This is a genomic window from Dolomitihabitans soli, from assembly GCF_022213955.1.
In the GTDB taxonomy this organism is placed as follows: domain Bacteria; phylum Actinomycetota; class Actinomycetes; order Streptosporangiales; family Streptosporangiaceae; genus Streptosporangium_A; species Streptosporangium_A soli.
The window spans coordinates 283,347-340,323 of record NZ_JAKNTW010000009.1 but is presented as its reverse complement, the minus strand read 5'-3'; the positions used below and the strand labels follow the sequence as shown (position 1 = coordinate 340,323).

General features: G+C 69.5%; 53 protein-coding genes (1 of these 53 running past the window's edge). 30 read left to right on the top strand and 23 right to left on the bottom strand.

What is annotated here, in order from left to right:
• Both MBA17_RS21530 and MBA17_RS21525 read right to left on the bottom strand, forming a co-directional pair.
• A protein-coding gene (locus MBA17_RS21530; protein WP_238498317.1) for a GNAT family N-acetyltransferase crosses the window boundary here: on the bottom strand, positions 1-452 show its 5' portion. 133 nt of this gene lie to the left of the window's left edge; the window shows 452 of its 585 coding nt (coding positions 1-452); it begins with the start codon at positions 450-452; the stop codon falls past the left edge of the window.
• Between the two features lie 251 nt (positions 453-703).
• Positions 704-2,161, bottom strand: a complete 1,458-nt coding sequence (locus MBA17_RS21525) for an MDR family MFS transporter (RefSeq protein WP_238498316.1) — start codon at positions 2,159-2,161, stop codon at positions 704-706.
• A 445-nt stretch (positions 2,162-2,606) separates the two neighbouring features.
• On the opposite strand from MBA17_RS21525, the gene MBA17_RS21520 reads away from it, so the two are divergent.
• Complete coding sequence (locus tag MBA17_RS21520) at positions 2,607-3,245, top strand: maleylpyruvate isomerase family mycothiol-dependent enzyme (RefSeq protein ID WP_238498315.1); 639 nt, start codon at positions 2,607-2,609, stop codon at positions 3,243-3,245.
• Between the two features lie 939 nt (positions 3,246-4,184).
• On the opposite strand, the gene MBA17_RS21515 is transcribed toward MBA17_RS21520, so the two are convergent.
• Positions 4,185-4,520 (bottom strand): histone-like nucleoid-structuring protein Lsr2, encoded by a 336-nt coding sequence (locus tag MBA17_RS21515; protein WP_238498314.1) that lies wholly within the window; start codon positions 4,518-4,520, stop codon positions 4,185-4,187.
• 415 nt (positions 4,521-4,935) lie between these two features.
• On the opposite strand from MBA17_RS21515, the gene MBA17_RS21510 reads away from it, so the two are divergent.
• From MBA17_RS21510 to MBA17_RS21495, 4 genes are all read left to right on the top strand, one after another.
• Positions 4,936-5,742: an endonuclease/exonuclease/phosphatase family protein gene (locus MBA17_RS21510; protein ID WP_238498313.1), complete on the top strand. Its 807-nt coding sequence runs from the start codon at positions 4,936-4,938 to the stop codon at positions 5,740-5,742.
• A gap of 216 nt (positions 5,743-5,958) precedes the next feature.
• On the top strand, positions 5,959-6,918 hold the full coding sequence (locus tag MBA17_RS21505) for an SDR family oxidoreductase (protein WP_238498312.1): 960 nt from the start codon (positions 5,959-5,961) through the stop codon (positions 6,916-6,918).
• Positions 6,919-7,085: 167 nt separating this feature from the next.
• Positions 7,086-7,559, top strand: a complete 474-nt coding sequence (locus MBA17_RS21500; protein ID WP_238498311.1) for a carboxymuconolactone decarboxylase family protein — start codon at positions 7,086-7,088, stop codon at positions 7,557-7,559.
• 148 nt (positions 7,560-7,707) lie between these two features.
• A complete protein-coding gene (locus MBA17_RS21495) occupies positions 7,708-8,007 on the top strand; it encodes an ArsR/SmtB family transcription factor (RefSeq protein ID WP_238498310.1) in 300 nt (99 codons plus the stop codon).
• A gap of 39 nt (positions 8,008-8,046) precedes the next feature.
• On the opposite strand, the gene MBA17_RS21490 is transcribed toward MBA17_RS21495, so the two are convergent.
• Entirely contained in the window at positions 8,047-9,321 is a 1,275-nt protein-coding gene (locus MBA17_RS21490) for an aspartyl protease family protein (RefSeq protein WP_238498309.1), read from the bottom strand.
• 512 nt (positions 9,322-9,833) lie between these two features.
• Between MBA17_RS21490 and MBA17_RS21485 the strand changes: the two genes are divergently transcribed.
• The 4 genes from MBA17_RS21485 to MBA17_RS21470 all read left to right on the top strand — a co-directional run bounded on the left by MBA17_RS21485 (position 9,834) and on the right by MBA17_RS21470 (position 14,416).
• Complete coding sequence (locus tag MBA17_RS21485; protein WP_238498308.1) at positions 9,834-11,414, top strand: pectate lyase family protein; 1,581 nt, start codon at positions 9,834-9,836, stop codon at positions 11,412-11,414.
• Between the two features lie 247 nt (positions 11,415-11,661).
• Complete coding sequence (locus tag MBA17_RS21480; RefSeq protein WP_238498307.1) at positions 11,662-12,972, top strand: extracellular catalytic domain type 1 short-chain-length polyhydroxyalkanoate depolymerase; 1,311 nt, start codon at positions 11,662-11,664, stop codon at positions 12,970-12,972.
• 212 nt (positions 12,973-13,184) lie between these two features.
• On the top strand, positions 13,185-13,736 hold the full coding sequence (locus MBA17_RS21475; RefSeq protein ID WP_238498306.1) for a YceI family protein: 552 nt from the start codon (positions 13,185-13,187) through the stop codon (positions 13,734-13,736).
• Positions 13,737-13,816: 80 nt separating this feature from the next.
• Complete coding sequence (locus tag MBA17_RS21470; RefSeq protein WP_238498305.1) at positions 13,817-14,416, top strand: TetR/AcrR family transcriptional regulator; 600 nt, start codon at positions 13,817-13,819, stop codon at positions 14,414-14,416.
• A 36-nt stretch (positions 14,417-14,452) separates the two neighbouring features.
• Here the strand turns inward: MBA17_RS21470 and MBA17_RS21465 are convergent, their stop codons facing one another.
• The gene (locus tag MBA17_RS21465; RefSeq protein ID WP_238498304.1) at positions 14,453-15,427 is read right to left on the bottom strand and encodes a helix-turn-helix transcriptional regulator; all 975 of its coding nucleotides are present in this window, start codon (positions 15,425-15,427) and stop codon (positions 14,453-14,455) included.
• Positions 15,428-15,524: 97 nt separating this feature from the next.
• Here MBA17_RS21465 and MBA17_RS21460 point away from each other — a divergent pair, with 97 nt between their 5' ends.
• Together MBA17_RS21460 and MBA17_RS21455 are read left to right on the top strand one after the other, a co-directional pair.
• On the top strand, positions 15,525-15,926 hold the full coding sequence (locus MBA17_RS21460) for a RidA family protein (RefSeq protein ID WP_238498303.1): 402 nt from the start codon (positions 15,525-15,527) through the stop codon (positions 15,924-15,926).
• A 288-nt stretch (positions 15,927-16,214) separates the two neighbouring features.
• Positions 16,215-16,832 carry a class I SAM-dependent methyltransferase gene (locus tag MBA17_RS21455; protein ID WP_238498302.1) on the top strand — a complete coding sequence of 206 codons (618 nt, stop codon included), beginning with the start codon at positions 16,215-16,217 and terminating at the stop codon, positions 16,830-16,832.
• 40 nt (positions 16,833-16,872) lie between these two features.
• On the opposite strand, the gene MBA17_RS21450 is transcribed toward MBA17_RS21455, so the two are convergent.
• The 6 genes from MBA17_RS21450 to MBA17_RS21425 all read right to left on the bottom strand — a co-directional run bounded on the left by MBA17_RS21450 (position 16,873) and on the right by MBA17_RS21425 (position 21,559).
• Positions 16,873-17,361 carry a DUF5946 family protein gene (locus MBA17_RS21450; protein ID WP_238498301.1) on the bottom strand — a complete coding sequence of 163 codons (489 nt, stop codon included), beginning with the start codon at positions 17,359-17,361 and terminating at the stop codon, positions 16,873-16,875.
• 87 nt (positions 17,362-17,448) lie between these two features.
• Positions 17,449-19,116 (bottom strand): alpha/beta fold hydrolase, encoded by a 1,668-nt coding sequence (locus MBA17_RS21445; protein ID WP_238498300.1) that lies wholly within the window; start codon positions 19,114-19,116, stop codon positions 17,449-17,451.
• 72 nt (positions 19,117-19,188) lie between these two features.
• Entirely contained in the window at positions 19,189-19,746 is a 558-nt protein-coding gene (locus MBA17_RS21440; protein WP_238498299.1) for a TetR/AcrR family transcriptional regulator, read from the bottom strand.
• 112 nt (positions 19,747-19,858) lie between these two features.
• Complete coding sequence (locus tag MBA17_RS21435; protein ID WP_238498298.1) at positions 19,859-20,554, bottom strand: DUF4097 family beta strand repeat-containing protein; 696 nt, start codon at positions 20,552-20,554, stop codon at positions 19,859-19,861.
• Between the two features lie 83 nt (positions 20,555-20,637).
• On the bottom strand, positions 20,638-20,775 hold the full coding sequence (locus MBA17_RS21430) for a hypothetical protein (RefSeq protein ID WP_238498297.1): 138 nt from the start codon (positions 20,773-20,775) through the stop codon (positions 20,638-20,640).
• Positions 20,776-20,977: 202 nt separating this feature from the next.
• A complete protein-coding gene (locus tag MBA17_RS21425) occupies positions 20,978-21,559 on the bottom strand; it encodes a TetR/AcrR family transcriptional regulator (RefSeq protein ID WP_238498296.1) in 582 nt (193 codons plus the stop codon).
• A 96-nt stretch (positions 21,560-21,655) separates the two neighbouring features.
• Here MBA17_RS21425 and MBA17_RS21420 point away from each other — a divergent pair, with 96 nt between their 5' ends.
• A complete protein-coding gene (locus tag MBA17_RS21420) occupies positions 21,656-22,519 on the top strand; it encodes an NAD(P)-dependent oxidoreductase (RefSeq protein ID WP_238498295.1) in 864 nt (287 codons plus the stop codon).
• 159 nt (positions 22,520-22,678) lie between these two features.
• Here MBA17_RS21420 and MBA17_RS21415 read toward each other — a convergent pair whose 3' ends face one another.
• The 7 genes from MBA17_RS21415 to MBA17_RS21385 form a co-directional block, all read right to left on the bottom strand.
• Positions 22,679-23,005 carry a cupin domain-containing protein gene (locus MBA17_RS21415; RefSeq protein ID WP_238498294.1) on the bottom strand — a complete coding sequence of 109 codons (327 nt, stop codon included), beginning with the start codon at positions 23,003-23,005 and terminating at the stop codon, positions 22,679-22,681.
• A 91-nt stretch (positions 23,006-23,096) separates the two neighbouring features.
• Positions 23,097-25,346: a hypothetical protein gene (locus MBA17_RS21410; RefSeq protein WP_238498293.1), complete on the bottom strand. Its 2,250-nt coding sequence runs from the start codon at positions 25,344-25,346 to the stop codon at positions 23,097-23,099.
• Positions 25,347-25,569: 223 nt separating this feature from the next.
• The gene (locus tag MBA17_RS21405; RefSeq protein ID WP_238498292.1) at positions 25,570-27,009 is read right to left on the bottom strand and encodes a serine hydrolase domain-containing protein; all 1,440 of its coding nucleotides are present in this window, start codon (positions 27,007-27,009) and stop codon (positions 25,570-25,572) included.
• Between the two features lie 39 nt (positions 27,010-27,048).
• Positions 27,049-28,200 carry a serine hydrolase domain-containing protein gene (locus tag MBA17_RS21400; protein WP_238498291.1) on the bottom strand — a complete coding sequence of 384 codons (1,152 nt, stop codon included), beginning with the start codon at positions 28,198-28,200 and terminating at the stop codon, positions 27,049-27,051.
• A 230-nt stretch (positions 28,201-28,430) separates the two neighbouring features.
• Complete coding sequence (locus MBA17_RS21395; RefSeq protein ID WP_238498290.1) at positions 28,431-31,514, bottom strand: ATP-binding protein; 3,084 nt, start codon at positions 31,512-31,514, stop codon at positions 28,431-28,433.
• Positions 31,515-31,568: 54 nt separating this feature from the next.
• On the bottom strand, positions 31,569-32,183 hold the full coding sequence (locus MBA17_RS21390) for a GAP family protein (RefSeq protein ID WP_238498289.1): 615 nt from the start codon (positions 32,181-32,183) through the stop codon (positions 31,569-31,571).
• A 73-nt stretch (positions 32,184-32,256) separates the two neighbouring features.
• Positions 32,257-32,637, bottom strand: a complete 381-nt coding sequence (locus MBA17_RS21385; RefSeq protein ID WP_238498288.1) for a DUF7144 family membrane protein — start codon at positions 32,635-32,637, stop codon at positions 32,257-32,259.
• A 469-nt stretch (positions 32,638-33,106) separates the two neighbouring features.
• Between MBA17_RS21385 and MBA17_RS21380 the strand changes: the two genes are divergently transcribed.
• From MBA17_RS21380 to MBA17_RS21350, 7 genes are all read left to right on the top strand, one after another.
• The gene (locus tag MBA17_RS21380; RefSeq protein WP_238498287.1) at positions 33,107-33,511 is read left to right on the top strand and encodes a GntR family transcriptional regulator; all 405 of its coding nucleotides are present in this window, start codon (positions 33,107-33,109) and stop codon (positions 33,509-33,511) included.
• The gene (locus tag MBA17_RS50495; RefSeq protein WP_238498286.1) at positions 33,508-33,747 is read left to right on the top strand and encodes an ATP-binding cassette domain-containing protein; all 240 of its coding nucleotides are present in this window, start codon (positions 33,508-33,510) and stop codon (positions 33,745-33,747) included. Before MBA17_RS21380 ends, MBA17_RS50495 begins: the two co-directional genes overlap by 4 nt.
• On the top strand, positions 33,744-34,793 hold the full coding sequence (locus MBA17_RS21370; RefSeq protein WP_238498285.1) for an ABC transporter permease: 1,050 nt from the start codon (positions 33,744-33,746) through the stop codon (positions 34,791-34,793). The genes MBA17_RS50495 and MBA17_RS21370 overlap by 4 nt, the downstream gene beginning before the upstream one ends.
• A 154-nt stretch (positions 34,794-34,947) precedes the next feature.
• Positions 34,948-35,238, top strand: coding sequence for a hypothetical protein (locus MBA17_RS21365; protein WP_238498284.1), 291 nt, complete (start codon positions 34,948-34,950; stop codon positions 35,236-35,238).
• Positions 35,239-35,550: 312 nt separating this feature from the next.
• Positions 35,551-36,030, top strand: a complete 480-nt coding sequence (locus MBA17_RS21360; protein ID WP_238498283.1) for a hypothetical protein — start codon at positions 35,551-35,553, stop codon at positions 36,028-36,030.
• Between the two features lie 55 nt (positions 36,031-36,085).
• Entirely contained in the window at positions 36,086-37,093 is a 1,008-nt protein-coding gene (locus tag MBA17_RS21355; RefSeq protein WP_238498282.1) for a hypothetical protein, read from the top strand.
• A gap of 80 nt (positions 37,094-37,173) precedes the next feature.
• On the top strand, positions 37,174-37,584 hold the full coding sequence (locus MBA17_RS21350; RefSeq protein WP_238498281.1) for a TIGR03668 family PPOX class F420-dependent oxidoreductase: 411 nt from the start codon (positions 37,174-37,176) through the stop codon (positions 37,582-37,584).
• A 181-nt stretch (positions 37,585-37,765) separates the two neighbouring features.
• Here MBA17_RS21350 and MBA17_RS21345 read toward each other — a convergent pair whose 3' ends face one another.
• A complete protein-coding gene (locus tag MBA17_RS21345) occupies positions 37,766-38,236 on the bottom strand; it encodes a MarR family winged helix-turn-helix transcriptional regulator (protein ID WP_238498280.1) in 471 nt (156 codons plus the stop codon).
• A gap of 61 nt (positions 38,237-38,297) precedes the next feature.
• Here MBA17_RS21345 and MBA17_RS21340 point away from each other — a divergent pair, with 61 nt between their 5' ends.
• Positions 38,298-38,714: a cupin domain-containing protein gene (locus MBA17_RS21340; protein ID WP_238498279.1), complete on the top strand. Its 417-nt coding sequence runs from the start codon at positions 38,298-38,300 to the stop codon at positions 38,712-38,714.
• Positions 38,715-38,824: 110 nt separating this feature from the next.
• A complete protein-coding gene (locus MBA17_RS21335; protein ID WP_238498278.1) occupies positions 38,825-40,072 on the top strand; it encodes an MFS transporter in 1,248 nt (415 codons plus the stop codon).
• Positions 40,073-40,251: 179 nt separating this feature from the next.
• Here the strand turns inward: MBA17_RS21335 and MBA17_RS21330 are convergent, their stop codons facing one another.
• On the bottom strand, positions 40,252-40,809 hold the full coding sequence (locus tag MBA17_RS21330) for a TetR/AcrR family transcriptional regulator (RefSeq protein ID WP_238498277.1): 558 nt from the start codon (positions 40,807-40,809) through the stop codon (positions 40,252-40,254).
• A 90-nt stretch (positions 40,810-40,899) separates the two neighbouring features.
• Here MBA17_RS21330 and MBA17_RS21325 point away from each other — a divergent pair, with 90 nt between their 5' ends.
• The gene (locus tag MBA17_RS21325) at positions 40,900-41,691 is read left to right on the top strand and encodes an acetoacetate decarboxylase family protein (protein WP_238498276.1); all 792 of its coding nucleotides are present in this window, start codon (positions 40,900-40,902) and stop codon (positions 41,689-41,691) included.
• 110 nt (positions 41,692-41,801) lie between these two features.
• Here MBA17_RS21325 and MBA17_RS21320 read toward each other — a convergent pair whose 3' ends face one another.
• Entirely contained in the window at positions 41,802-43,679 is a 1,878-nt protein-coding gene (locus MBA17_RS21320) for an ABC transporter ATP-binding protein (protein ID WP_238498275.1), read from the bottom strand.
• Positions 43,680-44,602: 923 nt separating this feature from the next.
• Here MBA17_RS21320 and MBA17_RS21315 point away from each other — a divergent pair.
• The 6 genes from MBA17_RS21315 to MBA17_RS21290 all read left to right on the top strand — a co-directional run bounded on the left by MBA17_RS21315 (position 44,603) and on the right by MBA17_RS21290 (position 50,979).
• On the top strand, positions 44,603-45,823 hold the full coding sequence (locus MBA17_RS21315; protein WP_238498274.1) for a hypothetical protein: 1,221 nt from the start codon (positions 44,603-44,605) through the stop codon (positions 45,821-45,823).
• Positions 45,820-47,187, top strand: coding sequence for a hypothetical protein (locus MBA17_RS21310; protein WP_238498273.1), 1,368 nt, complete (start codon positions 45,820-45,822; stop codon positions 47,185-47,187). The genes MBA17_RS21315 and MBA17_RS21310 overlap by 4 nt, the downstream gene beginning before the upstream one ends.
• 22 nt (positions 47,188-47,209) lie before the next feature.
• Entirely contained in the window at positions 47,210-48,190 is a 981-nt protein-coding gene (locus MBA17_RS21305; RefSeq protein WP_455432811.1) for a MinD/ParA family ATP-binding protein, read from the top strand.
• Positions 48,191-48,273: 83 nt separating this feature from the next.
• Positions 48,274-48,954, top strand: a complete 681-nt coding sequence (locus MBA17_RS21300) for a hypothetical protein (protein WP_238498272.1) — start codon at positions 48,274-48,276, stop codon at positions 48,952-48,954.
• Positions 48,955-48,973: 19 nt separating this feature from the next.
• On the top strand, positions 48,974-50,236 hold the full coding sequence (locus tag MBA17_RS21295; protein WP_238498271.1) for a hypothetical protein: 1,263 nt from the start codon (positions 48,974-48,976) through the stop codon (positions 50,234-50,236).
• On the top strand, positions 50,233-50,979 hold the full coding sequence (locus tag MBA17_RS21290) for a glycoside hydrolase family 16 protein (RefSeq protein ID WP_238498270.1): 747 nt from the start codon (positions 50,233-50,235) through the stop codon (positions 50,977-50,979). Before MBA17_RS21295 ends, MBA17_RS21290 begins: the two co-directional genes overlap by 4 nt.
• Here the strand turns inward: MBA17_RS21290 and MBA17_RS21285 are convergent.
• Entirely contained in the window at positions 50,961-52,367 is a 1,407-nt protein-coding gene (locus MBA17_RS21285) for an FAD-binding oxidoreductase (RefSeq protein WP_238498269.1), read from the bottom strand. The two genes, MBA17_RS21290 and MBA17_RS21285, sit on opposite strands and share 19 nt — an antisense overlap.
• A 673-nt stretch (positions 52,368-53,040) precedes the next feature.
• Here MBA17_RS21285 and MBA17_RS21280 point away from each other — a divergent pair.
• Both MBA17_RS21280 and MBA17_RS21275 read left to right on the top strand, forming a co-directional pair.
• Positions 53,041-53,964, top strand: a complete 924-nt coding sequence (locus MBA17_RS21280) for a cyclase family protein (RefSeq protein ID WP_238498268.1) — start codon at positions 53,041-53,043, stop codon at positions 53,962-53,964.
• The gene (locus MBA17_RS21275) at positions 53,961-55,856 is read left to right on the top strand and encodes a thiamine pyrophosphate-binding protein (protein WP_238498267.1); all 1,896 of its coding nucleotides are present in this window, start codon (positions 53,961-53,963) and stop codon (positions 55,854-55,856) included. The genes MBA17_RS21280 and MBA17_RS21275 overlap by 4 nt, the downstream gene beginning before the upstream one ends.
• 271 nt (positions 55,857-56,127) lie before the next feature.
• On the opposite strand, the gene MBA17_RS21270 is transcribed toward MBA17_RS21275, so the two are convergent.
• Positions 56,128-56,967: an alpha/beta fold hydrolase gene (locus tag MBA17_RS21270; RefSeq protein WP_238498266.1), complete on the bottom strand. Its 840-nt coding sequence runs from the start codon at positions 56,965-56,967 to the stop codon at positions 56,128-56,130.
• Positions 56,968-56,977 lie beyond the last annotated feature (10 nt).

The following is a 56,977-nucleotide window of genomic DNA, read 5'->3' as shown; positions in this document are numbered from 1 at the left end:
TACCCGGCGGCCTCGTACAGCGCCAGACCCGACAAAGTCGACATGAGCTCAAGCGAGGCGAACCCCTCGGCAGCGGCGGCGGCCTCACACAAGGAAAGGATCAGCCGGCCGACTCCCTGACGGGTGAAGCCGGGATGGGTGTACATCGCCCGGACCTTGGCCGGGTCCCGGGCGGGATCCAGCAGCGCCGGGTCCCGGCCCTGGGAGTGATCGCCGCCGTAGAGCGTCGCCCGGCGACTCCAGCCGCCGCAGCCGGCCACCTGCCCGTCCAGCTCGACCACGAAATAGGTGCCATCGTCGATGAGCTGCGTATCGATGCCCATGATCGACCGACTCGCTTCGATCTGCGCGTCGTCGAGGAACCCCTTCTGCAACTCGCCTATGGCGGCCGCGATCAAGGGCAGGAGCGTTGGGATGTCCTCGCGGCTAGCGAGACGGTTGGTCAAAGCCATGGTTCCCCAGTGTGCGACCCCGTCAAGCCGTGATCAACCATCGCTGCCTTCAGGTCCGGGCGACCGGTGCATTGCACCGTTCGCCGCGCCAAAGACAAGCGAGCGCCGACGACGGCTTGCCACCCGTCACATTCGAGCGTCACATAAGCGAGAAGAAGACAGCCGCACCGGCCCTGCGGAGAGCCGGTGCGGCAGATTTCAGAAGATCGCCAAGGGACTGCAGCGTCTCACCCACCGCCGTCGCACCGGCCTCAATGAGCGTGTCCCTCGTGCTCGCCGACGTTGTCCGCCCGGGCCGGTAGGAGCAGGGCGGTGACGACCACGGCCACGGACAGCACCGCGCCGATGACGAAGGCCAGCCGCATGCCGTCGAGGCTGGCAACTGCGTCGGCGACTCCCGCGGACTTCAGGGCATCGGCTCGCGTGCTCATCACGGTGATCACGAGCGCGGTGCCGATGGCCGCGGCGACCTGCTGCAGCGTGCTGAGGATCGAGCTGCCGTGGGAGTAGAGGTGCGGGGGAACCGCTCCGAGCCCGAGGGTGAACACCGGGGTGAAGGTCGCGGCCAGACTCACCATCAGCAGCGCGTGCAGACCGAGGAGCTGCCAGTACGGCATGGTCATCGTGATCTGGGTGAAGCCGGCGAGGGAGAGCATGATCCCGATCGCGCCGGGGATGACCAGAACCCGGCCGCCGAACCGGTCGAACAGGCGGCCGACGGTCGGACCGAGCAGTCCCATCGCCAGGCCGCCCGGCATCACGAGGAGTCCGGTCTGCAGGGCGCTGAGTTCGCGGATGTTCTGCAGGTACAGGGGCAGCAACATCATCGAGCCGAGCATCGCCATGAAGGAAACCGACATGAGGATCAGTGCGACCGTGTAGGTGCGGTGGCGCAGGGTACGCAGGTCCATCAGGGGCACGCCGCGCTTCTGCAACGACAGCTGACGGACGACGAAGACGGCGATAGCGATCAGGCCGGCCGCCACGATGCCGAGGGCGACGCGGACGTCACCGCTCTCGAACCGGCTGAGCCCGTAGACCAGGCCGCCGAAGCCGGCCGCGGCGGTCACCACGCTGAACCAGTCGACGGTGCCGGACCTGGGCTCGCCGATGTTCTTCAGCTGCTTCAGGCCGCGCCAAGCGATCACGGCGGCGATGGGGAACACCACGGCGAACAGCAGGCGCCAGGACCCGAATTGCAGGATCACGCCGGAGACCGCCGGGCCCATCGCGGGCGCGACCGAGATGGCCAGCGTGACGTTGCCCATCACCCGGCCCCGGTCTGACCCGGGCACCACCTGCATCAGTGTGGTCATCAGCAGCGGCATCATCACGGCCGTGCCGGACGCCTGGATGATTCGGGCACCCAGCAGCACCTCGAACGACGGCGCGATGGTGGCCAACGCCGTACCGAGCAGGAACATGCTCATCGCGGTGGCGTACGCGTGGCGGGTGGACACCCGTTGCAGGAACCACCCGGTGACCGGGATGACCGCGGCCATGGTCAGCATGAAGGCGGTCGAGAGCCACTGCGCGGTCGACTCGGTGATTTGCAGCGCGGCCATCAACTGCGGCATCGCGTTGATCATGATCGTCTCATTGAGGATGACCACGAAGGTGGCGAGCACCAGCAGCCGGATCACGGCCGGGGTGCGACCTGAGACGGTGGCTGCTGATTTGGCAGGTGAGTCGAGCAGTGGGCTGGACACGGTACCTCGATCGGGGTTATCGGACATGGATCATGGCTGGCGTTCCAGCCTTGGGGTCGCACAAACGGTGTGGTCATGCAAAGACTGACCTACGCCACCGACAAAACTCATCGACCGCGCCCAATATTCGGGCAAATGGTGTTAAATGTCACCTGGTTTTCACCTGCGGACGACGATCTTCAGATCGCGCGCACGAAGGACGCCTGCCTCGGCCCCTGCCTGAAGTGACCCCCGGCTGAGATCCTCCATGGTCGATACCAGAGGGACCGGTGCCCTCACCGTAGAGCGGGCGTCTCTCAGCCGGGCTCGGACACCCGTCGGCTACCGACGATGACGAGAGCGACGATGGCGGCCACCACACTGTCCATAACTGAACTATTGAGTACAGTAATATCTGTCCTGTACAGTTCAGTTCAGTTCGCGAACTTCAGCGAAGGGGGCAGACGTGAACGAGATTTGGGCCGTGGTCCACGCCGAACGCGAGGCACTGATCCGAGACCTGGAGACCCTCCCGACCGAGCGGTGGGCCACACCCTCGCTGTGTCCTGGCTGGGACGTTCACGACGTCGTGGCCCATCTCGCCGATGACGCCAAGACCACCCGCCTGGGCTTCCTACTGCGTCTTGCCGCTGCCCGCTTTGACTTCGACCGCATCAACAACGCGGGAGTCGCCCGGGAGCGTGCCGGCGAACCACAACTCACGCTCGCCTCGTTCCGTACGGCGAGCGGCAGGACCACCAGTGCCCCGGCGCCGAAGGCCACCCGGCTGGTCGAAGCGTTCGTGCACGGAGAAGACATCCGGCGCCCGCTCGGCCTCAGCCGGGACTATCCGGTCGCGCACGTCGCCGCCGCGCTACGTTACCAACTCGGCACCGGCGTGGCGCTCGGCGGAGGCAGAGAACGAGCACATGGACTGCGCTTGATGGCGACCGACGCAAGTATCGACGTCGGCGAAGGTCCGGAGGTGCGCGGCACCGCCCTGGCGCTTCTGCTGGCCGTGTCCGGGAGGGCCGTCGGTTCAGCTGAGCTGACGGGCCCAGGCCTCCCCGTGCTCACCCGAGACGGAGGACTTCACCATGGTTGACACCGGGAGAACGACGCGCGAAACAGCCGCGAGACTGGCTTCTGGCGAGGCCTCAGATTTATTCTGCAGGAGATATCGGTTCCATCCCATGAGACGCTCCTGTTCGTCTTCAGGTCTGCATGGATGCCGGCCTTCATTCATAAGCGCAGGCAGGATTTCCGTGAGCGCAGCGTGACCATCGACTGGTGAGACGATACGCCTCCCAGGCTGAGGGCGTTATCCACGCGCTGTCTGCGTGCAGGCCTGTATCAGGCTCCCCGCAGATGGCTCGCACTACACGGACACGTTTGCCATGGCGGCTCCCCCCTGCCTCGCCAGGGCGGGGGCGCGGGCGATGGCACTCGGATCCATAAACGGCGCCGCCCCTTCACGGGTCGCCTGCGACCGATGCCCATGGAGAAGGTTGACCGACTGGCGAGCGGGATCGTCGACAACTCCACGAGTCGCGTTCTGAACGCAAGAGCCGTGACGCCCACCAGCGACGATCGCAATGTGCTCAGCGCCAGGCTAACGCCGGCCAAGCAAAGAGCGAAGTGCCATGTATAAATACCGATAAACCACCTTTTCGGAGGGGAAAGTATATACCTATTCATATATGGGTATCAATAAAAACTTGTTCCGACTGCTTGGTGGTGGTCGGCCGGCAGGCGGAGCCGTAGGCGGTGACCGCGTCCGCATAGGCCTGGCCGCCGATGTACCGGGTGGCCGAGATCGGCCGCCCCGTGGCGAGGTGTCGTAGATCCACTCGGTTCCGACCATTGGACGGTGCGGCGCCCCAGGTCATCGTAGATGTGGGAGATTTTGGCGTTGTCGTCGTCCATGGACCACAGCAGTCGGCCGGCGGCATCGCAGCCGGGGGAGGATGACCTGCGCGCCTCGATCGCGAGAATGCAAGAGACCCGCACCCTTCGCAGGTGCGGGTCCCCGGCAGAAGTATTCCTAGTGGGCCGCGTCGTACTTCTCCGCGATGTCGGAGGCGATCCGGCCACGCTCACTGACGGGAAGACCGTGTTCCTTCGCCCACTTCCTCATCGCCTTGGACTTTTCGCGGTCGAGTGAGCGACCTGCGCCGCCCCTGCGCCCACGTCCCAGGCGTTCACGTCGAACGGGACGGGCAACGTTGATGTACGGCGCGAGAGCCTTGCGCAGCTTCGCTTCGTTCTTGTCGGACAGATCGATCTCATACTCGCGACCGTCCAACCCGAACCGCGTGGTTCCAGTCGCCTCCTTGCCATCGAGGTCATCTGTATAAGTTTCAACAATCTTCTTGGCCATACGCGTTCTCCAAAGCTCTTACGGGTTCCGGTGACTGTAGCGCTTCGTCGAACCGCGACCCGCCCTTCTTCTCCCGCATGTCTTCTTCTAAACCATACTTATCCCGTACGTGATCATCGCCGCTGGGTACGGCCACACTACGGAGAACAAAAATTCCCCGCAGGCGAAGTGGAATGAGCTGATGACCGTTGTGTCGCTGGGGGTAGATGGGTGGACCGCCGGCTGTCCAGGCCGGGCTCCTCGCTCGCGCGCGTAGCCGCCTTGCGAAAGTCCCGTGTTCCTGATCACTCTTGACTTTCTCGTTACGTCACCTTCTACAGTCGTGAATGAGCCCGCCGGGCGGGGCTGTACGCCGGGAGGCGGCTTCCGGAGAATGGGATCTCCGCCGCAGTCCGAAAAGCGCAGGAAGAGCAGGATGACCTACGACATCGCCGAACCCTACGGGCCGCTCATCACGACGACGTTCCGGCTCATCACCTGGAACGTCTGGGGCAGGTTCGGCCCGTGGGAACGACGCGAGACCGCGATCCGCACCACCCTGGAACGGCACGACCCCGACGTGGTGGGGCTGGTGGAGGCGTGGGACGGGCAGGGCGTACGGCTCGGCCTGCCGTACCACGTGTTCGAGGGCGACTCCGAGGTCGACGGCGTGCGCTCCGGCCTGGCCGTCCTGTCGCGCTGGCCGATCGGCGCGCACGAGTCGCGCAAGCTGTCGGGCGAGGGAGACTCCGGCGGCCGGGTGCTGTACGCCCGCATCGACGGCCCGCGCGGCGCCATCCAGGTCTACGTGGCGGCGCTGACCTGGCGGCTGGAGCACAGCGGCGAGCGCCAGCGGCAGGTGCGCGAGGTGGCCGCCTTCATCGCCGAGACGCAGCGGCGCCGGCACCCGACAGTGCTGTGCGGCGACTTCAACGCCGACCCCGACAGCGACGAGCTGCGCATGCTGACCGGCAAGTCCGTCCCGGCCGTGCCCGGCCTGGTGTTCTATGACGCCTGGACCACCGCCGGAAACGGGCGAGACGAGGGGCACACCTGGGCCGGGGCCAACCCGTGGGCGGCGCCGGCGCTGTGGCCGGACCGCAGGATCGACCACGTCCTGTCCGCCTGGCCGCGCCGGGGCGGCGCGGGCCATCCGGTGCGCTGCGAGGTGATCGGCGATGACCCCGTCGGCGACGTGCTGCCGTCCGACCACTACGGCGTTCTGGCGGACCTGCGCTACTGAGGCGGACGCCGTGCCGTGTCGTCGTGCACCCTGTCCACAGGCTGTGCCCGGTCCGGCGAGATGGAGCGCCGTCTCCGGTTGGGTCTGTGCTGCTGCTAGCGTTGGCGACCTCAGATCCGCACCCTTCTCTCGGTGACCTTGAGAGCCAGGCTGAAGCTCATGCTCCGGTCGCGGGGGAAGGCGCAAGATCTCCGTTGACAGTTGGAGAGTCTTGCCATGGGTGAAATCAAGCGGATCAAGAGCGCGCCGGAATCCGGAGCACTGCGGCTGCTGACCGCGGTCAGTGCGAGCAAGGACGCCGGCAGCAGCCCGACCGGGATCGTCGGACGGAGCCTGGCACGGCAGTTGCTCGCCGCCGGCGATCGCGTGCGCGTGATCGCCGAGTCCGACCAGTTGGCCGGCTGGCCTGACGCGGTCGAACTCGTCGAGGGGTCCATCACCCGGCCGGCGGAGTGCGCCGAGGCCTTCAATGGCGTTGACGGCATCTTCCTCGCCGGTGCCCAGCCGTCGACGGTGCAGGATGCCCTGGCCCTCGCGCTGGCCGCCGGTGTCCGGCGCATCGTGGTGCTGTCCTCGCACGGGCCGGAGTACGAGGAGTCGTATCCGCCGGAGACGTGGTTCTGGCTGGCCATCGAAAAGGCCGTCGAGCGTTCCGGGATCGAATGGACGCACATCCGCCCATCGGCTGTGATGGGATCCATCGTCGAAGGCACCTATCCCGCCACGGGATCCGACTGGCCGGACACCATCAGGGCCGGTCTAGGCGTCCAGGAGGCCTTTCTGGACGAAGGCCACTATCCGTTCATCCACGAAGACGACCTCGCTGCCGTCGCCGTGTCGGCACTGCGCGACGACGAGTACGTCGGAGTCATCCTTGAGGCAGTCGGCATGCCGCTCAGCACACGTTCTCGCGTGCGGAGCATCGCCGAGGCCATCGGCCGCGACATCGCCGCCGCCGAGCTGACGCCCTCCGCCAGCCGTACGAACTGGCGTCGTCGTGGCTGGCCCGACAGCGGCATCGACGTGACCCTGTACGCCCTTGAGGAGTACGGCGCGCAACTGGCCGAACTCACCCGATGGACGCTCGATCAACGGCCTTCCGTGCAGGAGATCATCGGCCGTCCACTCCGCACCTACGACGACTGGGCGATCGAGAACGCAGACCGGTTCCGCTGACTCCTGGCCTACGCCGGCCGTACTGCGAGCAGCGGTCCTGGAGGTCGTTGTGGGTGGTCCCTGCCGCGGTGCGGTAGGGGAGACGCACGTCACATTCGTTCATGTCACATCTTGCCGGGCTGTCCCGTCTGAAAGGTGTAGTCATCGACAACGGCAAGGAGCGCATCATGGATGCTCGCTTGAACCTCTTCGGCAACCCGGTCGCCGCCAAGTTCATGAAGCACATCGTGGCGGCGAGCAAGGTGGTCTCGGACTCGACGCTGCCGGCCGCGACGCAGGAGCTGGTGAAGATCCGCGCCAGTCAGATCAACGGCTGCGGCTTCTGCCTCGACATGCACACCAAGGAAGCCGCGCACGCCGGGGAGACCTCGGTGCGTCTCCACCTGGTCGCGGCCTGGCGGGAGGCCAAGGTGTTCAGCGATGCCGAGCGCGCCGCCCTGGAGCTGACGGAGCAGGGCACCCGCCTCGCCGACGCGGCCGGTGGTGTCACGGACGAGGCCTGGGCGAACGCCGCCAAGCACTACGACGAGGAGCAGCTCGCCGCCTTGGTGGGGCTCATCGCCCTCATCAACGCCTTCAACCGCGCGAACGTCATCGTCCAGCAGCCCGCCGGCGACTACCAGCCCGGCCAGTTCGGGTAATGAGGAACACCTGGCCGTGGCCTCCGGTGCCGTCTCGCGTTTCCACCACGAGTGGGACGGCACCGGCCGACGATCAGATGTAATCCATATCGCCTCGGTACTATATAGATGAAAAACTATATAGTACCGAGGCGATATAGTGTCCAGCGTGGAGATCGAGGTCCTGAGGGCGCTGGCCCATCCCGTACGGCTCGGCATCGTGCGCAGGCTCGCGCGAGAGCCCGACATCTGCGCGTGCGACTTCACCGACGAGTTCGAGGTCAGCCAGCCGACGATCTCCGCACATCTGAAGGTGCTGCGCGAGGCCGGCCTGGTGACCACCCGCCGCGAGGGCACCACGATCTGCTACTCACTCGTTCCGCAAACCCTCGCCGAACTCGCCGCCGGCCTCGACGATCTCACCGGACACACGCTCGTCACCCAGGGCAAGTCGTTCTTGCCGCAGTAGCGTGCGGCCGGCCACCACCACCTCGGGGTTGACGCCGCCTTAGACCGTGACGTAGAGGTTCATTCCGGCGTAGTCGAAGGTGATCGCGCGAGACCTGAGAAACTCGTGGGTGAAGTTGCCGACCGTGTCGAACCCGAACAGGTCGAGCCATGGCCAGGGGCCCACAACGCCCGGGACGTTCCGGCCGACCGCCCGTCCCAGGTTGATCCGGGCCGGCGTGATCGGGTAGGCGGGCATCCCCCCGGGGTTCTGTGGATTGTCGTAGTCGATCTCGACGCCGGCCCGTTCGGCGTTCTCCTCGGTCATCATGATGCCCAGGCCCATGCCGCCGGTGTCGACCGAGGCCACGCGCGGCCCGTAGTCGTTGACGCTGCCCAGGGTGCAGGGCACGTGGTCGGCCGCCACCCACAGCGGCAGGCGGTCCGCGCCCCTGCGCGCGGCCTCGGCCCGGACCCGGCGCGCCTGCGCGGCGGTCTTGCGCCGCAGGACGAGCTCCTGGCGGGCGTAGTCCATGGTGGCGATGAAGTGGTAGAGCAGCGTGGTGCCGATGACGCCGGCCGGTTGGGTGCCGTCCGGCAGGGTGGGCATGCGCAGGTTGTACCAGACCACAGGGACGGTACCCAGCGTGATGTCGTCCAGCCCGAACGACCGCATGACGCCGTGGTAGGTGGTGAGGGTCTGTCCGGCGGGATGGGTGACGCTGGTGGACACCGCGCGCAGACCGGCCTGCTCGGCCGTCGCGGTGGACAGGGCCAGGGTGGCACCGGTGTCGATCAGGAACGTCTGGGGTTCAGCGCCGTTCACCGAGGCCCGGACGCAGGGCAGGGGATCGACGCTGACGAAGGGGAGCCGAGCCTCTTGCGCGCCCTGAAGCCGGTACGGGGCGCCGGTCACGCTCGCGTACTGGTCGGCGAACGCGGCGTCGGTCTGCTTTCCGGTGGCCCGCAGCAGCGGGACCGCGGGTGGCAGGTCGTCTTGGCGGATGTGGCAATCGGCGAGTTGCTGCTTTGCGAAGGCGTCCCCGGGGGCCAGCCGGACGGCCTCGGTCAGGAAGCGTTCAGCCTGCTCGAACCGGTTGGACAGCAACGCGATGCGCCCGCGCTGCGCCAGCGAGTGCGCGTCGGCCGGGTTCTGGCGCAACAGCCGCGCGTATGCCTGGTCGGCCTTGGCGAATCGGCCTGCCTTGAAGAGCTGGTCGGGGTCGCCACCGGGGGACGAGACGGCCATCGCGGATTCGTTCGGCAACAGCGCGAGCATCGTGGCACCGGCCGTCAGGCCCGCCCACGCCAGGAAATTCCGTCGATCTATGGTCACAGCAGCCCATTGAAACTCGGACCCTGTTTCCGCTGCGTTTCCGCTCCGGGTTACGTCCCCCTTGAACGGCGAGTCGCCTGCGACGGCAGAGCGCCATCGCGTGAGGTACGGCGGGCCGCAGAGCAAGAGCCGCCGCGATATGAACCTTCGTAGCCGTCAGACCGACCGAAGTCTTCATCATGCTGAGCCAATTGTGCAATCGCTTGCAGGTTCGCTGTTTTCACCAGAACCGATATTTCCGCCGAAGCAGTCCGAATTTCTTTCTTGCAAAGAAACTGCACATCGAGCGCATTGACTCATCTAACAATCGGTTGCATAAAGGTGTGAAGCTCGCGAGTTCCTTCACTACGCCACCTCCGGTGAGGGACCCGTTCACGCGGGTTCGCGACTCTCCACGATCACAGCGGACAGGTCCGTGCACCGTCCGACGGACAGGTGCGGAGACGGCCGGTCGCCACCAGAAACCGGGAGGCTCCACAGTGCCAAGAAGGAAAGCACTCAGGACCAGCTCGATGCTCGCCGCGCTCGCGGCGGCCATCGCCACCGCGATGTTCGGGGCACTGGTGCTGCTGGGGGTGCCCAGCGCGTCCGCCGCGACGCTGTTCAGCGACGACTTCGAGGACGGCAACGCCACGGGCTGGTCGAGGTCCGGGGGGAGCTGGTCGGTGGTGACCGACGGCTCACGGGCCTACCGGCAGTCCGGCACGAGCGCGGACGCCAGGGCGGTGGCCGGCACCGCGTGGTCGGGACAGTCGGTGCAGGCACGGGTGAAACCGATCGCGTTCAACGGCGGCGGCCGGCATGTCGCGGTCCTGGCCAGAGCCCAGAGCACCAGCAGCTACTACTTCCTCGGGCTGAGCAACGCGGGGTCGGTCGTGCTGGGCAAACAGGCCGGAGGCACGGCGACGACGCTGGCCTCGGCCGCAGCCACGATAACCACGGGCACGTGGTACAGGCTCCGGCTGGAGGCGTTCGGGACGTCGTTACGGGGTTTCGTCAACGACGTGGAGGTCGTCTCGGCCACGGATGCCACCTTCGCCACCGGACGGGCGGGGCTGGCCGGTTACTACGCGAGTGCGTCGTTCGACGACGTGCTGGTGACGGACGTGACCGGGCCGACCCAGCCGCCGACCGACCCCCCGACGACTCCGCCGCCCCCCGGCACCTGCCCCACCTCGGGGTCGCCCACCGGGTTCGCCTCGGTGAACGCCTGGGGGCAGAACGGGACCACGGGAGGCGCGGGCGGGCCCACCGTCGAGGTGGACACGGCCGGTGAGCTGATCGCGGCGATCGGGCAGAACGGGCCGCTGAACATCTGCGTGCGCGGGGTGATCACGGTTCCGGCGGGGATGCACAACGTGACCTCGGACAAGACGGTGGTGGGCATCGGGTCCGGCGCCGGCATCAGCGGCGGCGGTCTCAACATCGGCCTGCCCGCCGACGACGCGATCACCTCTCCCCCGGCCGGCGCCGTGCACAACGTCATCATCCGCAACCTGGCCTTCCGGGGCGCCACCGACGACTCGATCAACGTGCAGATGTTCTCCCACCACGTCTGGCTCGACCACAACGACCTGTGCTGCGGGTACGACGGGCTGATCGACATCAAGCGTGGATCGTCGTACGTCACCGTCTCCTGGAACCACGTGCACAAGCACACCAAGACCATGTTGCTCGGCCACGACGACGGGAACGGCGCGCAGGACACCGGCCGGCTGAAGGTCACCTACCACCACAACTGGTTCGACCAGACGCCGCAGCGCAACCCGCGCGTGCGGTTCGGGGAGCCGGTGCACGTGTTCAACAACTACTACGTCTACAACACCGACACCGGGGTGGCCTGCCAGGCGGGCGGCGGATGCCTGGTCGAGGGCAACTACTTCGAACGGGTCGAGGAGCCGGTGACCAACACGTACGCCGGTCCGGCGGGCAGGTGCGTCGCGCGGGGCAACGTGTTCGTGGACTCCGGCACGCCCGAGTGCAGCGGCAGCGTGCAGGAGGCCGGCACCTACTACAGCTACACGCTGGACGATCCGAACAACGTGAAGGCCATCGTCACCGCGGGCGCCGGGGTCGGGAAGATCGGCACCTGACCTGAGGGGCCCATGGTCACGGACGAACCTGGACACCCGAGGCGGCACATTCGGTAGGCGGGGGACAATCTCCGCCTACCCCCTCAAACCGACGCCTGTGCCATGAAACTTTCCCGCTGGCGCCCGACTGTCAGATGGAAACGACCAGGTCACAGACATGGCTTCAGCCAGTACGGCTGAGCGAGTTGCTCGTCAGAAATTTTCGCCATCAGTATCGAAATGTTTCGAGCGAGCGGAGGAATCTCTGATGGTGCGAGTTCGTCTGGCGGGAGCCCTGATCACCGCGGTGGCGCTTGTCGTCCTGGGGCTGGTTCTGGCCGCGCCGGCCTCGTCGGCGCAACTGACCGAGGTCACCGGTTTCGGTACCAATCCGACCAACCTGCGCATGCACCTGTACGTCCCGGACGGCGTGGGGGCGCGCCCGCCGGTGGTGGTGGCCGTGCACTACTGCACCGGCTCCGGTCCGGCCTTCTACTCCGGCACCGAGTTCGCCTCCCTGGCCGACCGGTACAAGTTCATCGTCATCTATCCCTCCGCCACCAGGAGCGGCTCCTGCTATGACGTGTCCTCGCCGCAGGCGCTGCGGCGCGACGGCGGCAGCGACCCGGTGGGCATCATGTCCATGGTCAGATACGTCCAGCAGCGTCACGGCGGTGATCCCGATCGCACCTACGTCACCGGGGCGTCCTCCGGCGGGATGATGACGAACGTGCTGCTCGGCGACTACCCCGACGTGTTCAAGGCCGGGGCGGCGTTCATGGGGGTGCCGTTCGCCTGCTTCGCCACGACCGACGGGTCGAGCTGGAACAGCGCGTGCGCGAACGGGCAGATCAGCAGGACGCCGCAGCAGTGGGGCGACCTGGTACGCGCGGCGTACCCCGGTTACAGCGGCACGCGGCCCAGGATGCAGATCTGGCACGGCACCGAGGACGCCACCCTGCGGTACCCGAACTTCCAGGAGCAGATCAAGCAGTGGACGAACGTCCACGGCCTCAGCCAGACGCCCAGCCTCACCGACCAGCCCCAGGCCGGCTACACCCGCACTCGTTACGGAGCCACGGGCGGCATGGCGCCGGTCGAGGCGATCAGCCTCCAGGGCGTGGGCCACGATCTGCCCAGGGGCGGGATGGCCGCCGAGGTGATCCGGTTCTTCGGCCTGAACCAGGGCCCCACCGTCAGCCCCACCGTCACTCCCACCGTCACCCCCACCGTGACGCCCACCGTGACCCCGACGGCATCGGGCCCGTGCCGCGTCACCTACACGATGAACACCTGGAACACCGGTTTCACCTCCGCCGTCACGATCAGCAACACGGGCTCGACCTCGATCGCGAGTTGGGCGCTGGGCTTCGCGCTGCCCTCCGGCCAAACGATCACCTCTGCCTGGAACGCCACGGTCTCGCCGGGAAGCGGCCAGGTCACCGCCAGGAACGTCGCCTACAACGCCACCATCGCACCCGGCGCCTCGGTCTCCTTCGGATTCCAGGCCACCCACACGGGCAACACCGCCAAGCCCGCCGCCTTCTCCCTCAACGGCACCGCCTGCTCGGCCGGCTGAACCGCTCGCCCGGCTCCCGTCGCCGAGCGAAGAGCGACCGGGGTGGCGTGCGTACGCCACCCCGGCACGGCTTCGGAACCGAGCATCAAGTGGCTCTTGTGCTGCTGACGACCTCGCCCAGCAGGGCGTGGTCCGGCGGGTGCACGGCGGCGCGATGGCGGCGCGCGTGCCACCTCCGAGGTTCCCAGGGGAGGCGGGGCTAGGCTGAAAGTGTGAGTGTCACCGCTGGTAGCTACAGGTTGGGTCCCGAGTACGGCAGGCTCCTGATCGATACCACCCGGACCGGACTCGGTGCGAAGGCCGGCCACGATCTCACCATCGAGGTCACCCGCTGGCACGGCGACGCCACGATCGACCCCGCGAACCCGGCCGGCTCCTCGGTGACCGTCGAGGTCGACGCCGAATCGCTGGAAGTCCGGGAAGGAACCGGCGGCGTCAAACCGCTCACGAGCTCCGATCGCGCGGAGATCGAGAAGACCCTGCGAGAGAAGATCCTGCACACCGGGCGGCACCCTACGATCACCTTCCGGTCGACCCGGGTCAGCGGCGGCGCGGAGTCGTTCAGCGTCGAGGGCGACCTCACCATCGTCGGCGTCACACAGCCCGCCACGGTCCAGGGCCGGCTGACCGAGGGCCGCGCACAAGGCTCGGCGACCATCGCGCAGACTCGCTGGGGGATCCGCCCGTACTCGGCGTTGTTCGGCACCCTCAAACTCGGCGACGAAGTCGGAGTGCGGTTCGACGTCGGCCTCCCGCCGACGTGATACCTGCTCGGTCCGGCTCCTGGATCTGGTCGTATGTCAAAACGAATCGTTTCGTCTCGCCAAGGCGCTAAGCTGGCCGTATGCCCAGCGCCAGGAAACCGGACAGCTCCCGGCGCAGTGAACGCTCGCGGCAGGCGATCCTCGCGACCACCCGCGCGCTGATCTCCGAGGTGGGGTACGGGAAGGTCTCGATCGAGGCCATCGCCGCGCGAGCGGGCGTCGGCAAGCAAACGATCTACCGGTGGTGGCCGTCCAAGGGCGGCCTGATCTTCGACTCCATCCTGGCACTCAGCGAGGACGCCGAAGGGCAGAGTGTGACGCTGCCCGACAGCGGCGACATCGAGGCCGACCTGAAGCTCGTGATGCGCGCAACGGTCGCCGAGTTCGCCGATCCCGACTTCGAGAAGCCGATCCGGGCACTCACCACCGAGATCATCAACGATCCCGGCCTCGCCGGCGAGTACCACGAGAAGCTGGCCCGTCCCATGGACGACGCCAAGAAGGCGCGCCTGCGCACAGCACAGCAGGCGGGCCAGCTCGCCGCGGACGCCGACCTCGACCTGGTCCTCGAAGTGCTCTACGCCCCCCTCTTCCAACGATGGCTGCACCGTTCGGGCCCGCTCACCACCGAGTACGCCGACTCCCTCGTCGACATCACGCTCAGAGCCTTCCGCCCCTGACCTCTTGCCGGCCGTCACGGCCCCGGACCCTAGCTCTCAGGATGGCACTCCGTAGTAGGTGGCGATCGCGGCGGCGCGGTTGCGCAGGGAGTTGCGCAACCACTGCGGGGCCAGGGCCTCCGCGCTCGTGGCGAGCTGCCACAGCGCCCATTCGGCGTGTCTCGAATCTTGGAAGGTCACCTCCAGCCGCAGCCAGCCGTCTGCGTCGGCTTCTTCGGCGCGGACGGCCACCGCGGTGCCCACCAGGCCCTCCCGCCGCGCCGGGTGCACCCGTACCAGCACGGTGACCTGGTCGCCGCCGGCCCGAAACTGCGTGCTGCGTTCCTGCCAGGCCCGGTCCAGATCGACCCGGTCTGGTCGCTGTGCCGGTTCGGCGAGTTCCTCGGCGGCCAAGACCCGGGACAGCCGGTAGGTGCGGTCCGCGCCAGACCTCGTGGCCAGCAAATAGCCCTGGTCGCGTACGGTGACCAGGCCGATCGGGTCCACCGTGCGCCACTTCGGGGCCTGGTCCACCGCCGCGTAGCGGATGCGCAGCTTGTGTCCGGAGAACACCGCGCGCCGGACCTCGGTCACTATGGTGTCGGGCAGCTCCTCAGCGACCAGCCGGCGCGAGAGGAGGTCGGTCTCCGGGTCGATGAGCAATCGCTGAGCCGCGCCGGCCGCGGTGGCCCGATAGCTTTCGGGTAGCGCGTCGACCACCTTGAGCATGGCCGAAGCGAGCGCCGAGCCGAGGCCGAATACCTGCGCGCCGCGCCGCGATCCGGCGACCAGCAGGGCAAGTGCCTCGTCGTGGTTCAGTCCGGTGAGCTCGGTCTGGAAACCGGGCAGCAATGCGAAACCGCCGTGCCGGCCGCGTTCGGCGTAGACCGGGACGCCGGCTGCGGACAGCGCCTCGATGTCGCGCAGCACGGTGCGGGTGGACACCTCCAGCTCGCGGGCCAGCGTGGCCGCGGACAGCCGACCGCGCTGGCGCAGCAGCAGCACCAGCGATACCAACCGGTCGGCGCGCATACGAAAACTCTACAGAAATACGCGACACAGGATGTCGTGTATTCACTGGGAGGCTTACCCGCATCACAAAGACCCATCGCACCGAGAGGTGATCCACATGGCACACGCCATTGTCAATCCGGACGGTTTGCACGACCCGGTCCCGTTCGGCTACAGCCATACCGCCACCGTCCCCGCAGGTACGGAACTAGTGCTTATCGCGGGTCAGTACGGATCCGGCCCAGACGGCGCGGTTGTCTCGACCGACTTCACCGAGCAAGTGAAGCAGACGTTCCGCAACATCGGCGTCGCTCTTGCCGCCCATGGGCTCGACCTCAGCCACGTCGTCCAGCTCAGGACGTATGTGGTGAACCATGACGTCAGCAAGCTTGGGCCAATCGCCGGGGCCATGCAGGAGGGCTGGGGTACGAAACCGCCCACGCAATCCCTCATCGGGGTCGCGAGCCTGGCTACGCCTGACGTGCTGTTCGAGGTCGAGGCCCTCGCCGCCCGGCCCTGACTCGCCGCCGCCCGCATCCGGCTGTTCATCACGGAGTGGCGTAGCAATGTGGAGGGGCGCCATCGGACATGAAGGTCCGGGCAACACGTCGCTCCGGTGAGGGTCCGCCTCGTAGGCGAGCGCACGCGGCTCACCTACGAGGCGTTGTCGGGCAGGCGGCCGAGCGGGCGCCCCCAGACCCGGCGGGTGCAGGCCCGGAACACGGCTCCCCGGTGGCGTATCCTCGGGCCCAGTCCGTGCCCTCCAGGGAAAGCTGCGTGATCCGTGTCAAATTCCTCACCACGGGACATGCGGTTGCGCCGGTACTGGGACCGACAGGCCGACTCCTACGACCGGCAGATGGCGTTCGCCGAGCGCCGCTTCTTCGCCGACACCCGTCCGTGGCTGTGCGGGCAGGCGGTCGGCGACGCGTTGGAGGTGGCCATCGGCACCGGCCTGAACCTTGCCCACTACCCCGACGGCGTCCGGCTCACCGGCGTGGAGTGGAGCGCCCCGATGCTGGCGGTGGCGCGACGCCGGGCCGACGACCTCGGTCGGCAAGTCGATCTGCAGCAGGGTGACGCGCGGGCGCTGCGCTTCGCCGACGGGCGCTTCGACACGGTCGTGTGCACGTTCGCGCTGTGCGGGATCTCCGACGAGCGGATCGCTCTCGCCGAGCTGGCACGGGTCCTGCGGCCTGGCGGTCTGCTGCTCCTGGCCGATCACGTGGCCTCGTCGTCCTGGCCGGTCCGGGTGCTGCAAGGGCTGGTGGACGCGGTCACCGTACCGCTGTCCGGGGAACATTACCGCCGTCGGCCACTGCGCCGGGTACGGGCGATGGGGTTCACCGTGGAGCGTCACGAGCGCTTCAGACTCGGCATCATCGAACGGCTCGCAGCCCGGAAACCCGACCTCACCGGCCCCTGACCACGAGGTCGCCGTCCACCAGCCCCTGATGACGCGTTCGTCAGGTCTGGGCGGATCTCCAGGACTCCACGGTCGCTTCAGCGATGATCTCGATGTGGCGTCCGTATGCCGGATGCCCGTCGGACACGAAGCTGCCGTCCCTGAACGGCAACCCGCAGAACGTGGCGCGGAAGTGCCCGGGAGCTCCGCCCGGCGGAAGCGGCGCGTACGGCGCGAGCGGCGCCATGTCGTAGCCCGACTGTGCCCTGTGACTGTTCCGCGCCACCTGATGGGCTGCCACGCGAAGCAGTGCGTCAAGGCCCTTGTCCAGGTAGAGCTGCAGCAGGCGAAACTGGTCGTCGAGGTACTTCTGGGGGGCTCCGGAAGGATGCTGCAGGAGATACGCGCAGACCACAGGCGCGTGCCAGCTGTACATCTGGGGATCGGCCTGTTCTTCAGCCAGGATCTGGTGGTAGTAGTCCACGCACACGCCCAGCGGGCCGGCGGTCGCGCCGCAGTCGCACTGACCCACGCTGGGGTTGTCTGTCATGGTCCGCAAACATAGGCGGCCGGCAACGGCCTTGTCATCCTGGTGCGCAGACGGAGACAACCGCCGGAAACCGTCCTGGACCTGGGGTCATCCGCCGATCTGGGTGGAAGCCACGCCGAGGTGGGGAACGAGCTGGGCCGGATGGGTGAGCTGCGGATAGTGCCCGGCCCCGGCGATCTCGGTCACCGGGTGGTCGACGCCCACGAACAGCGGGTCGGCCGAGCCCACGATGATCTCGATCGGGACGCTCACCCGGTCCAGCAACGCCCGCGTACGCGCACGCTCGGCGTAAGACGTACGCAGGGCGGTGACCACTCGGCGGGCCACCCCGGAACGGCGCAGGTCGGCGGCGGCGCTGGCCACCTCAGGGCTCTCCGGGAGGTCCAGCACCCCGGCCAGGCGGGCGGCGGACATGCGGCGCAGCATGGGTGCGGCCAGGACGGAGCGGGTGAGTCGCGGGCCCGGAGCCTGCAGGAACGCAGGGGCGATGAGGACGAGTCCGCTGATGCGTTCCGGATGCTCGACGGCGAAGCGGAGCGCGGGCCCGCAGGCCAGCGAGTGCGCGACCAGCACGGGGCGGGTCTGTACCGGGGCCATCAGGTCGGCGAGCCACGCGTCGATCGGCTGGGCGGTGGGGGCCGAGCGCCCCAGGCCGGGCAGGTCGGGGGCCAGGATCGGGCCGGGCAGGTGGGCGGCGAGGGGCGCCCAGAGGTCGGCGTTCATCGGCAGCCCGTGCAGCAGGACGTGGGCGGGCCGGTGCGCGTCGCCCATCGTCCAGGTGCGGCCGCGGAAGCCGTACGGGCGCAGCCACGGTGACGCGGCGCCGAAGCGGGTGGCCACCAGGTCATCGGCCCATGCCCGCAAAGCGTCGGCGGCCGGGGGCATCTCCAGGCCGGCCGCACCGGCGAAGGCGCGGGCGGAGGCCGTCGGGTAGCGGTCGGCCGACAGGAACGACAGCGTCTCGGGGTCGGCACCGGTGATCTTGCGCGGCAGGCGGCGGACGAGGCCGACGGGGATGGTACGGCGCGGCGCCCGCACGCCCATGTGGTCGGCGACCGTGCTGACCAGTTCGGGCAGAACAGGAGTGGTGTCGTCGAGCACCCAGTAGTCCTCACCCGCGGGCGAGGCGGGGATCTCCGCCAGGAAGCGCGCGAAGTAGTCGATCGTGACGATCGGCAGGAAGACGTCGGGGCCGCCGGGGAGCGCGGGGAGCCGCCCGTTCCACAGGTCCTCGACGAGTGCGGCCAGGCCGATGACCTGGCCGGGACCGATCACCGTGCTGGGGTTGGCGATGGTCAGCGGGACCTCCAGTTCGCGGGCCCGGGCGCGCACCGCGAGGTCGGCCTCGGCCTTCGACGCCTCATAGGCGCCCAGCCTGGCGTAGTCGGGTCGGGCGTCGCTCACCCGGTACCCGCTGATGTGCACGAGCCGCCGCAGTCCTGGCAGCGTGGCGGCCCATTCGAGAACGTTGAGCGCCCCGGTCACGTTGGCCGCCCGCGCTTCCGCCACGCCGAGGCCGAACGCGAAACGCGCGGCGGTGTTGTAGACGTCGCGCACCTGGGGCAGCCCCGTGAGCGGTCGGGTGATGTCGGCGGTGACGACGGTCAGCCCGCTGGTGTCGACGTCGTGGGAGTTCAGCCAGGGAGTGAGGGTGTCGTTCCGTACGGCTGCCGCCACCCGCTGTCCTCTGCCGAGCAGTTCGGCGACCAGGGAGCGGCCGATGAAACCGGTCGCGCCGAAGACGATCGCGTCCATGAGACTCCTTAATAGATCGGTCTACATATTTTGAAGGCCGCAAAAGAGCCCGCCGGTCGCGGCGGGCCCGTGTCAGCGCAGCAGGGTGGTGATCTGGCGGGCGACCCGATGCAGCGGGTCCTTGCTGCGGTGCGCCCTGGCCAGCAGGAGTGCCCCCTCGACCAGGGCCAGGATCGTGACCGAGAGGTCGTCGGCGTCCGGCCGGCCGTCCAGCCGCGTACGCAGGGCCGCGGCCCATGAGGTGTAGACCTCCGAGCAGGCCTCCTGCAGCGGGTCGCTGGTGGCGGCCATTTCGAGCGCCACGGTGGCCACCGGACACCCCTTGCGCCAGCCTGACTCCTCCAGCCGGTCGCCCAGGTGCCGCAGCACCGCTTCGACGAACTCGGCCGTGGACGGGGTGGAATCGGCCAAATCCTCCATGGCGTCGCCGAGCGCCTGGCCGGCTCGCCGTATGGACTCGCCGACCAGCTGGTCCTTGCCGTCGGGGAAGTGGAAGTAGAGCGAGCCGCGGGGCGCGCCACTGGCCGCGATCACCTGGTTGAGCCCGGCGCCGGAGTATCCCCCGGTCTCGATCAGCTCCTGCGTCGCCTGCAGCAGCCGGTCCCGTGTCTCGGCGCCCTTCCGTCCCATGGCAACAAAATAGACCGGCCTACATATTATTTCAAGTCGCCTGGTCATCCCCGCGAAGCCATTGCCGCTGCCGCCTGACCACAACCGATCCACAGGCACTGAGCCGCGCCCGTCAGGGTGACACGACCTCCATGCTTCCGGAGTCGCTGGACAGCTCGATCGCATGCTGCGCCGAGGGGGCGCTCGCGGCCTTGATGTCCTTTTCGCCGGACTCCGTCTTGGCCACGATGTTGTACGGCCCCTGTGGGACATGGATGACGGTATTACCCGAATCCGTGGAGGTCGTGACCTTGTCGGGCCGCCCGGCGAAGGCCAGGTTCATATCGCCGGAGTCGGTCTTCGTGACGACCTGCTTGCCCGTCAGCCCGCTGGCCTCGACCGTCCCGGAGTCGGTGGTGGCTTCCACCTCGCCCGACAGGTTCTTCAGCGTCAGGACCCCCGAGTCGGAACTCACCTTGACACGGAGGCCCTTGGGCACCTCGACCTGGTAGCTCACGTCGCAGGTCACGCCCAGGGCGCCCCACCCCCACGTGGTGGGACAGGTGAACGTCAACCCCAGCGTGTCACCCTGCACCTTGTGGCTGGTCTCCGGCTTGTTCCTGCTCCAGCTCAGCCGCTCCGTCACGCGGATGCCCTGACGATCCGACTCGACCACGTCGACGGTCCCCGAGTCGGCTTCGACGTACAGCGCCGCCACCTTGTCGGTGACGTCGTACGACACAACGTCCTCAGCCGGCGTGCCGCACCCGGTCACCACCGCCGCGAGCCCGAGAAGGCCCGCGACCATCGCCGTTCTCCGCATCTTCATGGTGCTCAATTCTGAGTGACGGCCATACCGGCCTCGGTTGATTCCTGGAATCGCCCCTGAGGACATCGCTGAGACCCGACGGACTAAGCCCGGCTCCCCGTGAAGCCGGCGACCACCTGCGGCAGCACCTTGCGGACGGTCTGGTTGGCTTCGGCGGGAAACGCGACCGCGAGGCGGCCCAAGGCCAGCGCTCCAGACGCCATTACGCGAGAAGTAGCCATGTCCGGAACTCTAGATTTCCCCACAACGAACAGCATTGCTGCCGCCACCCGAACCTCTGGTAGTGCCAGCCTTACCTGCGCCCGATCCGGTGATGGTCTGGAAGTGACATCACCGGATCGGGCTCCATACGAGTGCCGGCCGCGCCGTCCAGGGGCCTCAATCCACGCGGAAGCCGGTGATGACATGCCGCGGAGGGGCCTGTCACCGGTAGGAGTCGATGAGCCGTGCGAGGTGCCTGCCGGCGATCTCCAGGGGTGCTTCGCTCTGTGACACCTGGGCGGACATCTCCGCCCCCTCCAGCGTGTTGATCACCGTGTGGGCCAGATCGTGCGCGACGTCCTCGGGGAAGCCGGATCGGCGGAGCTTGTCGTGGACCAGGGCTCGCCAGTTCTGGAAGGCCTGCTCGGCGGCGCGCTGGATGTCCGGCACGCGCCCGGCGCTCTCCAGCGCGGTGGTGGTGATGGGGCAGCCGTCGAGCCAGCCGGACTCGCGCAGGCCCGCGGCCAGGTCGCGGGCGCATCCGGCGATCGCCGCGGCCGGGTCGTCCACGCGCTCCAGCACGTCGCGCAGGAGCTCGGCGAACTCACGGTCCCCGTGCCGGATGGCCTCGACCGCCAGTTCGGTCTTGCCGCCGGGGAAGAAGTGGTAGACCGAGCCGAGAGTGGCCTGGGCCTCCCGGGAGATCTGTTTGAGGCCGGTCGCCGCGAATCCCTGCTGCTGCATCAACCGGGATGTGGCCCGGACGATCCGTTCCCGCGTGCCGTACTCCTGCGTGGTGCTCATGACGACAGCATAGTGAATAGAGCGTTCGTTCTAGGGATGTGTTACGGTCTCACGTCTAGATAGAGCGTTCGTTTTAGAGCTGTCGAAGGAGACACCATGACCGCCACACCTTCCGTGACGATGATCGGCCTGGGCCCGATGGGTCAGGCGATGGCCGCCGCTTATCTGGAGCGCGGCTACGAGGTCACCGTGTGGAACCGCACTCCGGGCAAAGCCGACCACTTGGTGGCGCGCGGCGCGCACCGCGCACCTACCGTCGAGGCCGCCCTGACGGCCAACGACCTGGTCGTACTGAGCCTGACCGACTACGACGCGGTGTACGCCATCCTGGAGCAGGCCCCCAGCGCCTTGGCCGGCCGTACCGTGGCCAACCTCACCTCCGACACTCCCGAGAAGGGCCGGCAGGCGGCGGAGTGGCTGGCGCGGCACGGCGCCGTGCAGATCACCGGTGGCGTGCAGGTGCCGCCGCCGGGCATCGGCACTCCTGGAGCCATGACGTACTACAGCGGTCCCAAGGACGCGGTCGAGGCCCACCGGGCGGCCCTGGAGGTGCTGACCGGCATCGACTACCTGGGCGAGGACCCGGGTCTGGCGGCGCTGTACTACCAGATCGGGATGGACATGTTCTGGACGTCCCTGGTGGGCTACCTGCACGGCCAGGCGGTGGCAGCGGCCAACGGCATCACGGCGGAGGAGTTCCTGCCGCACGCCGTGAAGACCGTTGACCTCCGATACTTCCTGGAGTTCTACGCTCCCCGCATCGACGCCGGCAACCATGAAGGCGACGTGGACACCCTGACCATGGGCGCGGCCAGCCTGGAACACGTCCTGCACACCGCGCGTACGTCCGGCGTGGACGGCTCCCTGCCGGCCGCCGTCCTGGACGTCTTCCGCCGCGGCATCGCCGCCGGCCACGGCAAGGACAGCCTCACCAGCCTGATCCAGGTGCTGAAGCAGTAGTCGAGTACGGCCCGCCCGGCCGGCGGATGGCTCGGCGGCAGCTACCCGACCGGCACCGTATTTGAGCCGCTGCCACCCCCATGGCAACCTCCCGCCCGGCTGCCTGATCGAATGCACGCAGATTCCACGGGCGTGGGAACGGGACGCAGGCCGTCCGGTTCAGGTGCGGCCGGTGTACGCGGGCGCGAAGAACACCAGCAGGGCCAGGTCCTCGACGATGTCGACGAACCGGTGGGCCTCCCCGGCCGGCACGAAGATGAGATCGCCGGGCCCGACCGCGGCCGCACCGGAGTCGGTGACCACCCGGGCCCTGCCTGCGGTGACCAGGTAGATCTCGTCTTCTCGGTGGGGCGTCTGATCATCGACTCCGCCGGCGGGGATCAGGTAGGTGCCGGCCGAGAGCCGGTCGCTGCGGATGTGTTCGACGTAGTCGCCGGGTGCCGCGCCGGGGGCGGCGTACGTCCCGGAGTTCTTGATCAGCTGCATGGAGGCAGCCTAACCACCAGCATGGACAGCGCCTCGCCGGTGGTCATCACCGTGGCGGGGCGATGAGTTGACGTTCTCGTCGCAGGGCTTCTCATGCGGGTCTGGCCAGCCGGGCGAAGGAGAGCACCACAACCGTCGAGAGCAGCCAGCCCAGCAGGCTGGCCACGTTCAGCAGCGCGGAGGCCAGCGCCCCCACGGGAGTGCGTGTCTCGGGATACCACGTCGCGCGCTGACCCAGCGTGAGGAGCGGGACGACGGTGTCCACCGTGTAGAACAGCGGGTCGAAGCAGCGCACCTGCCCGTCCCCGCACGGCCCGGGACTGGCGGCGCGGCTCGCGGTGGTCGCGGTGCCGTCCCCTGGAGCCACGACGTCATCCACGGTGACCAGCCTGCCGTCCATCGCGTAGACGTTCCCGCGCGGGTCCGTCGCCCGCAAGGTCTCCTGGACCGCGGGACTCAGCACCAGGGCACCCACCAGCGCGAGTAACGCCCCCAGCAGCCACAGCACCCGGCCGGGCCGGTAACCGTAACCGACGGTGAGCCCGTAGACCACGTCGACGGCGTTCCTGACCAGCCGGCGCGGTGAGCGGCCATCTGCCGACGGCACCCTCCTGGCCTGCCGGCGTTGCTCGATGAGCAGCGACTCGGCCTCCACCGGGTGTCCATGCTGGCGGAACACCCGGGCCGCCTGCTCGTAGGGACCGGCGTCGAAGGGCGCCATCCCGCGCAGCCAGTCACGACGAGCACGCCAGTCCCACTCGCCCTCGAACCGGTCGTAGACGAAGCCCGCGATCGCCGAGTCGCGTGGCCATCTGGCCGGGTCGTCGGCGAGCACCGTGGTGGACGCGCCGGTCAGATCCACCGACGGCGGGACCTCGGCCCAGCGCAGGCGCATGCCACCGCGTGCCATGGCCGACCCCGCCTCGATCCCGCCGGCGAAGGTACCGCCCTCGCAGTCGAGCCGTCCCTCGACCGCGCACCGGTTCAGCCGCACCCGGCCCTCGGCAGCGAATCCTCCGGAGAGCAGTATCGACCCCCGTACCACCGCCCGGTGCAGCGAGAACGCCTCACCGCCCGGGTTGCGCAGCCGGGCGCGGTGAGCGTCCAGGATGCCGCCGATCGTCGCGGACCGAAACCGGAAGCCGCCACCGGTGGCCTCGACATCCCGCAGGTTCACCCCGCTGTCGACGATCACGCCCTGTGCGTCGATGAGCGAGTCTCTCTCCGGCTGGCTCCATCGGGTTCCCTGGAGGGTGAGGTCGCCTTTGATGTGGGTCCCTGTCAGCCGCAGCGTGCCCTGGACCTCCACGTCGTCCTCCACCAGGAGGCTGGAGCGCAGTTCGGCGTTGGTCAGATCGAGGGCTCGCCCGCCGCCGACCGTGAACGCACATCCCTTGTGGATGCGGACGGTGCTGAACGACCCCATGGAAAGATCCACGCCGCCACCGATCCGGCACTCGCCGTCGACGGTGAGGTCTCCCCCGACGAAGAGCCCCGGCGCGCTGACCGCGGTCCCGGCGCTGTGCCTGCTGGAGTACCCGACGCCGCTGACCGCCTCGGTGGGCTCGAATGTGGCATTACGGATCAGGAACTTGCCGGAGATCCGGGCGTTGCCCAGGTCGACGCGGCCACGGATCAAAGGGCGGCGGCCCGACTGGTCCTCGATGAGGAAGACGCTGCCGCCGATCTGTGCGTCGCCCAGGTCCAGGGCCTGCCCGCGGTCGGGGCGGGTCAGCTGGGCGCCGGTCAGGTCCAGCGAACCCGCCACCTGAACGCCCAGCAGCCGCATCCCCCCGCGGGCCTCGAACCCGTGCAGCAGCCGGATGGTGCCGCCGACCCGCATCCGGTCGGCCTGAACCGCACGCATCGCGGAGTCGATGACCGTATCCAGGCAGAGCAGGCGCCCGCCGATCTCCGACTCGCACAGCCAGACAGCCGCGCTGCAGGAGGTGCTGGCCGAGGTCCACAGATCACCGGTGATACGCGACCGGGACAGATCCAGGTCGCGGCGGACCCGCAGCCCGTTGGCCAGGACACCGGGAATCTCGCAGCCGTCCAACACGAGCAGATGCAGGTCCGCGCCGTCCAGGTTGACGGGCTGCTCGAACACGCAGCCGTAGAAACGGAGGGGAAAGGGGATCTCCATCCCGCTCAGGTCGAGGTCGCCCACGATTCTGGCGCCCTCGATCGCCGGCCCGCGCGGGTCGATCTCCTCGCGCCCCCGCCGACACAGCGCTCGCACCAGGCTCGCCTCGACGACGAGTTCCGCACCGTCCTGCGGCCGCAGGACCTGGCCCGCCGCGTAGGCCTGCAGCATGGCCGCCTCATCGAGCATGGTCACGCGCACCGTTTCCCATCAGTCCACGAGAACCAGGGCACGGCCCCGCTCATCAGCTCGCCAGGCACATCCACCGTCCACCGCCTGCACCTGATCACCTTCGGAGCGTAGCGCCAAACACACAGCACGGGTCATCTCCGCGAAGCCGGCCGGCCAGAGCAGCTCGCCGTACGGGCGCACCACCTGCCTTGCAGACCTGCGGACCGAGATGGTTCCTCGGTACGAGCTACTGCCCGGCCGTACGGGAGCCGTCGCCGAGGATCGGGGCAGGTGGCCGGGGTGCGTCGGACCGCCGGGGTACGGCGCGGCCGAGGTGCAGGAAACGTGCCTTGCCGTGACCGTCGTCGCCGACGAAGGTCTGCGTGCGGTGGATGCCCTGGTTCGGCTGGGCGGTGACCAGGGTGTCGCCCTGGTAGGGCAGGAGCTGGAAACGTTGCGGTGGGGCGAAACCGGCGAACTCCCCGATGGGGACGTGTTCGGCCCAGATGGCGCCGCTGTCGTCTTGGCTGATGGTGATGTCCGCGGTCGAGTCGCCGTAGCTGCCGAGGTAGCGGCTCGCGTCGATGGGGCCGGGGCTCGGGGCAGGCAGCTCGGGCAGTTCGATGCCGGCGAGTTCGCGCAGCACGTGGCGGAGGAGTTCGTGGTGCAGGGGTACGCCCTGGCCGCCGTTGGTGAGCAGCGCGACCGCGATGTCCTGTTCGGGGATGAGTCGCAGGAACGCGGATTGGCCGATGGTGTCGCCGTTGTGGCCATAGATGGTGTGCCCGCCGACGTGGAAGATCTCCCAGCCGAGTGCCCACGCGTCGCCGTGGCCGGTGAAGGGGAAGGGGATTCGCACGTTCTCGGTCCGCATGGCGTGGACGGCCTCGGCGCCGAGCACGCCACCACCGTCCCCGCCGTCCCCGCCGCCGGGCAGCTGGCTGCGGGCGAAGGTGAGCAGGTCGCGTGCGCTCATCGTCAGTGCGGAGCCTGCGGGCGCGAGGGAACGGGGCAGTGCCCAGACTCCGGCCGGTTGGGGCGGAGCTTCGGTTCCTGACGGGAAGTGGCCGACCGCGGCCCGATGCAGGATGGCTTCCGCCGCGTCGGTGGCGGTGTGCGCGAGTTCCAGCGGCTGGATGAGGTGTTCGCGCAGGCACTGGATGTACGGCTTGCCGCGCAGGATTTCGACGATCCGGCCGATCACGACGAATCCGGCGTTGTTGTAGGAGAACAGTTCGCCCGGTTCGAAGAGCTGGGATGCCTTGTCGAGCAGCTCGACGTACCGGGCGATGGCGTCGTCGCCGCGACCGGTGTCGGTGACCGTGTCTCCCTCGAACCCCGCGGTGTGGCACAGCAGGTGGCGGGTGGTGATCAGCGCGGCCGCGGACTCGTCCGCCAGCCGGAATTCCGGCAGGTAGGCGCGGACGGGCAGGTCGAGGTCGAGTTTCCCGTCCTCGACCAGTTGCAGTGCCAAGGTGGCCGTCCAGACCTTGGTGATGGAACCGATCTGGAACAGCGAATCGGTGGTCACCGGAACACCGGTGCGGGTATTGAGCACGCCTGCCGCGCGTTCCAGGTGTTCCCCGTTCGCGTACACGCCGATGACCGCCCCTGGCACGCGGTGCTCGGCGATCAGTTCGGGGAGTCGTTCGCCGAGCCAGTCCGCCAGTGTGTCGAGTTTCGTCATTGTTGTCCTTCTCTGGGCAATTGATCAGCTTCGACTGCGCTACTGAGGCGGGAGCAAGGATGAGCCGAACGCCGCCTCGACGATCTGGTCGCAGACGGGGTACCAGTTCCAGTCACCGTTGAGATGCATGGCGACGATGAGCCCGCTGTCGGGAGTGCCCAGGGCCACGCTGACGGTGCCTCCCTCCACTCCAGCCACGACGTGGAGCATGCGGCCGTCGGCCAGCGCCCATTGGGCCACCCCGGTGCCGTACCGGGCGTTGGGGATCCAGTCCCTGGTGGGGACGGTGCTCCACATCGTGCGATGCTGCGCGGGCGGCAGCAGGGAGCCGGTGATCAGCGCGCGCAGGAGCCGGAGCAGGTCGCTGGTGGTCGAAACGACGCCACCGGCGGCCCACGTGGGAATGGTCCTGTCCGTGACGTCGACCGGATCGTCTTCGGGGCCCGCCAGGAGCGACAGGTAGTTGTCGGGCGTGAGGCTCTCCGGGTCGACGCCGTCCCTGATGTACATCTTCGAGTAGGCCTTGGTGTGCGGCCCCCGGTACCGCCGCTCGGCGAAGGTCCGCGCATAGGAGGTGGTCAGCCCGAGCGGCTGGATGACCGTCCGGTCGATTTCGTCCTCATAGCTCCGGCCGGTCACCTTCTCAATGATCGCTCCGGCGATGTGGTAGCCGCCGTTGGCGTAGGCGAAGTCCTCACCCGGCGCGTACATCGGCGGAATGGCCATCTGGAGCTTCAGCAGCTCGTCGACGGTCCGGACGTCGTAGCGGTGCTCGGCGAACCCGGCCCGGGTGTGATACTGGCGCACCACCTCGACGCTGAGGCCGGTGATCCCCAGGCCGCTGGTGTGGGTGAGCAGCTGCCTGATGGTGATCTTGCTGCCGTCGTTGCCGTTGCCGCCGACCACGCCGGGCAGCCAGGTGTCCACCGTGTCGTCGAGGCTCAGCCTGCCCTCGGCCTCCAGCGTCAGCATCGCGGCGGCGGTGAACGCCTTGCCGATGCTGCCGGCGTGGAATTGCTCCCCGGGTTCGCGGCGGCGGCCGGTCTCGAGGTCGGCCACCCCGGCCGAGCCGAACCAGGTGCCGTTCTCGTCCTGGACCTCGGCGACGACGCCGGGAGCGCTCTGCTCGGCCACCGCCCGGTCCAGCACCTCCTGCACTCGCACGTGCCTGGCGTTCGCGGAACTGGTCATTGGTGCACTCCTGGTGGATGAGAACCGCCCAGACTCCAGACCGAGCGGTTCGCCCGTCGCTCCTGCGACGACGGCGAGCTCGGCAAGGGCCGGGATTTCGCCTCCCACGCTGGGGCGCGGCGCTGACAAGCGGGTGACAGCACGGTGATAGACCGCGTCTACCAGCGGTGATTACTCCCCGGACCGGGAGGCGCGCCGAACCCGCTCGGCCGTACGAGGGAGGCACCGCCTCACAGCGACGCCATTTCGGTCAGCCGGTCGATGACGTCCTGCCGGGGCACTTGCGCGCCCCGTTGATATGCCCTGTCGTATTCAGCCGATCCGAGCCGTTCGGCCAAGGAGGCGGCGAGCTCGCGAAGCTCAGGATCACCGTGGTCGAAGGTGCCACGGACCGCCTGGCTCATGCCGAGCGCGGTGGCGGCGCCGCCCGGTTCGCCCTCGAGATAGAGCAACCTGGCCAGCTGCTGAGCTTCGAGGGCCAGGTCACGCTGCGCGGCCGCTGTTCGGACGATGTCGGGAAGGAGGTCGCGGGCCCGTTTCGCATCTCCGGCCGTCAGCAGGTTCGCCATCCGGACACGGAGCACGAAGCCATTGATCGCGTTGAGTGGGAGAAGAAGGCTCTCGTGGGCGACTCGCCGGGCCCGATCGAGTTCTTGATCGGCCCGTCCCACCTCGCCGGCGCGGCGGTACAACTCCACCCGAGCGGCCATGACCTCAAGCTGCTGCGGTTGCCGCCCACTCTCCCAGGCCGCCCGTTCGGCGATCTCGATGTCCCGCCGGGCACCGGCCGGATCTCCCGCCCGCATCCGTTCCACGGCGAGCCCGATCCGATGGGTGATCTCATGCTGGGGGGTCAGCGCGACGCTGCGCTCGTAGGCGGCGATCGCTCCGTCGTGGTCGCCGCGAAAGGAGCGAGACTGCGCCACCATGGTCAGTACCAGCGCCGTGCACAGCCCGTCGCCGGTCGCCTCGAACGAGTGGAACGCCCTCTCCAACGCCGTCGCGGCCGCTTCCCAGTCGCCGCGCTCGTTACCGATGAGCACCTCCACGAAGAAGGTGCAGGCGATGGCCCAGGAGTCGGAACGGCTCCGCACCCGGGCCATCTCGCGTTCGACCAACCCGTCCAGGCCGGCGGCGTACCCCATGATGAGCGTCGTCATCAACAGGGTGGGGTGGCGTTCCAGGGCGCCGGTACGCGCGCACTCCTCGATGAGGGCCCTCACTCGGTCGCACGTGACGGCCGGCTCATCGTCCCCCGATACGTGCAGGACCTCGAAGGCGGCTCGGGCGTCGGGGGGAAGCTCTTCGCCGAATTCCAGCACCCTGGCCACGAACGCCTCGCCCCGCGGTTCGTAGCGCGCCATCCGCCAGTACCAGTGCAGCGTGGCGAGGATCCGGGCGGCGGTCGTGGCGTCGTGATCGTCGATGGCCGTGCGCAGTGCGTAGACGAGGTTGTCGTATTCGGCGTCGAACAGCCGCAGCGACTTTTCCTGCTCATGGGAGCGCATCAGCGGTTCGTGTTCCTCGGCGAGGTCGGCGAAGTGACGCGTGAACCGATCCCGCGTCGTCTCCCGTTCGCCGGCGAGGTCGAGTTTTCCGGCGGCGTAGGCCCGGATGGTCTCCAGCATCCGGTAGCCGCCCGCGGTCCGCTCCACGATGGACTTGTCGACCAGGGAGTCGAGCACGTAGGCGATGTCCCCCGGCGGTAGCGTCCGGTCGGAACAGATCGCTTCGATGGCGGCGGCGCCGGTACGAGCGGGGAACACCGAGATACGGCGGGCCAGGGTCCTTTCCTCGTCGGCGAGGAGATCCCAGCTCCAGTCGATGACGGCGTGCAGGGTTTGCTGGCGGGGCTGGGCGCTCCGATTGCCCGAGGCCAGGAGGCGGAATCGGTCGTCCAGCCGCTGCGCGAGCTGATCGGCGTCCATGGTGCGGAGCCGGGCGGCGGCCAGTTCCAGGGCGAGCGGGAGCCCGTCGAGACGCCGCACGATGTCGATGACGGGCTCATCGTCAAGCGTGATGCCGGGGCGTACGGCCGTCGCCCGGTCGGTGAAGAGCCGGATGGCGGCCGGTTGAGGGAGCGGGCCGAGCCGGCAGATCGCCTCGCCGACGATGTTGAGGGGTTCTCTGCTGGTGGCCAGGATCGTCAGGTACGGCTGGCGCTCCAGCAGTCGGCCGGCGAACTCGGCCGCCGCCGCCACGAGATGCTCGCAGTTGTCCAGCACCAGCACGGCTTCGGCGCCGCCGAGCAGCTCGGCCACCCGATCCACCGGCTCTGCCGACCCGCCGCCGAACGGCCGCGTGCCCGGGGAGCTCAGCGCGCCCAGCACGGCCTCGGTCACGACGTCGGTTCCGGCCAGCGAAACGAGCCAGACGCGACCGCGGCGGTGGGTGCGGTGGCGGGACGCGGCTTCGAGAGCGAGCCTGGTCTTGCCGGCACCGCCAGGGCCGACGACGGTGACCAGGCGGAAGGTCTCCACCAGTCCGCTGAGCAATCCGAGTTCGTCGTCGCGGCCGATGAAGCTGGTCAGCGAGGCGGGTAGCCGACCGGGCTCCGGCTCCGTCCGTGCCCGCGGCACCTCTCGCTCACCGCGCAGCACCGCCAGATGGACGGCCCGCAGCTCTTCGGAGGGGTCGATGCCGAGCTGGTCGGCGAGGGTGCTGCGAACCTGTCCGAACACCCTCAGGGCATCGGATTGGCGACCCGCGGCGTGCAGGGCACGCATGCGCAGGGCGGCGAGCCGTTCGCGCAGGGGGTGCTCGGCGGCGACCGCCTCCAGGTCGGCGAGGATGTCGGCATGGTGGCCCAACCGCAGTCCGGCGTCGAACCGGTCCTCCGCCGCCGCGATGCGCAGTTCCTCCAGCCGGGCGGCAGCCGTACCGGAGAACGGGGCGTCGAGCGCGTCCGCCAGCGCAGGACCCCGCCAAAGCGCGAGCGCTTCGCCGAGATGTGCGGCGGCCCGGTCGGGACGGTCGGCGGCGAGTTCTCGATGACCGCGGGCGGCGAGATCCTCGAACCGGTTGGCGTCCACCTCCTCGGCCCGCACCCGCAGCCGATAGCCCGTGGCCACGGACTCGATCGCCCCGCTGCCCAGAGCCCTGCGCAGCCGGTATACCAGGGCGTGCAGCGCCTTGGCGGCCCCTGCGGGCGGGTGCTCCCCCCACAGGGCATCGACCAGCGACTCCGCCTGCACGACCTGGCCCACCGAAAGGGCAAGCCGCGCGAGTAGTGCCCGGAGCCTGGCGCCGCCGATATCGATCGGGGTCCCGTCATCGGCGTGCACCTGGATCGGCCCGAGCACCGCTACCCGCACGGCTGCCCCCTTCCCAAAACCCGTCTCAGACTAGGGGGCGCGGGAATCGACGGGTCACAGGATGAGGAAGACGAAGATGACGCAGACGACGATGTTGATCAGCCAGCCGTGGGATCCCATCCAGTCCCGGACCTTGGGCATCACGACCGTGGCCCGCCGCCGGAACAGCAGGTAGCTCAGCAGCGGCAGGGCGGCGATCAGCAGGGTCGCCAGGAGGAACGGTATCGCCGCGCTCAGCGGGGAACCGCTCTGCGCCAGGTTCACGCCGACGGTCAGCATCGCCATGATGTCGGTGGGCATCAGCAGCACCAGCAACAGACCGGTGATGAAGGCCTTGCCCGTGCCCGCCTCCAGCAGCGTGCCGAGCCATTTGGGCGGCTCGGAGGTCTCCCGCCCCAGATAGTTCTTGATCGCCACGACCACCAGCAGACCGACCAGAACGAACTGGATGATCTTACCGAGAGACCCCTTGTCGTGGGGATCGCCCAGCGAGACGGCGCCGGCGAACCCGTGCGCCAGCGCCGTTCCGGTGACCGCGGCGACCGCTACGCCTGCCAGATAGGCGAGTGAGACCCGCACCGCGTACCGGTGGGTGACGAGGATGATCGCCGACATGATCTGCGGACCCGCCATCATGGTGACGGCCAGTGGCAGCACCTGCAGACTCATCGGTACCTTCCCGCCATAACCGTCGAGGCGGAGAACCAGGCTCTCCGCCTCGCATCCGGCGCAACCGCGACGCCTACCGGGCGCCGCTTCTGCCGAACGTGCTCATCTCCCTGCCGTGTACGGCCAGCGCGTAGATCACGAGCACATCGACGGCGATGATGATGATCGACCAGAGCGGGTAGGCGGGCAACCAGGCGAAGTTCACGAGTGCCTGGATGGCGGCGAGAACGATACCCACCACGCGCCCCCACGTCCTGCCCGCCAGGACGGCGGCACCCGCGAGGGCGACGACCACACCCATGATCAGATGCGCCCATCCCCAGGCCGTGTAGTTGACCGGGATCGCCAGGTCATTGGCGGTGACGAGGTAGAAGTCGGTGTTGAAGACGCCTACCAGGCCCATCAATGCCTGGAAGCATCCCAGGACCAGCATCGTGATACCGGCGAAGATCACCCAGCCTATCCAGCCCGTGGGCCGGGGCTCCTCAGCCTGCGTCGGCTGCGCCGGCTGTGCCGGTTCCATCCCTTGACGCGCCTGGGGCACCGTCGCCGAGGTCTGATCCCGGGGCCCTTGCTGTGTCCGCCCGTAGCGTGGGTCTGTCATGGTCGGTTCCCCTCCGCACGGTCCGGCGCTCCCGAGGTCGTCCGTGTCCGCGGTCTCATCTCCATCGACCGTCCGCGCGTTGTCCGGGATTCGGCGGTTCCCCCGCCCTTCCCTCTCCCTTACCCGAGCCCCTCCACATCCTTCGCATATATCCCCAAAGATGCACAAATAGGTCGTTACCCCTATTTGAAGCATCCGCAGACCGGTGTTCCGCACCGAACGCAACGCTCCCGCGCCTCGGATGCCCGGGTGATACCGAGACAGCGATCCTTATGATCCTTTAACATCTGTGACTCTAAAGTGCTAGCAGGCTAGATAAATGGAGCAGCCGGTGATCGAGTTCCATCTGGACGGCAGGTCGGGCGTGTCGCCGTACCTCCAGCTGGTCCAGCAGGTCCGACACGCGCTGCGGCTCGGCATGCTCCGCGAAGGCGACCAGCTGCCGACCGTGAAGGAGGTGGTGGCGCGGTTGGCGATCAACCCCAACACGGTGCTCAAGGCCTACCGGGAGCTCGAGCACGAGGGCCTGGCTTCCGCCCGGCCGGGCGTCGGGACGTTCGTGACGAAGACACTGACCGACGCCTCGCTGGCCGCGCACGGCCCGCTGCGGCTGGACCTGCAGCGCTGGCTGGCCAAGGCCCGCCGGGCCGGCCTCGACGACGAAAGCATCGAGGCCCTCTTCATGACCACCTTTCGGACCACCGCTCAGGAGGACATAGCGTGAACGCTGTCCTGCAGGCCCAGGGACTGGGCAAGAAGTACGGCAAACGCTGGACGCCACGCGAGTGCACCATCGACATCCCGGCAGGGCACGTCGTCGGGCTGGTGGGTCCCAACGGAGCCGGCAAGACCACGCTGCTGAAGCCGGCCAAGGTCGGCTTCGTCGCCCAGGACCTAGCCCTGGCCTACATGGACAAGCACACCGCCGACCGGCGAGTCGCCCTGGAGGTGCAGCGATGATCTGGCTGACCTGGCGCCAGTTCCGCGGCTCGGCGGCGATGATGGCTGCCCTGCTCGTCCTCCTCGCCGTCGCCCTGGCCCTGACCGGCCCCGGCTTGGCCGCCGACTACTCCGCCGGGATCGCCGCCTGTACCCAGGACAACACCTGCGACCGCTTCTACGACCAATTCTTCGACGAGTACCAGACCCCCTTCATGGCCGTCAGCCTCGTCGTGCTGCTCCTGCCCGCTCTTGTCGGGCTCTTCTGGGGAGCACCGTTGATCACCCGCGAGCTGGAGGCGGGCACGCACCTGATGGTGTGGAACCAGAGCGTCACCCGCGGCCGCTGGCTGGCGGTCAAGCTCGGACTCACCGGCTTGACGGCCATGGCCTTCGCCGGCCTGTGCGGCCTCATGGTGACCTGGTGGTCCGACCCCCTGGACAAGTCGGCCGCTGAAAGCCTCGCCCTGATGGCTCCCCTGGTGTTCGGCGCGCGCGGCATCGCCCCGATGGGATATGCGGCCTTCGCCTTCGTCCTGGGCATCACCGTGGGCATGCTGGTGCGCCGCACGCTGCCCGCCATGGCCCTCACCCTGGCCGCCTTCGCCGCGATCCAGCTCGCCATGCCGCTGCTGGTCCGGCCCCACCTGATGCCCCCGATCACCGCAACCTTCGAGCTCAGCCAGGCGAACGTGGACGGGTTCTACGTGTCACGGGACGAAGGCGGAACTGCGAGCATCGTGCTGGAGTCGGCCGTTCCCGACCACGCTGGCGCCTGGGTCCTGTCCAGCAACCTGCTCGACCCGTCCGGGCGCACGATCGCCGGCAGCGGCGAACCCGGCACCGTCCAGGTCTCCACCACGTCGGGACCCTGCGCACCGATGGGACCGCGGGGCATGGGCGGATGCACGGTCGAGATCAACCGGCTCGGCTATCGGCAGCAGGCGACCTACCAGCCCCTTGAACGCTTCTGGCCGTTCCAGTGGATGGAGACCGGGATCTACGCCCTGTTCACCCTCGGCCTCACGCTCCTGTCCTTCTGGTGGATCCGGAGACGCCTGTCATGACCGCCCTCAGAACCGCGACCGCCGGGCTCGCCGTCCTCATGCTCGGCGGCCTCGGATTCGCACCCTGGCAGTCCAGAAGTGGACATCGTTGGCGGATGCGGCTTAGCGCTGGGTAAGTAGTGAATTCTCATCCCTTCACGCGATAGGGCCACGCATGACCCCCTCGGCCAAACGCCTCGCCCTCGCCGTCGTCACCGTCGCCGCGCTGGCCGGGGCACTGCTGCCCGCCACGGCCGCGCACGCCGGCACCTATACCTGCGCCGGCGGGTCCCGGCTCCTCATGTCCGATCTGGTGGGCTACATCATCATCGGCAACGGCTGCACGGGGGCGGGATCGGGAGCCGGGTCGGTCACGATCACCTCGGGCGGGTACGCCGGCACGTATGGCTGCGATCAGGTCACCCTGACCCCGAGCATCGGCCTGCTGAGCGGTCTCGGCTGCTGACGTAACCCTTGCGCCGCGTTATCCCTACCCGGCGTTAACCCTGCGCCGCATTCGTTGGCCAGGTCGGCGAGGGCCGGCCGTACCGCTCAGGTCGTGCTCCGGGGTTCGGCCGCTTGCGCTCTCTCCATGGGTACGGCTGCGCCGTGGGACTCCCAGTCGTGGCCGGGGTCTGTCCAGGGACACGGCCGGGTGGTGTGCGTGGCTGGTCGCCGTTACGGCCGAACGGGAACATACCGCGAATATACCGTACCTCCCTATATTTGCCCTTTGTTCGCAACCGAATCATCCTCGACACGAGAGGGCACAGTGCAAATGGCAAGCATCCTGCGGAAGGCCGCGATCTTCGGAGCTCTGGGGCTGGCGTTGTCGATCATCCCGGCGGCCACCGTCTCGGCCTCGGCAACCAGTGGGCAGCGGGAGCTCAACGACAGCAAGTGCGCAGACGACGACACCGACTACGAGTACTACGGGGTCCTCAGGGTTTTCTACACGCCGGACAGCAACTCTAAAGTTGACCATGTCGACAAGATCGACTACTTCCTGGGCACCGAGAACGGCCGGAAGCTCGGAAAGAAGAGCAATGTCAGATTGAGGATTCGCGAGTCCCTGCCCGATCGGGCCGACAAGACGCTGTGGGAGTGGAACTCCGGAGACGACATCAAGCCAGGCTGGCACTCCAAGAAGCCCTACAGGAACGTGGCCTACAAGAAGAGGTGGCACGTCGACGCCAAGTTCACCTTCGACGTTTCCGGCATCGACCCGCGGAGTGTCTGCACCACCAACAAGGCCTGACGCCACGTGACGGGGGTGCCGCGGCACCCTCACTCGCCTAGGAGAGGCATCTGTGATGTCCCGAGCCGTGCTCGCCCTGCTGGTGTTCCTGACCGGCTGCAGCACCGCGACCGCTCAGCCGGAGCCCGACGCGCGACCGCCGGCGATCGTGGCCGTGTCCGCGGAGGGCGCCGTGGTGGCCGACAACCGGGGCGAGGCGTTCTACGGGCTGGACCGGGCGGGCAGGGAGGTCTGGCGGGACACAGCGGCCTACTCCGAGGGTGCCGACGTGGTCTGCCAGGCGCGCTGCCCCGACCCCGTGTTCTCCGGTGCGGCAGAGGGCCCCGATCCTGAGCCGCGTTCCCTCTCCGGCGCGTTCGCGAAGTCCGATGCCCCGATCAAGCGGGTGTTGACGGCACGTGATGCCTCCGACGCGGTGATCGTCGAGAGCGACGGCTCGGAAAAGGGCAGGCTGCGGCTGATCCGGCCAAAGGGCAAGGAGAAGCGCATCCCGGTGGACAGCGGCTTCTCCTGGGCGGAGGACGCGTCCAGGACGATCGCGGTCGCGTCCACCGGGAAGCAGGTGCTGTGGTTCCGGCACGATCGGCGGGGCTGGCGCGAGACCTCCCGCAACACGATCGGTGAACCGGCCAGGGCGATCTGTACGTCGGGCACCACTGCGGTGGTCACGGGGGAACGCGCCTACCTGCTGACCCCCTCGGGCAAGCCAGTGCCGATCACCACCAGCCTCGAAGCCGTCGCCGGATGCGCCGCCGGGACGAAGGGCCTGGTCGTGTACGCCCACTGGAAGGACGGCAAGGACAGGCGGTTCACCGGCATCCGAGGTGTCGACCCCCTCGGCAAGCAGACGTGGACACGCGAGATCGCCGACGAGGCGCAGATCCGCGCCCATCCCTCCGGCGCAACCTTCGTGATCACCTACGGCGGGACGGCCGAGGTGGTCGACGGATCCGGCCGCTCGGTGGCCACGCACCCGGGCACCGCCTCTGCCGCCTACACCGCCGACGGCGCGCTGGCACTCCTGACCACCGCAGGAAAACTGCGCTGGGTACACGCCTCTTGACGACTTCTGTCATGCAGTTCTAATGCCATCGTCACATTCCGCCTGGTCGGCCGGGGACGGCGCGACCTACGCTGAGAGACATGGAGGAGGCTCTCGCCCGCCGGAGGTTCGCCGGGGCCCGGGTCGCCAGGCTGGCGACGGCCGGCGGGAACGGCGTGCCGCATCTGGTGCCGGTGACGTTCGCGCTCGACGGGGACCGGATCCTGCTCGCCGTCGACCACAAGCCCAAGACGACGACCGACCTGCGCCGGATCCGCGACATCCGGGAGAACCCCAGGGTCTGCGCCCTGGTCGACCACTACGACGACGACTGGGCCACGCTGTGGTGGGTCAGGGCGGACGGCGAGGCGACCGTCACCGAGGGCCCCGCCGGACCGGCCGTGGCACTGCTCGCCGCGAAATATCCGCAGTACGGCGAGCGCCCACCGGCCGGGCCGATGATCACCATCGAGATCACCCGCTGGTCCAGCTGGTCGTACTCGGGCGACTGAGAGCCCCAGACCCCGCCACGGGCCCCGCCACCCCACCGACCGGGCCGTGACCGCGTCACAGACCGCTTAACGCCACAAACCACGCCACCGCCACGCACAGACCACGCCACGCCACGCCACGCCCCCGACCGCGCCACAGACCGCGCCACAGACCGCGCCACAGACCGCGCCGCAGTCGGTGTCACAGGCCGCCGAACCAGCCGGGCATGTCGAGCCGGAAGGCGTCGGTCGGGGTCATCGTGCGCAGGTCCTCCTCCATCGCGCGCAGGCGGTCCTCTCCCAGCGTCCGCGCCCAGCGGGCCCGCAGGTCCTCGAAGATGTGCGCCGACCGCGTCAGGGAGTCGATCCCCCGCTCGGTCAGCCGCACGATCTTCTTCCGGGTGTCGTGCGGATCTCGTGCCCGTTCGACGTAGCCGAGGCGTTCGAGGGTCTCGATCGTCTTGCCCGCCGCCTGCTTGGACACGCCCAGCCGGCGGCCCAGGTCGACGGCGGTGGTGCCGTGGGCGCCGATGGCCTGCATGGCGAAGCCGTACATCGGCCGGACGTGGGGGTGTCCCTGTCGGGCGAGCTCTTCGTGCAGCTCGTCGATGATGACGCGGAAACCGAGGAACAGCCGGAGCGGGAGCTCGAAGCCGGGGATGTCACTTGACACGATAGACAACCTGGTTAACTATATAGACAACAACGTTGACCAAGTCTAGGAGATCATCGACATGTCCGTCACCCATTCCACCGAGGCGCGCCGGACCGAGACGCCCAACGGCGTGATGACCACCCTCGCCTCTCCCACCCAGGGCGGCGCGTCCCAGTCCCTGTGGCGCGTGGATTTCGCGCCCGGCAGGGAGGGTCCGCTGCACGCCTGCGACAGCGAGCAGGTGTGGACCCTGCTGACCGGCAGCGCGGTCGTCGAGCTGGGCGGCGACCGGTTCACGCTCACCACGGGCGACACCGTCGTGATGCCCGCCGACGTCCCCCGCCAGATGTTCTCCGACCCGCTGACCGGTTTCTCCGCCATCGTCACCGGCCCCGGGACCAGCGAGGTCTACAACCCGGGCGGCGTCTCGGCCGCCGACGCGGGCGAGCTCGCCCCCAAGGACGCCGCGCGCATCGTGCCGCCCTGGGTGGCCTGACCACGACAGGGGCCCATCCGGACAGTACGGCTCGCAGCGGGCGAACCCAACGAGCACCACCCTGGAAAGCTAAATAAGCCCCAATAACCTGACATGTCACACTATGGTCGGTGACCTTCGACCACACCCGGCGTGCCTGTTACACCGGGCTCGTCACCCAGGCCATCGTCAACAACCTGGCCCCCCTCCTGTTCATCGTTTTCCAGACCCGCTTCGACGTGCCACTGGAGATGCTCGGCCGGCTGGTGCTGCTGAACTTCGCCACCCAGCTGATCACCGACATCGTGGCGGTCAGGTTCGCCGACCGGATCGGCTACCGCGTCCCGCTGGTGGTCGCGCACGTCCTCTCGGTGACCGGGCTGGTGCTCCTGGCGGTGGCGCCTGCCGTACTGCCCTCGCCGTACGTCGGCCTGTGTGTGGCGATCATCGTCTACGCGGTCGGCGGCGGGCTGCTCGAAGTGCTGGTCAGCCCGGTCGTGGACGCGCTGCCCAGCCCGCAGGAGGGCAAGGCCGCGGCGATGAGCCTGCTGCACTCCTTCTACTGCTGGGGGCAGGTCGCCGTGGTCGCGGGCAGCACGGTGCTGCTGGCGGGGATCGGCCAGGACGCCTGGTGGATTCTGCCGCTGACCTGGGCGATCGTGCCCCTGGTCAACGTGTTCGCGTTCCTGCGGGTGCCGCTGCCGCCGACCGTCCCCGACGAGCACCGCACGTCGCTGCGGAACCTGTTCGGCGTTCCCGCCTTCGCCATGGCCCTCGTGTTGATGCTGGCCGCGGGAGCCGCCGAGCTGACCATGTCGCAGTGGTCCTCGCTGTTCGCCGAGGAAGGGCTGGGCGTCTCCAAGGTGTGGGGGGATCTGGCCGGGCCGTGCCTGTTCGCGGTGCTCATGGGCATCGGCAGGATCGTCTACGGCCTGTGGGGGGAGCGGATTCCCCTGGTGCCCGCGATGGTGTTCTGCGGCACCCTGGCGACGGTCTGTTACCTGGTCGCCAGCCTGTCGACCGAGCCGCTGGTCAGCCTCGTCGGGTGCGCGCTGTGCGGCCTGGCCGTCAGCCTGCTGTGGCCGGGCACCTTCAGCCTGGCCGCCGGGCGTTTCCCGTTCGGCGGCGCGGCCATGTTCGGCGTGCTGGCCGTCTTCGGCGACGCGGGCGGCGCGATCGGCCCCTGGGTGGCGGGAGCAGTCGCCGACACCGCCGACGTCATCGGCCTGGCCGCCGTGCTGCCCGGCGACGGCGGTTCGGGGCTACGCGCCGGCATCCTCGTCGCCACGGTCTTCCCGCTCGCCGTCGTGATCGGCACCCTCCTCTACCGGGCGACCGCCCGGCGGACGACCGAACTGGATCTGAAGGAGGCCCGGTGACGGTTCGGCGCCCAGAGCCAGTGATCAGTCCTGAGCGCGACGTCACCTGAGCAGCGCGACGTCACCTAATGCGGTGTCCACAAACCTTCGCCGGGGTCCAAGCGGCTCCGGCCTCGGCGATCACGGCTCCTGGAGCCGGTGAACGTTACTGGACACCGCACTAAGCAGCGCGACGCCGCCTAGACCTTGAAGGCGAGCTGGACCAGGCGCTCGGCCAGGTCGTCGTCCAGCGGTCCGCCGGTCATGAGCCTGCGGTACATGATGGTGCCCGCCCACAGGTCCTGGATCAGGTCAGTGTCGAGGGTGGCGGGCAGGTCGCCGCGGTCGACGCCGCGGTGCAGCGCGGCGGCGATGTTGCCGCGCTTGCGCCACAGGAACACCTCGCGGAACCGGGCCAGCAGTTCGGGGTGCCGGGCCAGGTCGGCGGCCAGCGCGGGCAGCGCGATGGCCAGGCCGGCGTCGGCGTAGTTGTCCATGGTCATGTCCACGGCCCGGCGCAGTTCGGCTCGGGTGTCGCCGAGGTCGGGAATCTCCTCGCCCTTGAACACCTCGGCCAGCGCGTCGGCCAGCAGTGCCTCCTTGTTCGGCCACCACCGGTAGATGGTCGACTTGCCCACGCCCGCGGCGGCCGCGACCGCCTCCATGGTGAGCGCGGAATAACCGCGCCCGGCCAGGACCTCGCGGGCGGCCTGGTGGATGCGGGCGGCTCCGCGCGGGCCCGGGGTCTCGTCGCTCATGAAACGAAACGATACGACCCGTTTCATTTCTCGGCAACCTGCGCTACGCTCGAAACGAAACGAAACGTATCGTCCCATTCGGAGCCAATCATGCTGCACGGCTACACCCTGCCCCTGTCCCCGCGCGGCGAGGCCGGCCTGGCCCCCGCGCCCCCCTGGCACTACGCCGGCGACGTGATCGGGGTGGAGTTCTGGACCACTCCCGAGGCCGCGACCGCCACCCTGCCGCCGGGCCTGAGCCCGGATCCGTCCGCGCCCGGCCACGGCACCGCCATGTTCATCGACTGGCAGTTCTCCGCCGCTGACGAGGGCTACCTCGACCCGGTACGCAGCCAGTACCGCGAATTCATGGTCCTCATCGACGCGCTGTGGCAGGACACACCCGTCTCCTGGTGCCCGTACATCTACGTCGACAACGACTCGGCGCTGGCCCGCGGATGGATCCAGGGCTTTCCCAAGAAGCTCGGAGCCGTGCACCAGACCAGGGCCTTCGCCACGTCAGGACCGGCCACGCCGCAGGTCGGCCCCGGCGGCCGGTTCGCCGCCACCGCCTCGACCGCCGGGCAACACATCGCCGAGGCCCTCGTCACCCTGGACCAGCCCGTTCCCGACGCGGCATCCCTGATGACCCGCCCCACGGTCAACCTGCGCCACTTCCCCCGCCTCAGCGCCGGCCTGCACGACAAGCCCGCCGTACACGAGTTGGTGATGGCCGTGTTCGACGACCTGCGCGTCGACAACGCCTGGGTCGGGGCCGGCGAGCTGACCTTCCTTCCCGCCCGCGGTGAGGAACTCGCCGACCTGGCTCCCGTACGCACCGGCATGGGCTTTCGCGCCTCGCTGTCCTACACGGTCAACGACCTGCACATCCTCGACCACTGATCGCCGTCCGCCCGGCCTCATGGGCCGGTACGCAGGAGTCGTGCACCGAAAGGGTCCGCATGACCGACCCTTCCGGTGCACGACTGGATCCACCGGCTGGTGGTGAATCGTCAGGTCTGGGCGGTAACGGGCTGGTCGAACTGGGTGCGGTAAAGCTCCTCGTACCGGCCGCCCGCCGCGATCAGCTCGGTGTGGGTGCCGCGCTCGACGACCCGGCCGTCCTCGATCACCAGGATGAGGTCGGCCGCCCTGACGGTGGACAGCCGGTGCGCGATCACCACGGCGGTACGGCCGGCCAGGGCCTCCCCCAGCGCCTCCTGCACGGCGGCCTCGGAGGTGGAGTCGAGGTGCGCGGTGGCCTCGTCGAGGATCACCACTCGCGGCTGGGCCAGCAGCAGCCGCGCGATCGTCAGCCGCTGGCGTTCGCCGCCGGAGAGCCGGTAGCCGCGCTCGCCGACGACGGTGTCGAGGCCGTCGGGCAGCGACGCGATGAGCGTGTCGAGCCTCGCCCGGCGCAACACCTCCCAGAGGGCCTCCTCGTCCGCCTCCGGCCGGGCGAGCAGCAGGTTGTCGCGGATGGACTCGTGGAACAGATGGCCGTCCTGGGTCACCATGCCGAGCGTCTCGCGCACCGAGTCGGCGGACAGGTCGCGCACGTCCACCCCCGCCAGCCGTACGGCGCCGGCCTCGACGTCGTAGAGCCTGGGGACGAGCTGGGCGATCGTCGACTTGCCCGCGCCCGACGAGCCGACCAGCGCCACCATCTGGCCGGGTTCGGCGGTGAAGGACACCTCGTGCAGCACCTCGACGCCGCCGCGGCTGTCGAGTTGCGCCACCTCCTCCAGCGACGCGAGTGACACCTTGTCCGCCGACGGGTAGCCGAACCTGACTCCGTCGAGCTCCACCGACACCGGGCCGTCCGGCACCCGCTTCGCGTCCTCCTTCTCGGTGATCAGCGGCTTCAGGTCGAGGATCTCGAAGACCCGCTCGAAGCTCACCAGCGCGCTCATGACCTCCACCCGGGCGCTGGCCAGCGAGGTCAGCGGCGCGTAGAGGCGGGTGAGCAGGAACGCCAGCGTCACCACGGCCCCGGGGTCGAGCTGCCCGCGCAGCGCGTAGAAGCCGCCGAGGCCGTAGACGAGGGCGAGGGCCAGCGCCGAGACGAGCGTGAGCGCGGTGATGAACACCGACTGCACCATCGCCGTGCGCACGCCGATGTCACGCACCCGGCGCGCCCGCGCGGCGAACTCCGCCGACTCCCGCTTCGGACGGCCGAACAGCTTCACCAGGGTCGCCCCCGGCGCGGAGAACCGCTCGGTCATCTGGGTGCTCATCGTGGCGTTGTGGTTGGCGGCCTCCCGCTCCAGCCGGGCCAGCCTGGTGCCCATCCGCCGGGCGGGGAACACGAAGATCGGCAGCAGGACGAGCGCGAGCAGGGTGATCTGCCAGGAGATCTGCACCATCACGACCAGGGTGAGGCCGAGCATCACGATGTTGCTCACCACCCCGGACAGGGTGTCGCTGAAGGCCCGCTGCGCGCCGATCACGTCGTTGTTCAACCGGCTGACCAGCGCGCCGGTCCGCGTCCTGGTGAAGAACGCGATCGGCATCCGCTGCACGTGGTCGAACACCGCCGTGCGCAGGTCGAGGATCAGCCCCTCGCCGAGGCTCGCGGACAGCCAGCGGGTCAGCAGCCCGAGCCCGGCCTCCGCCAGCGCGATGACCGCGATGATCCCCGCGAGTCCCGCCACGACGTCGAACGCGGCCCCGGCGACGATCGCGTCGACCACCCGGCCGGCCAACACGGGCGTCGCCACGGCCAGGACCGCCATCACCACGCTGAGCAGCAGGAACTTCCACAGCATCGCGCGGTGCGGCCGGGCGAACCGGGCTATCCGCAGCAGGGTGGCCTTACTGAAGGGCCGCCGGTCCTGTTGCGCGTGCATCGCGTGGTACAGCGAGTTCCACGCAGTCACTTCCATGTCCATCTCACACCTCGTCATCGGGTCGGCGGCTCGGCCACACGAGGTGACGATACGACCTCAAGTCATGTTGAGGTCAACTGTTTAAACGCCTGGTGAGCTGGTGGGAGAGTTCTTTCGCCAAACTACGCCCTTGACAAGTCGAAGAGAAGGTGAGTGGTTCGGGGCGGCCAGGGGTTCTTCGGAGAGCCGCCCAACGAAAGCAGAAACCCGGGCCGATTTGCCTTCTCATTGATGCATGAAACCCTCGACAAAGGGGAACCGATGGCGAACGCACAGTGAACGGCGGGCTCTCCAAAGCACCGCGAGCACAAACCTTCTTCGGATTTCTCCCGTCCCCAGCCACCGGCCACCACCCCGCCCCCGCACACCACCACAAGGCCCCGCATGCCGTACGGCGGAGCGACGGGTATCCCCGCGACGCCACCCTCCGGCGCGCGGGATTCGCGCCCGGAGGCGACCCGGCGGGGGATTCGCGCCTCGCCCGCGCCGGATCCGACCCCCGGCGCCAGGCTGCGGAGGAGGACCGTCGAGACAAGATGATCTTGAAATGGAAGGTTTCGGATAGACCATATAGCGACAGATATATACCCAGAACAGTCTCAGGATTCACTGCCTTCCCAACAGATAATCAGCAGTCTAATATCAGGTTTTATGTCTGGGTACGCGGCGGATTTACCGGGCACGCCTCTATGGCTGCCCGCTCCCTGGGAGGCCGTACCCGAGCATTCCTCTGACCGCTCCTCTACTCCGCTCCCGGCACCCCGGCGAAGACCCCGACCTGACCCGCCGCCGGACTGGGAACCGAAGAGGTTCGTGGCATTCAATCGACGGCGGCGGATACGGTCCGGGACCGGTTCGGTGGCTGTCACCCCATCGGTCGGCGCGCCTTTCGGAAAGCGGCTCCACCTTCCTGAGGAGGCACGGTCATGTTGAAGCCCTCACGCGCCACGGTGATCACCGGGGCTGTGGCGGTCGGCGTCTTCGGGGTCGGGGCCGGGGTGGGCGGTCTCGTCGCCGGCGGGTCCGACGAACCGGTGCGGAACGAGACGATGCGCCTGGCCGCGGGAACGTACCAGGTGGACACTCCGGACACCGTGCCCGCCACCGGCGACAAGATCACGATCTGCATGGTGACCACCGGGGACGGACGGGCCATCGCGTCGCAGGGCGGCGACTGCACCCCCCTGCCGGTGCTGGGAGCGGGCGCCGCCCAGGAGACTCCCACGGAGCCGGCCCCGGACCCCGGCGCACCGGACGACATCCCCCCGTCCGGCGAGGTCAACCCCCCGGTCCCCCTGCCGGAGCCCCAGCCGGACGAGACCCTGCCACCGGACGAGACCTGGCCGCCCGATGAGACGCCTCCCGATGAGACGCCGCCCGATCAAGCACCGCCCGACCAGGAGCCCGGCGCGACCCCGTCGCCCGATGACACCCTGCCGCCCGACCAGCAGCCGCCCGACCAGGAGCCGCTGCCCGAGCCCGGTGACCCTGATCCCGGCGAGCCGGTCGATCCGGCCCCGACATCCTCGGCCGGCCCGCCGGGATGCGTGCGCGCGCCGTCGGGCGCGCTGGTCGGCCCCGCCCTCCGCCCCTCCGGCCCCGAGGCGACCGGCCCCTCCTGCCCGGCGCCCACCACGACCGTGACCGCCACGCCGTACCCCTCCGGCAGGCAGACGCTCACCCCCGTCCCCACCCTGACCGGGTCCAGAACCGCCACCCCGACGAGGACGACGACCCGGCCGCCGACCGACGATCTGCCGGTCTTCCGCGACCCCGAACTCCTGCGGCGGGCGTACCAAGCGCTGGGCATGGACGGCACGACGCGGTACCTCGACAAGAACGGCGTCTGGGACCTGACCGTCGCCCCGCCCGGCACTCCCAAGTGCAAGAACTACACGGCCGCCGACCTGCGACAGCTCAGGTCGCCGGACAGCCGGCCGAGCACCCGGGCGCCCCTCCCCACCGGCGTCATCCCGCGCGACTCGTGCCTGTGGCCGGCCTTCATCCGCTGGCTGCTCGCCGACCCCGCCCAGGGCCAGCCCAGCAACTGGACGAAGTTCACCGGGCTGCCCGACCAGGAGGTGGAGGTCGAGGTACGCGATCCCGGGCAGATCGAACCGCGACCCGACGGGATCACCGGCACATGAGCGCGCCGACCGGATCCGGGAACCTGGTTCTCGGCCCTGGCCGGGGAGCGGAGTGGGTGAGCGCGCACGGCGCGCACCTGATGGACTACGCACGTCACCATCTGGACCCCGGGCAGGCGGTGACCTCGGTCGGCTCGGCCCTGGTCACCTGCCTGACGCGGGATGTCCAGGTGGAGACGGTCACCCCCCGCGCGCGGCTGCTCGCCGTACTGCGGAACGACTGTCTCGGGCGGCACGGGCCCGACTACGAGCCGGGCGCGGGGCCGGGCATGCCGGACGCGCGGTTGCTGGGGCGGGCGTGGCGGCTCGCGGACCCGCTGGGCACGGAGGCGCTGCGGCTGATGTACCGGCACGAACTGGGCGCCGACGATCTCGCCCATGTGCTGGCGCTGCCCGTGCAGGAGGCGAGCAGGCTCACCACCAGGACCCAGGACCTGATCGAGACGCTGGTCAGCGGTTTGGACTCGCTCACACACGGCCGTCCCACCTGCCCGGCGCTGTCGCCGCTCGCCCACCCGGTGTTCCTGGGCCCGCAGGCGCCCGAGCGGTTCGGCGAGGACCGGATGGCCCTGCTGACGCACATGGCCGAGTGCCACGACTGCCGCCGTCCGATCAACATCCGCTTCACCGTGCCGCAGATGATCTCCCACCCGCCGATCGAGCCGCTCCCCGCCGAGACCCGGCGACGCCTGCTCGACGTGCTTCCCGAACCGGCCGACCCCGCCTCGATCCCGACGGCGGGGATCACCCTCCCCGGCCGCACCCAGGACACCCCCCTCTACGACGCGCTGCGCTCCCAGGCGCGGGCCCGCGCCGAGCCCGCGCCCCTCCTCGGCGCCCCCGTCACCCACCTCGTCGAGCCGGAAGCCCGTCCGGAGGAGTTCACCCAACCCCAGCGCGTACGGCACGCGGAGCCGCGCACCCGGCGCCTGGACGCGGTCAGGCAGGTACGGCCGGCCACCGTCAAACTCGCGATCGTCGTGGTCGCCGGACTGTTCGGCCTGCTCGCCGGGGTGAACTTCCTCGGGCCCGCCACCATCGAGGAGGCGGCCCCGCAAGCCGCCGATCCCGACACCCTGACCGGGCGGCTGTCGATCCCGCAGGCCGTGTCCCTCGACGAATTCGGGCAGGGCACCATCACCCTCTCCATCTCGGGCGCCCCGCTGGAATGGCGGATCACAGCGCCCGGCCTGGAGGTGACCCCGGCCGGCGGAACGCTCGAACAGGGGACCACCCGGGTGATCACCGTGCGCGCCCTGCGGGTCCGCCAGTGGTGCGGCGCCCCGGCTCCGACGTCCGCGCCGCTGACGCTGCACGGACCCCACGACTCGATCACCACGACGGTGCGCTGGAGCACCTGTTGACTTTCGAAAGGACCTCTGGCCCATGACTGACACGTCTTCCCATATCCAGACCCCCGCGGAGGAGTACACCGACGGCGTCCCGCTGACCGCGGAACACCTGCTCACCAACCGGCGTCCCGAACCGGCGAACGGCTGGCGGCGGGTCGTCTGGCGGCTGTCAGGGCGCAGGTTCATCCCGGCGGAGTCGGCGGCGGAACTGGAGCGCCGCACCCTGATCGCCCAGGCCCAGATCCCGGTGGCCACCGGTCACCACCGGATCGCGGTGATGAGCCTCAAGGGCGGCGTCGGCAAGACCACCACGACCGCCGCGCTCGGCAACACGCTCGCCTCCCTGCGCGGCGACCGGGTGATCGCCGTGGACGCCAACCCCGACCGCGGCACCCTCGGCATCAAGGTCAAGTCGGAGACGGCCGCGACCATCCGCACCCTGCTCGCCGAGGCCGACCACATCGCCCGCTACGCCGACGCGCGGGCCTTCACCTCGCAGTCGCCCGCGCGGCTGGAGGTGCTCGCCTCCGACACCGACCCGGCCGTGAGCGACGCCTTCAACGCGGACGACTACCGGACCGTCGCCAGCCTCATCGAGCGCTACTACTCGATCTGCATCACCGACTGCGGCACCGGCCTGCTGCACGGCGCGATGGGCGCCACCCTGGAGCTGTCCGACCAGATCGTGCTGGTCAGCCTGGTCGCCGTGGACGGCGCCAGCTCCGCCGCCGCGACACTCGACTGGCTCACCGCGCACGGGCACGCCGACCTGGTCAAGAACGCCATCGTGGTGCTCAACGCCGTGGAACCCCGCTCCGACGTGGACGTCGACCTGCTGGAGCGGCACTTCGGGCACCGCTGCCGGACGGTGATCAGGGTCCCGTTCGACCCGCACCTGAAGGAGGGCGCGGAGGTCGACCTGGTACGGCTCAGGCCCGCCACCCGGGCCGCCTACCTGCGGCTGGCCGCCGCCGCGGGACAGGCGTTCAGTCAGCGGCCGAACCGGGGTCACTAGTGGGGTCGGTCACGGAGGATCCGGTATTCGACTGGGGTATCGGCAGGTCACGGCATGCCGTACGCCGGACGATCCTGATCGTCGTGGCTGTGGTCGTCGTGGCCGGCGGCCTCTGGCTCTTCCTGCGGCCGGCTTCCGGCGAGGGCGAGGGCGCGGGCGTGGGCGTGGGCGAACCCGGCGCGAGTGCGCCCGCCGCGGCTCCGGCCACCGTGACCCTCGCCCAGCCCTCCGGCCACCACGGCGAGGCGGGGTACCCGATCGGGTTTCCGCACACCGAACTCGGCGCGGCCTCGGCCGCCGCCGCCACGCTGGAGGCCGTGTGGACCCTCGATCCGGTGGCCGCCGAGCAGGCCGCCGCCCTCTACGCCCCGCCCGACCAGCGCGAGGCCGCCCAGGCGGGCGCAAAGGAGATCGCCCGCGGCTGGCGCGAGACCTTCGGCCTGCCCAAGGACGGGGCGCTTCCCGCCGGGGCGGCCATGCGCACGACCACGATCGGCGTCCAGTGGCGGGCCAAGACCGCCGACCAGATCCAGGTCTCCATCCTGGTCGAGGTGAAGGCCGCCAAGGGCACGGACGACACCGGCCCCGCGTACGCCAGCCCTTACGCCATGAACCTGCTGATGACCTGGAATCCCGACATTCGCGGCGGCGACTGGGTCAACATCCCCGACCCGCAGCCCGCGTCCATCCCCGCGGTGGCCAAGCCCGGCACCCCCGAATTCCGTACGGCCGGCTGGAAGCCGATCACCGGTCCCACTTCGTAGCAGCGTAGGAGACGTCCACTTGAAACCACGTAGCCACACCCGGCGCGTCACCCTGGTCTCCGGCCTTCTCCTGACGGGCATCTCCGCGGCGACCGGCGCGATCATCGCCCAGCCCTGGTCCGCGCACGCCGACCCCGTCCCCGGCGGCCTCGTCGAGCCGTTGCCGCCGCCCGAAGTGGTGCCCAGCTTTCCCCGGACCACCTTGGAACCCACCAGCGAACCGACCAAGGAACCGACCCGGGAGCCCACCCGCGAACCCACCCAGGAGCCGACCGAGAAGCCCTCCGAATCGGAACCCGCTCCGAGCAAGCAAGAGGTGACCGAACCGGAGGTCGCCAGCTCCCCCGTCCAGAGCGCCACTCCCACCGCCAAACCAGCCCAGAAACCGACCCCGGAACCCACCCCGCCGCCGGAGCCGACTCCCGAGCCCGAGTCCACGCCCAGCCACCCGAGCGTCACGGCGGCTCCCAAGCCGAACCCGACGCGGGAGAGGCCCACCAAACCGAAGACGCGCCCGACGAAGAAGCCCCCCACGTCCCCGAAGCAGAAGACCCCGAAGCCGACCGAGGATGCGAAGCCCAAGGCATCCCCGAAGCCCACCGCGGACGAGAAGCCCAGGACTCCTCCGAAGCCGCGTGAGGACACCAGGCCCAAGGCTCCACCGAAGCCCGAGGACACCAAGCCCCCGGCCACTCCCAAGCCCGCCAAGCCTGGGCGGACCGACCCGGAGCAGCCCGAGCAGGGGCAGCCGCGACCGGAGAAGGCCCAGCCCGCGCCCCCCGCCGAGACCGGGACCAAGACTGGGACCGTCTCCCCGACGGCCCCGCCCACCACACCGCCGACACCGGGACCGGCCCCCAGCGAAATCGTGCCGCCGAAGACCGCTCCGACCTCTCTGCCTCAGCAGCAGCAGCCGTCGGCGCCGGCGACCTCGGCCCCGCGCATCCTGGCGCAGGAGGCGCCCGCCGTCCGCCGGGTCGTCCCCGTGCCGCCGCTGGCCCGTCCGCCGGCCGCCGCGGCCTGCCTGCCGTACGACGCGGCGACCTGCTGGAGCCTCGCGCCCTGGCGTAGCCGTACCACCCCGTCCTTCGTGGCCCCCGTCCCGAAGCGGCAGGCCGTACCGCCGGCCAGCCCCAACTGGATCTTCGCGCCTCCCGTGGTGGCCACGGCCGTCCCCACGGCGACCCCGTCCGCGACCCCGGCGAGGACGGCCGCCCCGGCCGGCTGCTGGACCTTCAGCCCGTCCGCGCTCTGCGCCCGGTCCCAGGAGCGGCGGCCATGATCCCCCGCGCGCTCGCGCGCACCGCCGTGGCCGGCGCGGTCGCGACGCTCACCTGGACCACTCCCACCGTCGCCGAGGCCCGGACGACCGCCGGCACCTGTCCCGCCAACGCCAAGGGAGGGACCTGGGGCGCGCCCGTCTGGTGCGAGGAGTTCACGGACTATCTGAAGCCGGCCGACTGGACGGTCTACGACTCTCGCGGCCACGCGGGCAACGGCCGGCGCAGTCCCCGCCAGGCGCTGCTCGGCGGCGGCGCCCTCTGGCTGCACGGCAAGGCCGACGGCACGACGGCCGGGATCGCCACCAAACGCGCCCAGGTCTACGGGCGCTGGGAGGCCAGGATCCGCCTGTGGCCGGGGGCCGGCTCCTACCATCCGGTGGCCCTGCTGTGGCCGCAGCAGGGCGGCAGCGGCGTTCAGAGCAAGACCAGCGAGGAGATCGACTTCCTCGAAGTGATCAACGACCCGAAACGACGACGGCCGAACTTCTTCCTGCACACCGCCGACGGCCAGGAGCAGGCCCACGCGAACGTGGACATGACCAAGTGGCACACGTACGCGGTGGAGAACACTCCTGACGGTGTCGCCGGTTACATCGACGGGCAGGAGTGGTTCCGCTCGGCGAAATCGACCCGAAGTCCGATGTCGGCCTGTCTTCAGCTCGACTGGTTCCCCGGCGACGGCACACCGGGCGAGGCCTGGATGGAGGTGGACTGGCTGCGGATCTACGGCGCCCCCCGCTGAGGCGGGACGGCGGGCTTGATGTTGTGGTTGAGCCGGAACACGTTGCCGGGGTCGTAGCGGGCCTTCACTTCGGCCAGGCGCGTGTAGTTCTCCCGGCCGAGCCCGGCCACGACCCGTTCCTGTCCTTCGTCCCCGATGAAGTTGAGGTAGACGGCACCGCTCGCCCACGGCTTCAGGTCGGTGCGTACGGCGCTCGCCCATCGCCTGGCTTGCACGTCGTCGGCCGGCTTCTCCCACAGGCCCAGCGGGTGCACGACCCATTCCGCCTGCCGCCAGGGGATCGGGTAGCCGGACGGCCCGCGCCCGACCGCGCCGCCCATCGGGAGCAGCACCTGCTGCGACGGGGAGGGCACGATCATGTGCCCCGCGAGGTCGCAGAACGCGTCCACGGCGTTGTCGGGGAAGGCGTCGAGATGCTCGGCGGACCAGTAGTTGCGGTAGCCGGGCGGGTCGTCGAGCATGCACTGCAGGTCGGCATAGGGCAGCTCGGCGAGCATCTCGCCATCGTGGCCGAGCCGGCACAGCGGCTCGAGCACGCCGCGCGCCTCCTGCTCACCGCCCGTGTAGGTCACGATCACCGCGCAGACCAGACGGCCCACGAGATGCTCGGGGACGAACTCCTCCGGCGGTCCGGTGATGTAGAAGACCCCTCCGCCGACCTCGTCCGGAGCGGTCTCCATGAAGTCGCGGTAGGCGCGCACGACCTCGGGCCCCGCCTCCGGCCGCCACAGGAGCATGGCGATGGTCATCGCGGGCAGCGGGTGCAGCCTGAACGTGAACGAGGTCGCCACACCGAAGTTGCCGCCGCCCCCGTGCAAGGCCCAGAACAGGTCTGCGTTCTCGTCGTCGCTCGCCCGCACGACTTCACCGTCGGCGGTCACCACCTCGACGGCCAGCAGGTTGTCACAGGCCAGCCCGAACTTGCGCTCGATCCAGCCTGACCCGCCGCCCAGCGTGAAGCCGCCCACGCCCGTCGTCGACACCCGTCCGCCGGTCGTGGCCAGATTGTACGGCTGGGTCGCCCGGTCGAGCCGGCTCATCGGGGCGCCCCCGCCGACGTTCGCCGTACGGGCCGCCGGATCGACGGTCACCGTGTCCATCCGGCGCAGGTCGATGACGAGCCCGCCCTCGGTGACCGCCCGGCCGGCGACTCCGTGCCCGCCGCTGCGGACCGCGATCTCCAGGCCCAGGTCACGGGCGGCGCGAATCGCGAGGATGACGTCGTTCGGGTTCGCGCACCGGGCGATGATCGCCGGATGCCGGTCGATCATGCCATTGAAGATCGCCCTGGACTCGTCGTAGGACGGGTCGCCCGGCAGGACGAAGTCGCCCGCGAGGCGGCCACGGAACTCGGCGAGTGCCGGACTGCGGATGATGTCGGAGGTCATATCGGGTCCCCTCTTCACGAATGCGACCACAGGCCCGCGATGTGGACCCGTCTACCCTCCTGACAACGCAAGGGGACCTGTCGGCCGCGCTCATCGCCCACTCGTCGGATCAACCGGATGCGATCCCTATCTGGACGATCTGTGAAAGACGGGGAGGCTATTGGCACCGGCCGGCGGTCGCGACCGGCCTCCCCATCTCTTCACCGTACCCCTCGTCCCGGCGGCACACCCGAGCGGCCGCAAGGCTCCTGACCTGCTCTATTCGACGGTGAACGGCACACCCCGGAAGAGAGACCACATGCCTGACAGCAGGCTCATAGTGCTGGGCGAATGCGACGAACCCACCCAACCCAACGTTGCCCGTACGGCAAGCCACCCCCAAGCCACCCGCCGACCCCGGTGCCGGCCCGTGGGGCCAACGCTCCTCAGGCGCGCATGGCCACTCGCCGTTACGCCGCCCCACCACCCATCCCCTTCGGTTCACACCCACTCCCCTTCGGTTCACACCCACCGAGCCTGCTGACCACGGGTCTGGAACCGGAGAAGACGGCCGGCGGGCCAGGCGTAACGGTGCTCTGCCACCCTCGCCTGAGGAGCGTTGACCCCATAGGGCGGCACCAGCGGCGGCGGTTGGCGGCGAGGTGGCTTGCCGTACGGGCTCCACGTGTGGTCGGTGCGGGCTCCACGTGTGGCCGAATGGTCGGGCGGCGGGCGGCGGGCGGCGGGCGGCGGGCGGCGGGCGGCGGGCGGCGGGCGGAGCTTCCTGCAGGTGGGTGTGGCTGGTATAGGAGTAACTGGACGGTTCACGACCAAGGAGGCGGCGATGTCGGTGTTGAAGAGCCTGATCGACGGGATCAGGGGTGGCGCGGTGGAGGTGGTCGACCTGACCTCGCCGTTGACCCCGCAGACGCCGGTGCTCCAGCTTCCTGAGCCGTTCGGCAACACCATCCCGTTCCGGCTGGAGGAGATCAGCCGCTACGACGACCGGGGTCCGGCCTGGTACTGGAACGACATCCACACCGGCGAGCACACCGGCACTCACTTCGACGCCCCGGTCCACTGGGTCACCGCCAGGGACGGGCTCGACGTCTCCCAGGTCCCGGCGACCAGCCTTCTCGCGCCCGCCGTGGTGCTCGACTTCGCCGGGCGGGCCGCCGCCGATCCCGACTTCCTGCTGGAGATCGACCACGTCAGGGCATGGGAGAAGGAGCACGGGCCGCTGCCCGAGGGCGGCTGGCTGCTGTACCGCACCGGGTGGGACACCCGCTCAGACGACCAGGCCGACTTCCTCAACGCCGACGAGAACGGCCCGCACACGCCGGGCATCTCCGCCGAGTGCGCCCGGTGGCTGGCCGATCAGACGCCCATCCTCGGGCTGGGCGTGGAGACCGTGGGCACCGACGCGGGCGCCGCGCACTCCTTCGACCCGCCCTTCCCCTGCCACAGCTTCCTGCTCGGCGCGGGCAAGTACGGCCTCACCCAGCTCCGCAACCTCGACCGCCTGCCGGTGACCGGCGCCGTGGTGATCGCCCCGCCGTTGCCCATCGTGGGCGGCTCCGGCAGCCCGGTCCGCGTCCTGGCACTGGTCGAGCGATGATCGTCGCCGAGGCCGTCGGGCGCGCCCTCGCCGGGCTCGGCATCGACACCGTGTTCGGCGTGGTGGGCAGCGGCAACTTCCACGTCACCAACGCCCTCGTGGCGGCGGGCGCCAGATATGTCGCCGCCCGGCACGAGGGCGGGGCGGCCACCATGGCCGACGCCTACGCGCGCACCAGCGGCGGCGTCGGCGTGCTCTCCGTCCACCAGGGACCCGGCCTCACCAACGCGATGACCGGCATCGCCGAGGCCGCCAAGAGCCGCACCCCGCTGCTCATCCTGGCGGGTGAGGCCGGTGAGCCCACCTCCAACTTCCATGTCGACCAGGAGTCCCTGGTCACCGCCGTCGGCGCGATCTCCCTGCGGGTCCGCTCGGCCGCCACCGCCGTGCAGGACACCGAGCACGCCTACCGCGTCGCCCGCCACGACCGCCGCACGGTCCTGCTGAACCTCCCACTGAACATCCAGGGGCAGACGGTGGAGGAGCCCGACGACATGCGTCCACCGCCACCGGGCTCACCGGGCTCACCGGTGCCAGGCGGTGAGGGGGCCGTGGCTGACGCGACCACGACCGAGCGGACCGACGCGGAACCGACTGCGGCCGAGACCGTGGCGGAGCCGAGGCTGACGGAAGAAGCCGCGGCTGACGCGACCACAGCCGAGCGGACCAACGCGGAACCGACTACGGCCGAGACCGTGGCGGAGCCGAGGCCGACGGAAGAAACCGGGGCTGACGCGACCACGACCGAGCGGACCGACGCGGAGCCGACTGCGGCGGCGGAGGAGGCCGTGGCGGCGTTGGCCGGGTTGTTGTCGGAGGCGCGGCGGCCGGTGTTCGTGGCGGGGCGGGGGGCGCGGCAGGCGCGGGACGCTCTGCTGGAGCTGGCCGATGAGGCGGGGGCGCTGGTGGCGACCTCCGCCGTGGCCAGAGGGCTGTTCAAGGGCAGCCCGTGGGATCTCGACGTGAGCGGCGGGTTCGCCTCGCCGACGGCCGCCGAGTTGATCGCCGGCGCCGACCTGATCGTCGCCTGGGGCTGCGCGCTCAACATGTGGACGACCCGGCACGGCGCGTTGATCGGCCCGGACACCAGGGTCGTCCAGGTCGACCTGGACGCCGACGCGATCGGCAGGCACCGGCCGGTCCACCTCGGCGTGCCGGGCGACGTCCGGCAGGTCGCCACCCAGGTCACCCGCCACCTGGCCGCCACCGCCCCGGCCCGGCCGGAAGGGGAACGCGGCTACCGTACGGCGGAGCTGGCCACGCGGATCGCCACGGAGGTCCGCTGGCGCGACGTGCCGTACGAGGACGCGAGCACGCCGGGCCGGATCGACCCGCGGACCCTGTCCATCGAGTTGGACGACCTGCTCCCCGAGGACCGGGTCGTCGCCGTCGATTCCGGAAATTTCATGGGATACCCGTCGATGTTGCTGTCCGTCCCTGACGAGCGCGGGTTCTGCTTCACCCAGGCGTTCCAGTCGATCGGGCTCGGCCTGGCCACCGCGATCGGGGCCGCCCTCGCCCAGCCGCACCGGCTCCCGGTGGCGGCGCTGGGCGACGGCGGCGCGCTGATGGGCGTCGCCGAACTGGAGACGGTCGTACGTCTCGGCCTGCCGATGGTGATCGTGGTCTACGACGACGAGGCGTACGGCGCGGAGGTGCACCATTTCGGGCCCGGCGGCCATCCACTCGACACGGTGACCTTCCCGCCCGTGGACATCGCCGCCATCGCGCGCGGCTTCGGCTGCGAAGGGGTGACCATCCGCGAACGGGCCGACCTCGCGGCGGTGGCCGCCTGGGTGCGCGGCCCACGGACACGTCCCCTGCTGCTCGACGCCAAGGTGACCGCCGACCGACCCGCCTGGTGGCTGGAGGAGGCGTTCAGAGGCCACTGAACGAACAGGTCCCCACGGGCTCAAGTACGTGCCGGGCAAACATCCGCACCGGTGGGAGACTCGACGCGGAAGCCATGCGCTGCGAGCCGGTCAGCAGCACCCGCCACCGATGCGATCACGGGTCTGAACCAGCGAACACGTCAAACGAGCCAGGCGAAACGGCGCTCGGCCACCCACGCCTGAGGAGCGTTGACCCCGCAGGGCGTCACCAGCGACGGCGGGAGGTGCCTCGGTGGCATGCCGTACGAACTAGCGCAGGGTCCTGCAGCCGTCAGCGCTCGAGCATCGCCACGGCGACCTCGCCGGCCGCTGTGTCCGGGATGTCAGTCCCCATCTCGTCGAGCACGAGCAGACGTGCACCGGGGATCGCCGTGGCAAGCGCCTCGCCGTTGCCCACGGGGAAGAACGGGTCGTTGCGCCCATGCACGACGAGTGTCGGCAGCGCGAGATCGCCCAGGCGCTCGCGCCACCGCGGCGCGCAGTCGAGCCGGGCGAACACCATCCCGAGCTGATTCGCCTGCTGCACCGCCGGTTCGGTCGACGGCGTGCGGTCCCAGATCCGGGCCGCGGTCGCGCGTGCCTGCTCCGGGTCGTTGCCGAGCAACTGCGCGCCGTCAGCGGCGAACGCTGCGACCGCTGTCCGGTCGGTCCAGTCAGGCATGGGGTGGGAGAACATCGCCTCCATCGTCGCCGCGTCGTGGTCCGGCAGATCGTCGTCGACGGGGCCGGGCGCGACCGGCCGCGTGCCCACCAGGGTCAGCGCCGAGAACACATCCGGATGGTCGAGCGCGGCGACCTGAGCGACCATCCCGCCGACGCCGACGCCGCCGAGGTGGGCCGTCGCGGCGCCGAGAGCACCGACGAGCGCCGCCGCGTCGGCGGCGAGATCGCGCAGGCTGTATGCCGGCGCCTCCGGGTCCAGGGTTGTCGACGCTCCGCAGTCGCGCAGGTCGTAGCGGACCACCCGTCGCCCGCCCGCCGCGAGCCGCTCGCACACCGCATCCGGCCAGGAGAGCATGGTGGTTCCGCCGGCCAGCAGCACGAGCGGATCGGTATCGCGACCGAAGGTCTCGATACCGAGTTCGACGCCGTTCGCCCGCTGTGAGGTCATACGTCACCGT

Bases quoted from the DNA above. Each gene is read 5' to 3' on its own strand.
- MBA17_RS21515 (WP_238498314.1), bottom strand. From the start codon at position 4,520: ATGGCCAAGAAGATTGTTGAAACTTATACAGATGACCTCGATGGCAAG.
- MBA17_RS21510 (WP_238498313.1), top strand. From the start codon at position 4,936: ATGACCTACGACATCGCCGAACCCTACGGGCCGCTCATCACGACGACG.
- MBA17_RS21505 (WP_238498312.1), top strand. From the start codon at position 5,959: ATGGGTGAAATCAAGCGGATCAAGAGCGCGCCGGAATCCGGAGCACTG.
- MBA17_RS21500 (WP_238498311.1), top strand. From the start codon at position 7,086: ATGGATGCTCGCTTGAACCTCTTCGGCAACCCGGTCGCCGCCAAGTTC.
- MBA17_RS21485 (WP_238498308.1), top strand. From the start codon at position 9,834: ATGCTCGCCGCGCTCGCGGCGGCCATCGCCACCGCGATGTTCGGGGCA.
- MBA17_RS21480 (WP_238498307.1), top strand. From the start codon at position 11,662: ATGGTGCGAGTTCGTCTGGCGGGAGCCCTGATCACCGCGGTGGCGCTT.
- MBA17_RS21470 (WP_238498305.1), top strand. From the start codon at position 13,817: ATGCCCAGCGCCAGGAAACCGGACAGCTCCCGGCGCAGTGAACGCTCG.
- MBA17_RS21465 (WP_238498304.1), bottom strand. From the start codon at position 15,427: ATGCGCGCCGACCGGTTGGTATCGCTGGTGCTGCTGCTGCGCCAGCGC.
- MBA17_RS21460 (WP_238498303.1), top strand. From the start codon at position 15,525: ATGGCACACGCCATTGTCAATCCGGACGGTTTGCACGACCCGGTCCCG.
- MBA17_RS21455 (WP_238498302.1), top strand. From the start codon at position 16,215: ATGCGGTTGCGCCGGTACTGGGACCGACAGGCCGACTCCTACGACCGG.
- MBA17_RS21450 (WP_238498301.1), bottom strand. From the start codon at position 17,361: ATGACAGACAACCCCAGCGTGGGTCAGTGCGACTGCGGCGCGACCGCC.
- MBA17_RS21445 (WP_238498300.1), bottom strand. From the start codon at position 19,116: ATGGACGCGATCGTCTTCGGCGCGACCGGTTTCATCGGCCGCTCCCTG.
- MBA17_RS21440 (WP_238498299.1), bottom strand. From the start codon at position 19,746: ATGGGACGGAAGGGCGCCGAGACACGGGACCGGCTGCTGCAGGCGACG.
- MBA17_RS21435 (WP_238498298.1), bottom strand. From the start codon at position 20,554: ATGAAGATGCGGAGAACGGCGATGGTCGCGGGCCTTCTCGGGCTCGCG.
- MBA17_RS21430 (WP_238498297.1), bottom strand. From the start codon at position 20,775: ATGGCTACTTCTCGCGTAATGGCGTCTGGAGCGCTGGCCTTGGGCCGC.
- MBA17_RS21425 (WP_238498296.1), bottom strand. From the start codon at position 21,559: ATGAGCACCACGCAGGAGTACGGCACGCGGGAACGGATCGTCCGGGCC.
- MBA17_RS21420 (WP_238498295.1), top strand. From the start codon at position 21,656: ATGACCGCCACACCTTCCGTGACGATGATCGGCCTGGGCCCGATGGGT.
- MBA17_RS21415 (WP_238498294.1), bottom strand. From the start codon at position 23,005: ATGCAGCTGATCAAGAACTCCGGGACGTACGCCGCCCCCGGCGCGGCA.
- MBA17_RS21405 (WP_238498292.1), bottom strand. From the start codon at position 27,009: ATGACGAAACTCGACACACTGGCGGACTGGCTCGGCGAACGACTCCCC.
- MBA17_RS21400 (WP_238498291.1), bottom strand. From the start codon at position 28,200: ATGACCAGTTCCGCGAACGCCAGGCACGTGCGAGTGCAGGAGGTGCTG.
- MBA17_RS21390 (WP_238498289.1), bottom strand. From the start codon at position 32,183: ATGAGTCTGCAGGTGCTGCCACTGGCCGTCACCATGATGGCGGGTCCG.
- MBA17_RS21380 (WP_238498287.1), top strand. From the start codon at position 33,107: ATGGAGCAGCCGGTGATCGAGTTCCATCTGGACGGCAGGTCGGGCGTG.
- MBA17_RS21370 (WP_238498285.1), top strand. From the start codon at position 33,744: ATGATCTGGCTGACCTGGCGCCAGTTCCGCGGCTCGGCGGCGATGATG.
- MBA17_RS21365 (WP_238498284.1), top strand. From the start codon at position 34,948: ATGACCCCCTCGGCCAAACGCCTCGCCCTCGCCGTCGTCACCGTCGCC.
- MBA17_RS21360 (WP_238498283.1), top strand. From the start codon at position 35,551: ATGGCAAGCATCCTGCGGAAGGCCGCGATCTTCGGAGCTCTGGGGCTG.
- MBA17_RS21355 (WP_238498282.1), top strand. From the start codon at position 36,086: ATGTCCCGAGCCGTGCTCGCCCTGCTGGTGTTCCTGACCGGCTGCAGC.
- MBA17_RS21350 (WP_238498281.1), top strand. From the start codon at position 37,174: ATGGAGGAGGCTCTCGCCCGCCGGAGGTTCGCCGGGGCCCGGGTCGCC.
- MBA17_RS21340 (WP_238498279.1), top strand. From the start codon at position 38,298: ATGTCCGTCACCCATTCCACCGAGGCGCGCCGGACCGAGACGCCCAAC.
- MBA17_RS21330 (WP_238498277.1), bottom strand. From the start codon at position 40,809: ATGAGCGACGAGACCCCGGGCCCGCGCGGAGCCGCCCGCATCCACCAG.
- MBA17_RS21325 (WP_238498276.1), top strand. From the start codon at position 40,900: ATGCTGCACGGCTACACCCTGCCCCTGTCCCCGCGCGGCGAGGCCGGC.
- MBA17_RS21320 (WP_238498275.1), bottom strand. From the start codon at position 43,679: ATGGACATGGAAGTGACTGCGTGGAACTCGCTGTACCACGCGATGCAC.
- MBA17_RS21315 (WP_238498274.1), top strand. From the start codon at position 44,603: ATGTTGAAGCCCTCACGCGCCACGGTGATCACCGGGGCTGTGGCGGTC.
- MBA17_RS21310 (WP_238498273.1), top strand. From the start codon at position 45,820: ATGAGCGCGCCGACCGGATCCGGGAACCTGGTTCTCGGCCCTGGCCGG.
- MBA17_RS21305 (WP_455432811.1), top strand. From the start codon at position 47,210: ATGACTGACACGTCTTCCCATATCCAGACCCCCGCGGAGGAGTACACC.
- MBA17_RS21290 (WP_238498270.1), top strand. From the start codon at position 50,233: ATGATCCCCCGCGCGCTCGCGCGCACCGCCGTGGCCGGCGCGGTCGCG.
- MBA17_RS21285 (WP_238498269.1), bottom strand. From the start codon at position 52,367: ATGACCTCCGACATCATCCGCAGTCCGGCACTCGCCGAGTTCCGTGGC.
- MBA17_RS21275 (WP_238498267.1), top strand. From the start codon at position 53,961: ATGATCGTCGCCGAGGCCGTCGGGCGCGCCCTCGCCGGGCTCGGCATC.
- MBA17_RS21270 (WP_238498266.1), bottom strand. From the start codon at position 56,967: ATGACCTCACAGCGGGCGAACGGCGTCGAACTCGGTATCGAGACCTTC.